Below are 57,388 nucleotides of genomic sequence, written 5' to 3'. Positions count from 1 at the left end.
CGACCGATTGGATCGCTGGGAATTCGTTGCCGATGATGCTCAACCGGCCTTCGGCGGTACAGCTGTGGCCATCTGCGTAGGCGGCTGTGCCCATTGTCAGCACAGCGGCTGTTGCGCCCATAAGTTTCGTCATTTTTGTCATTTTGGTCTCCCGTTGGTGCAGCTTTTCGGGACGCAGAGCGGTTCAACGAATCGCACCTGCGCCATGCATACGTTTGCAATGAAACGACCTCGACCACCGCTTTGCAAGACAAAATGAATAAAATACGCCGAAGCTACGAATTTATATTTCCCGCAACGACCATTCAGCAAAAACATCTTGCGCAGCCGCCAGAATCGGAACTAAACCTGTTGCATACGTTTGCAAGAAAGGGTCGCGAAATGGCCGAAATCCAGCTCAAGAACATCTCGAAACGGTGGGGCAGTTTTGTCGGCGTCGATAATTTCGACTTAACAATCGCGGATCAAGAATTTCTGGTCCTGCTTGGCCCGTCAGGCTGCGGCAAGACAACGACCATGCGGATGATTGCGGGGCTCGAAGATGTCACCGAAGGCGACATTCTGGTCGATGGGAAACGTATCAACGATCTGGACCCCAAGGATCGCGATTGCGCGATGGTGTTCCAGTCCTATGCGCTTTACCCCAATCTGGACGTCTACGAAAACATCCGTTTCCCGCTGCGTATGCGCAAGGTGCCGAAAGCCGAACACGACGAACGGGTGATGCGCGCCGCAGAGATGGTGGAACTCAAGGATTTCCTGCATCGCAAACCGGCGGAACTGTCGGGCGGCCAACGTCAGCGCGTGGCGCTGGCCCGTGCCGTGGTCCGTGAACCAAATGTGTTCTTGATGGACGAACCGCTGTCCAATCTGGACGCCAAACTGCGGGTCAGCACCCGCGCGCAGATCAAAAACCTGAGCCATGAACTTAAGACCACAACTGTCTATGTGACCCATGACCAGATTGAGGCCATGACCCTGGCCGACCGCGTGGTTGTCATGTCCGCAGGCGTGGTTCAGCAGGTGGGCACCCCTACCGACATCTACGACAACCCCGCCAACACCTTTGTGGCCAGCTTTATCGGCTCCCCCGCCATGAACCTTATTGACGGGAACATCGAAAACGGCACCTTCACCTGCCCCGGTGTTACGATCAAAGGTCTGGACAGCACCCATGCGGGCAAGGTCACCTTGGGGTTCCGCGCCGAGGACTGCATCGTCGGCAGCCCCAACCCCACGATCGAAAAACCCGTCTACTCGTTGGAATTGTTGGGCGACGCCACCATGGTCACCTTCCGCGTGGGCGACGCCATTGCCTCCGTCAAAGCCGACAAAGACTTCCGCGCTGAAATTGGCGATGTGGTCTCGGCCGAAATTCCGGCCACCCTGTGCCATCTGTTCGACGCCACCTCGGGCGAGCGTTTGTAACCCATGACCGCCCAGACGGCATACGACTACATTGTCGTCGGCGCGGGCTCTGCGGGCTGCGCGGTCGCGGCAGGCCTGATCGCGCGTGAGGCGGGGACCGTCGCCGTGGTTGAGGCCGGACCGTCCGACAAACACCCGTTTGTCAAAATCCCCATGGCACTGATCTGGCTGATGGGATCGCGCCGGGATTGGCGGTTCAAATCCGCACCAATGGACGGAGTGAACGGGCGGCAAATCAACATTCCCCGTGGCCGCATGATCGGCGGGTCCGGGTCAATCAACTCCATGGTCTGGTTTCGGGGCCGTGCGTCTGATTTTGACGGCTGGAACGTGCCCGGCTGGGGCTGGTCCGACGTCGCCCCCGTCTTCGACGAGGTTGAAGCGCGCACGACACCCGACCGTCTGACCGATCCCCACCCCCTGACCGAGAACCTGCATCATCTGTTCGGCGGCAATGGGACCGCGCCACCAACGCCGGACTATGAAAGTGCGGGCGTGTGCCACTTCAACCTGCGCAACGGCCGCCGCTGGTCTGCCGCCGATGCCTTCCTGCGCCCCGCCGCCGGCCCCGCCTTGACCGTGATGACAGGACACGAGGTGACCCGTCTGCACATCAAAGGCGACCGCGTGGCAGGCATCTATCTGGGCGACGCATTGGTCAGCGCCACCAAAGGCGTGATTTTGTCTGCAGGCTCTATCGGGTCGCCTGATATCTTGATGCGATCAGGCATTGGCCCGAAGGAAAGTGTGGTGGATCAAGTGGTTGACGCCCCCGAAGTTGGGCAGAACCTGCATGATCACCCCGGCTGCGGGATGCATTTTTCTGGCTCTGAGAGCGGCTATGGCCTGACTGCGCGGCAGGCGTTCCAATGGCTCACAGCCCCCCTGAACCTGTTGCGCGCGCGCGGTCCGCTGGCCTCGCCCACGGTCGAGGGTGCGGCCTTTTTCAACGCACGTGGCACCGCTGCTGACCCCGACGTCCAGTCCCACTTTATCCCGTTTTTCATGAACCACGCCGGATCACGCTATGCGCCCGGCTCCGGTTATTTTGCCGATGTCTGCGTCTGCCGCCCCAAATCGCGCGGTGCCCTGACCCGCCGCAACGGCATGCTGAACATCGACCTTGGTCTGTTCGGGGATGAGGACGACCTCGACACCCTTACCTATGGTCTTTTGCGTCTGCGGACCCTCATGGCCGACGCCATGGGCGACGATGCCGCCCCCGAAATGTATCCCGGCGGGGCGGCGACCTCCTTTGATGAAATGCGCGACCACGTGCGCGCCAACGCAGGCACGGCCTATCACCCCGTTGGCACGCTTCGCATGGGCGCAGATGATGCCGCCCCCGTCACCCCCACCTGCAAGGTCCGCGGCGTGAACGGCCTTTGGGCCGCTGACGCCAGCATCATGCCATCCGTGACCTCCGCCAATACGAACGCCCCCTCGATGATGATCGGCCACCGGGCCGCGTCCTTCATCGCCGCCTGAAGAAAGGATTCGACATGACCATCCGCCATCTGAAGACCGCCCGCTCCGAAGAAGCCCGCGCCGAAGACGATGCGAAAACCCGTAAGATCGTCGAAGACGCGCTTGCACAAATCGAACAAAAGGGCGACGCAGCGGTGCGTGAAATGTCCGTGAACTTCGACAAATATGATCGTGACACGTACCGGCTGACCGAAGACGAAATTCAGGCCCTGATCGCAAAAGTCTCCCCCCAAGACATGGCCGACATCAAATTCGCCCAGGAACAGGTCCGAAATTTCGCCCAAGCCCAGCGCGACAGCATGCTGGATATCGAAATCGAAACGATGCCAGGCGTGGTCCTCGGCCACAAAAACATCCCCGTGCAATCGGTGGGATGCTATGTGCCGGGCGGCAAATTCCCGATGGTCGCCTCCGCGCATATGTCCGTGGCCACGGCGTCCGTCGCCGGTGTGCCCCGCATCATCGCCTGCACCCCGCCGTTCAAGGGTGAACCGAACCCCGCCGTGATCGCGGCCATGCACTTGGGCGGCGCGCATGAAATCTACGTTATGGGCGGCATTCAGGCCGTGGGGGCCATGGCCATCGGGACTGAGACGATTGATCCTGTCCACATGCTCGTTGGTCCCGGCAATGCCTTCGTAGCCGAGGCAAAACGCCAGCTCTTTGGCCGTGTGGGCATTGATCTCTTTGCAGGCCCCACGGAAACCATGGTCATCGCGGATGAGACCGCCGCCGATGGCGAACTTTGCGCCACCGACCTTCTGGGGCAGGCCGAACATGGCTACAATTCCCCCGCAGTGCTGCTGACAAATTCCGAAAAGCTGGCCCAAGACACCTTGCGCGAAATTGACCGTCTGCTGGGGATCATTCCCACCGCCGACACCGCCCGCACCAGCTGGGAAGACTACGGCGAGGTCATCGTCTGCGACACCTATGACGAAATGTTGCAGGTGGCCGACGACATCGCCTCCGAACACGTGCAAGTCATGACTGACCGCGATGATTGGTTCCTCGAGAACATGACCTGCTATGGCGCGCTGTTTCTGGGCGCGCGCACCAACGTGGCCAACGGCGACAAGGTCATCGGCACCAACCACACTTTGCCCACCAAAAAAGCGGGGCGATACACGGGCGGTCTTTGGGTCGGCAAGTATCTGAAAACCCACAGCTATCAAAAGATCACAACCGACGAGGCCGCCACCTTGATCGGTGAATACGGGTCGCGCCTGTGCATGCTCGAAGGCTTCGTGGGCCACGCCGAACAATGCAACATCCGTGTGCGCCGACACGGTGGGATCAACGTCCCCTACGGCGAAGGCGCGCCCTATCGGAATGCCGCCGAATGACCGCCCATCCGGCCCTGATCCCCTATCAAACCGCGCTGAATTGTGTGACCCAAGACGCCCGCGCGGCGGTCGATGGGACCTTCGCGCCGGATGCACAGATCCACCTGTGCCACCCCTTCGGCACGGTTGCAGGCAACGCCCTATGGGACACCGCCTTTGCGCCGCTGCTGGCGGCCATGCCGGACCTTGAACGTCGCGATATGATCGTGCTGAACGGCACCACGCCCGCCGATCACAAGGAGGGGGGGCAGACTTGGGTCGGCTGCATGGGCAACTATATGGGCACCATGGTGGCCCCATGGACGATTCAAGGCCACCACATCCCGCCTACGGGCCACCTAACCCACATGCGGTACCACGAATTTTTTCGCGTCGACGGGGATCAGGTGGTTGAAGCCCAGATTATCTGGGACATCCCCGAACTGATGATGCAGGCCGGGGCTTGGCCTATGGTCCCACAGCTTGGAAAATACCTGTGCACCCCCGCCCCCATGACGCAGGACGGCTTGACGGCCTCCGGGGACGGACAAGCGACCATGGATCACGTCATCGCCATGTTGACCGACCTGTGCAAACACCCCGCGCAGGGCGGACCGGAGGTTATGAACCTCGAAACCTATTGGCACGACCGTTTCAACTGGTACGGGCCCGCAGGCATCGGCACCGGACGCGGCATCGCCGGGTTCAGAAACTGGCACCAAATCCCGTTCCTGCGTGCCATGCCGGACCGCAAACTGGATGCCATGGGGGACCTCATGTCCCATTGGTTCGCCCAAGGGGATTATGTCTGCGAAACCGGCTGGCCCAATATGCGCCTGACGCTGACAGATGACGGCTGGATGGGAATCGCCCCCGCAGGGCGCGAGGTCCTGCTGCGGTCGTTAGATTTCTGGCGCATGGACGGCGGTAAGATCCGCGAAAACTGGGTCCTTGTGGATCTGTTGGATCTTTATGCCCAATGCGGCGTCGATGTCCTCGCCCGGATGTCGGACTTCAACAAAGCGCGCAACATCGGCCCCATCAGCCTGCCCGAAGGCCAATTCTGATGCGTGCGCCTGCCTCATACTCAGGGCTTGAAACTTTGGGCCGTGTGCGGCTGGGCCAGCATTACTTCATGCGCGATTTCCTCTATTCCGAAATCGGCAACTTCCACGGCGTCCCGAACGTCCCCAATGATCCCGACCTCGCGATCGCCGCAGGCCGCGCCCTTTGCACACACTTACTAGACCCGATGACCGACACCTTCGGGCCGTTGCACATCCGCTCCGCCTACCGCTCACCCACGCTCAACCACTACGGGGCCACACAGGCCAAACCCCAACGATGTTCGGCCAATGACAAAAACCATGCAGGCCACATCTGGGACATCCGCGACAAAGACGGCCATATGGGGGCCTGTGTCAGCGTCGTCGTCCCGTGGTTCGCCGACCAATTCGAACAAGGCCGCGACTGGCGTGATCTGGCGTGGTGGGTCCACGACCACCTGCCCTACTCGGCCATGTATTTCTTCCCCAAACTCGCCGCCTTCAACCTGACGTGGCACGAAAATCCCGTCCGTTCGATCCACAGCTACGTCAGTCCCAAAGGCACCTTGCTGGCCGCAGGTGCCGACCCTGACGAAACGCCCGCAATACGCGCGAAACGCTACGCCGACTTCCCCCCCTTGCGCGGTATCGCCTACCCGCCCCAACCACAAGCCTGGCGCATATGATCTTCGTTTTGCCCAAAATACTCCCGCCGGAGGCGCAAATCCTTTCAAAGGATTTGCCCCGAAATTTTCGTAGAAAATTTCGCCCCCGCCCCGCAGGGACAGCCCGTCTAAAATGGAACACACCATGACCCTGCCCCGCACTCCTTCCTTTTCCCTGGCCGGCAAGCGCGCTCTGGTCACTGGTGCCACCTCGGGCATCGGCGAAGGCTGCGCCGTGGCACTGGCCGAAGCCGGGGCCCACGTCACACTCGTGGCGCGCACGGCAGACGCGGTTCGAAAACAGGTCGAGGCGTTTCAGGCCCAAGGCTGGGCTGCCGCAGCCCTGCCCCTCGACATCTCCGACATTACAGCGACCGAGGCCGCAATCACGGATCACGGCCCCTTCGATATCTTGGTCAACTCCGCCGGCCTCGCCCGTCATGCGCCCGCCATCGACACCACCGAGGCTGATTACGACACTGTGACGGACCTCAACGTCAAAGCGGCCTACTTCCTGACCCGCGCTGTGGCCAAGGGATTGATCGCGGCGGGCAAACCCGGATCCTTGATGAATATCTCCAGCCAGATGGCCCATGTGGGCGGCATCGACCGTGCGGTTTATTGTGCCACCAAACACGCTCTCGAAGGGATGACAAAATCCATGGCGATCGAATGGGGGCCCCATAAAATCCGCGTCAACACCATCTGTCCCACGTTCATCCGCACGCCCTTGGGCCAACAAACCCTTGATATCCCCGAACGTCGGGCATGGATCGAAAGCAAAATCAAACTTGGCCGTGTGGGTGAGGTAGAGGACATCATGGGCGCCACCACCTTCCTCGCCTCAGACGCCGCGGCGCTGATCACCGGCACATCGCTTCTCATTGATGGAGGGTGGACCGCAGGCTGATGGCAAACAAGGTAACATCTTTACAGGTCGCCAAGGCCGCAGGCGTCAGCCAATCGGCGGTCAGCCGCGTCTTTTCCGGTGCCTCCGCGTCCGCGGCCACGGCCAAGAAAGTACGCGCCGCCGCCGAAGCCTTGGGGTATCGCCCCAACGTCCTCGCCCGTGCGATGATCACCGGCAAATCGCGCACCATCGGGCTGATCGTGGCCTACCTCGACAATCAGTTCTACCCCGAAGCGCTGGAACGGCTGTCCAATGCGTTGCAGCAAAATGGCTATCATATCTTGCTGTTTACGCTGCCAAATTCCTCGGACGGCATTGAAACCGTGGTGCAGGATATGCTGGACCATCAGGTGGAGGGCATCATTGCGGCCTCCGTTTCCATGTCGTCGCAGCTGACTGATCTGTGCGCCAAATCCGGCATTCCCGTTGTGCTGTTCAACCGTGGCCAGCCCGGCAGCGGGCTGTCGTCGGTGACCTCGGCCAACATCAAAGGCGGGCGCATGGCGACGCAAGCCCTGATCGACGCAGGCCACACACGCATCGCCCATATCGCAGGCTGGGAAGGATCGTTGACAGGGCGTGACCGCCAGCAAGGGTTTGAAGAGGCCATGGCCGATGCAGGCCTGCCCCCTTTCGCCATCGTGGACGGCATGTACAACCGCGATATCGCCGCGACCTCCGCCCGCCAATTGATGACCGGCGATGTGCGCCCCGACGCCATTTTCGTGGGCAACGATCACATGGCCTTTGCCGTCATCGAAACGATCACTGCCATGGGCTTTGCGATCCCCGATGATGTGTCGATTATCGGCTATGACGACACGCCGCTGGCCGCTTGGCCCAGCTTTGATCTGACCACGGTCCGCCAGCCTGTGAACCGCATGGTTGAGGCCACGGTCACGACCCTCATGTCGGCGATCGCAGGCGCGGAAACCTACACGCAATCCATCGAAATCGACGGCCCGCTAATCCAACGCGGGTCCTCCAAACCACCCAAAGGACCATGGAAATGAAGGGCTTTTCCCAGAAATTCAAAGACTTCCCAGACTACATTATCAAGATCACTAAAGAGATCTGGGAGGACCGTGGCGTGGGGACGCTGCATGACTATTACCACCCCGATATCGTCGTGCGCTCCCCCATGGGGATCCAAAAGGGCAATGCGGCGGTGATGGCGTCAACCATGGCCACGATCAATGAATTCCCCGATCGGGAGCTTTTTGGCGATGACGTGATCTGGTCTGACGACCCCGAATTTGGGCTGCTGTCATCCCACCGTCTGATCACCCGCGCCACGCATTTGCACGACGGCCAGTTTGGACCCGCCACGGGCAAACCCTGGACCGTGCGCGTCATTGCCGATTGTGCCGCCAAGGAAAACACCATCTACGACGAATGGCTGATCCGCGACTATGGCGGCATCGTCCGCCAGCTGGGCCATGATCCCAAGGGCTTCACGCAAAACATGATTGATATGGAAGGCGGGCCGCAGATGGCGCGCAAGCCGTTCACGCCCGACCAAGACGTGGACGGCGGGTATAATTCCAAAGGCAACGACAACGTTTGGGGTCGACGTTATGCAGATACTTTGCAGCAGATCATGGACCTTGATTTCCATTGTATCCCAAAGGATTACGACCGGTCGGTGAACTGCGAATACGCAGGCGGCCTATCCGTTCTGAGCCACGACAGCGTGACAAAGTTCTGGCTTGGCCTGCGGTCGTCTTTTCCCGATGCCACCTTCACGATCCACCACCAGATCGGCATGGACGGCGACATGCTGCCCCCGCGCGCATCGGTCCGTTGGTCGCTGGACGGGACCCATTCTGGGTGGGGCACCTTCGGGGAGCCCACCGGCGCGCCGGTCCACGTCATGGGCATGTGCCACGCAGAATACGGCCCCTTCGTGAACGCCGATGGCCCACAAGACGCTACCATCCGACGCGAATGCGCGCTCTACGATGAAATCGCGATTTGGAAACAAATTCTGATGTATGCGCAGGCTGGATAATTCGGCTTTTTGAGTATTTTTGGCAAAACGAAACCACATCCCCACCCCAGAGGATCCGTCATGACCCACCCTGATATGGAAGCCCGCATCGTCCGCTACGGTGATCTGAAGCCGTGCAAAACGGCCTTTATCGATGCCCATACGCCGGGCAGCGACCAGAAAGAGAATTTCACGATCATCGGGGGCGGCGTCTCTGAAAGCCCTGATCAACATGTGCATATCGGTCTGCCGCATGGGTTCAACATCGGGGCTGCGGGCCAGCCGCCGCGCGTGCGCAACTCCCTGCATGATCACCACACGGCCGAGGTTTTCTTTGTCCTCAAAGGCAAGTGGCGGTTTTTCTGGGGCAGGTGGGGCGACGCGGGTGAGGTCGTTCTGGAAGAGGGCGACATCTTTAACATTCCCACGGGCATTTTTCGCGGGTTTGAGAATATCGGCACGGATTACGGGATGATCATGGCGATCCTCGGCGGGGATGATGCCGGAGGCGGTGTCATGTGGGCGCCGCAGGTGATTGAAGACGCTGCCGATCACGGGCTGATTTTAGGCGAGAATGGCAGGCTCTATGACACGAAACGACAGCAAAAACTGCCAGATGGCGTGGCGCCCATGCCGCTGATGACGGATGAGGAACTGGCTAAGCGGCCGGAACCCACGACGGCGGATGTCCTGCCCAACCACGTGGCACGGTATTGGGATATGATGGCCTTGGCGGATCGCAAACCGGTCAACGTGATCGGGGAACATGGCCTTTTGCGCGACAAACCGGGGTTCGAGGTTGATTTCATTACCCGCGGGTCAGCGACAGAGGCCAAGCACAGCCACCCCCATCCTTCCGTTTTGATGCCCATGCGCGGCCATTGGAAAATCCGCTGGGATGCGGCGGGCGGACATCCCGCCGGAGAGGCCACCTTAGCCCCCGGTGACACCATGTCGGTGCCTGAAAACATGCCCCATTCCGCGGTGCCATCCATGACCGGAGAGGCAAGCTTGTATCACGTAGTGGCCACAGGCGATCCGGCGGGACATACTTGGACCGGCTAGACGCCCATTCTTTAAAACCATAAACCTCGAAAGGTTTCGAAATGACTAAAATCCTCACCTCTCACGTAGGCTCCCTTCCCCGCACGCAAGAGGTGGTCGATTTCATCTTCGCCCGAGAGCAAGGCCGCGACTATGACCAAGCCGCATTCGATGCCTGCATGACCAAAGCCGTCGGAGAAACCGTTGCAAAACAAAAGGATGCCGGTGTTGACATCGTGTCCGATGGGGAGACCTCGAAGATCAGCTATGCCACCTACGTCAAGGATCGTTACACCGGTTTTGACGGGGACAGCCCGCGCAATGCGCCTGCGGACCTCAAGAAATTTCCAAGCTTCCTCAAACGGTTGGCTGACGATGGCGGCACCCCGCAATATGCGCGGCCCATGTGTGTGGGGCCTGTGAAATCCAAAGGTCAGGGGGAACTTGAAAAGGATATCGCGAACCTCAAGGCGGCGATGGCTGCCTCTGACATTGAACGCGGGTTTATGAACGCTGCGTCACCCGGTGTTATCTCCTTGTTTTTGCAAAACGATTTCTACGCATCACGGGACGAATACCTTGCGGCCTTGGCCGATGCCATGCGCGAAGAATATCGCACGATTGTGGATGCGGGCCTTGATGTGCAGCTCGATTGTCCCGACCTCGCCCTGTCGCGCCATATGTTGTTCAACGACCTGAGCGATGACGAATTCCTGAAAATCGCGAATTCTCATGTTGAGGCCCTGAACCATGCTCTCGAAGGGATCGATCCCGCGCGCGTAAGGGTCCATATTTGTTGGGGAAACTACGAAGGCCCCCATGTCTGTGACATTCCCATGTCCAAGATGTTCGATACGTTGATGGCGACAAATGCGTCCTATGTTTTGTTCGAAACATCGAACCCGCGTCACGGCCACGAATGGGCCGTGTTCCGAGATCGAAAGGCCGATATTCCCGACAATAAGATACTGGTGCCCGGCGTTGTCGACACGACCACCAACTTTGTGGAACACCCCGACCTTGTTCAACAGCGGATCGAACGGTTTGTTGATATCGTGGGCCATGACCGAGTCATCGCAGGATCAGATTGTGGTTTTGGAACCTTCGCCGGTTTCGGCGCCGTGGACCCCGAAATCGCCTATGCCAAGCTTGGCGCGCTGTCTGTGGGGGCATCTCAGGTCAAATGACCCTTGTTTTACTACCCGGCATGATGTGCGACGGGCGGCTGTTCCAACATATGCAACCCCACATCTGTCTTGATATTTCTCAACATGACACGGTTGAGGCACTGGCCGCGGATGTCTTGTCAAACGCCCCCGAAACTTTTGCCTTGGGCGGGCTGTCCATGGGCGGGATCGTGGCCATGGAGGTCATCAAACAGGCCCCCGAGCGCGTCACACAGCTGATCTTGATGGACACGAATTGCGAAGCGGAGGCGGACAAGATCAAAGCCATGCGCGCCCCGCAAATCGCCAAGGCCGAGGCGGGCGGGCTGCGCGCCGTGATGCGCGATGAGATGAAGCCGAACTACCTCGCTGATAGTCCCCAAAGGGACACGGTTTTAGACCTGTGTATGGATATGGCGATGGACCTTGGGCCTGAGGTTTTTACCCGTCAATCCCGTGCATTGATGTCCCGTCCGGATCAGAAGAACACTCTGAAATCGTGGGACAAACCCACGCTGATCCTCACTGGGGCGGAGGATCGGCTGTGTCCGCTGCACCGCCACACCCTGATGGCCGATTTGATGCCGCAAGCCCGCCTGAGTGTCATCGAAAATGCAGGACATCTGCCGACGTTGGAGCGCCCCGATGAAACGCGCGCGGAAATCCTGCGCCTGCTTAACTGATTATCAAACCTTTTGAGTGAGAGTTGTCGTGCGCTTTCACCTTGGACGTCCGCCCGAACCCGATACACTGAAAGGATGGATACACCTTATTATGCCCCGACCGGCGGCCACCCGCCGCAATCGCAATTGCTGACGGATCGCGCCGTCTTTACAGATGCTTACGCCGTCATCCCCAAGGGCGTGATGCGCGATATCGTAACTTCGAACCTGCCCTTTTGGGACAAGACCCGCGCCTGGATACTGGCCCGCCCTTTGTCCGGATTTGCCGAAACCTTCAGCCAGTACATCGTTGAAGTGGCCCCCGGTGGCGGATCAAACCGGCCGGAAACCGAAGCAGACGCGCAGGCCGTGCTGTTTGTGGTGGCGGGCCAATCGACCCTCACGATTGATGGCGCAGTACACACGCTGTCCCCGGGCAGCTACGCCTATATCCCCGTGGGTGCGCAATGGACGATCCTGAACACAACGGATGAGGCCTGTACCTTCCATTGGATCCGCAAAGCCTATGAATGGGTCGAAGGCATCGACGCGCCACCTGCCTTTGTCACATCTGACCAAGACGTGGCCCCGACCGAAATGCCCGATACCAACGGCGTCTGGGCGACCACCCGTTTTGTGGACCCCAGCGATATGCGCCACGATATGGCCGTGACCATCGTCACGTTCCAGCCGGGCGGCGTCATCCCGTTTCTGGAAACCCATGTCATGGAGCACGGTCTGTACGTTCTCCAAGGCAAGGCCGCCTACCGGTTGAACCAAGACTGGGTGGAGGTTGAGGCCGGCGATTTCATGTGGCTGCGCGCGTTTTGCCCGCAAGCCTGCTATGCCAGCGGGCCGGGTCCCTTCCGGTATCTATTGTACAAGGACGTCAACCGGCATCCGGGCCTTTAGGCCCCGCCCCACCGCAACCAACAAAAAAGCCCCCGTCGTGGACGGGGGCTTTCGCGTTTATGTCAGCCGGTTCAGGCGTCCATGTCTTTTGGCAAAACCAAGTTCAGGAAGATCGCCATCAGCGCCGTAGGCGCCACAGCGGAAGTCGCCAGCGTCTTTACAACATTAGGCAAATACTGAACGGCGGTCGGCACAAGGTTCAGACCCAAGCCAAAAGCCAGCGACACCGCGATGATAATCATCGTGCGGCGCGTCATCTTCTCTTCGGACAAAACGTTGAGGCCAGCCGCCGCAACCATGCCGAACATCACGATCACACCACCGCCCAGAACGGGCAACGGCATGGATGCGATGACTGCACCGACCTTGGGCACCAGACCACACACGATCATGATCAGACCCGCAATCGTCACCACGTGGCGGGACATGATGCCCGTCATGTCAACGATGCCGACGTTCTGGCTGAACGACGTGTTGGGCAGGCCGCCAAAGACACCGGCCACTGCCGTGCCAAGACCGTCCGCATAGGTCGCACCGGCGATTTCTTCGTCGGTGGCGTCGCGGTTTGCGCCCGCTTTGGCTGTGGCGGAGGCATCGCCCACCGTTTCAATCGCGGAGACGATCGACACCAAAGTCACGGCAATCACAGCGCCAAGGTTGAATTCAAAACCGTAAGGCAAGGGCTGGATCGCTGTGATCCAGGCCGCGCCGGCCACAGGCGCGAAATTCACCATGCCCAACGCAAACGCCAAGGCGTAACCGGCCAAAAGGCCAATCAAAATGCCCGACGCCGACAGAATGCCTTTGGTGAAGAACTTCACCGCCAACGCCACGACGATCACGGTCAAAGCCACGGACCAGTGTTTCAGGGACCCAAAGCTTTCAGCCGCCATCTGGAAATCGGCAGCCCCACCGGCGGCGTATTTGATCGCGACCGGAATAAGGTACAGACCAATGGCCAAAATCACGAGGCCCGTGATCAGCGGCGGAAACAGCCAGCGCAGGTTCTTGATCACCGCACCCAGCAAAAAGTGGATCGTGCCGCCGATGATACACGCGGTCAGCGCGACACCAAGACCCATGGTCGCCGCGATCCCTGCAAGAACGCCCACAAAGGCAAAGGACGTGCCCTGCATGATCGGCAACCGCGCGCCAATGGGGCCAATGCCCACGGTCTGGAAAACCGTCGCAATACCCGCAAACAGCATGGCCATCTGGATCAGGTAGATCTGTTCTTCGCCGCCAAAGGCCAATCCCGCAGCGCCAGCCACGATGATAGATGGCGTCACGTTAGAGGCGAACATCGCCAAAACATGTTGTAATCCCAATGGGATAGCCTGCCCAATGGGCGGCGTTACATTTGGATCCGTATAAGTGGTGTCAGTCATATTGTGTCCCTTCAAGGTGTGGTGCCCGTCTGACGCGGGCTTGGTCTACGGCGCGATGATGTAAGGCTCATCGAACCGATATTCTTCTAGGTTGGGTTCAGGCCCGATCCGGTCGATGACCGCAAACAGACCCGGCGCTTGGAGCGGGGTCAGCACCCCGTGCCATGTGTTCCGGTGAATGTTGATCGCTTGGCCGGCTGCTGTGATGAACGCCTGCGGCTGGCCCGGCACGCCGCCATCATCCTCGGCCACGATGACCAAGAACGGATGCTGGTGCATGGGCACAAAGGCCTGCGATCCAAGGGGGTGTCGTTCCATCAAATCAAGGGTGTAGGGAAAGCTGCGGGGCGTTGCGTCAAACAGGCTGAGCCCTGAAAGCCCCCCACCAAAGTCGAGCCGTGCCCGATCATGAAACCGGCCACACATGTTCTGATTGATCATCACATCTGGCGTGCCCGAACAATCCAAAACGTCCCCAAATGCTGCAAATCCAGCGTCCGTCAAAGGTTGGGGCCGGATCTGCGTCATCCCAACAAATCCTTCAGACGAAATTCCGCGATCCGTTCCACCTGACGGCAGGCTTCTGCGAACTCGGCCTCGGTGGAATGGTCGATCCGGCGTTGAAAATTCTCAACAATCGAGGATTTCGTATGATCGCGCACCGCAATGATAAAAGGGAAACCGTGCTTTTCCACATATTCGGAATTGAGGGTTTCGAACCTTGCGCGTTCGTCGTCTGTCAACGCATCCAGGCCCGCACCGGCCTGTTCATGGGTGCTTTCTGCGGTGAGCTTTTTGGCGGTGGCGAGTTTGCCAGCCAAATCAGGGTGGGCGCGCAAAACGCCCAACCGCTCGTCATGGCTGGCGGTTCGGAACACGCGGCTGAGGGCTGCGTGAACGCCCGTCGCCGTGTCGTGGGTCGGTCCAAGCTCCAGATCAAAAGCCCGCTCTGCAATCCATGCGGAATGTTCGAATATCCCACCAAAATTGTCCACGAACGTGGCCTGATCCATGTCAGATGGACGCGGGCGGCGCTGGTGCGGATGGGTCGCCGCCCAATGATCGGCGATCTCTTCTCTGGTGGCGAACCAGACGTCAGCATGCCCTTGAACATATTCGATAAATTGCCGCAAAGCCTGCGCCCGACCAGGACGTCCGACAAGGCGACAATGCAGACCAATGGACATCATGCGCCCGCCCTCTGCATAAAGCTCGTCGAAGGTGGCTTTCAGATAATCGAGGAACTGCGCGCCGGCATTGAACCCTTGCGGCGTGGCAAAGCGCATGTCGTTGCAATCCAATGTGTATGGCACGATCAGCTGGTCGTGGTCCCCGAATTCGCCCCAGTAGGGCAGATCATCGGCATAGCTGTCGGCCACATATTTCAACGCGCCCGTTTCTGCGGCCAGCCGGATCGTGTTTTCAGAGGACCGGCCCGTGTACCACCCGCGCGGTGGGCTGCCGACGATCTCCTCATGCAGCCGCAACGCCTCTGCGATCTGCGCGCGCTCCTCTGCCTCGGGCATGTCCTTGTGCTCGATCCACTTCAGGCCGTGGGATGCGATTTCCCATCCGGCCTCTTTCATCGCTTTTACCTGTTCGGGTGCGCGGGCCAGTGCGGTGGCCACGCCGTACACTGTGATCGGCAGATGGGCCAACATGCGGTGCAACCGCCAGAACCCGGCGCGCGCACCGTATTCATAGATCGATTCCATATTCGCATGACGCTGCCCGGGCCAAGCGGCGGCCCCCACGATCTCTGACAGAAATGCCTCTGATGCGGCATCGCCGTGCAGGATGTTATTTTCGCCACCCTCTTCATAATTCAGCACAATTTGCACAGCCACGCGCGCGCCACCTGGCCAATGCGCCTCAGGCGGGGTTGCCCCGTAACCGGTCATATCGCGAGGGTAGCGCGGTGGCTGTGTCATATCTTATCCCGTTGGCTGTCAAAAGGTTAATGCATAAGAGGCCGTCGCATTTATAGGGAATTCTTGAAAGACTGTCTGATTACCCTTGTTTGCCTTGTTGTTCAGCCACACCCAGATACACTGTGGAAAACGGAGGCACATCATGTCCGGATATCTCACCACCCACATCCTCGACACCGCGCGCGGCCTGCCCGCCGAAGGCATCAACATTGCGTTGTTCAAAATCGAAAACGGGGAACGACAGAAAATAGCCGAGACCGTGACCAACAGCGACGGGCGGACAAATGCCCCCATTTTGCCCGCCGAGGCCTTTGAAGTCGGGCAATATGAGCTTGTCTTTTTCTGCGGTGAATACCTCGAAAACCACGGTCTGGCCGAGGGAGGCTTGAAGTTTCTTGATGATATCCCGATCAGGTTCGGCATGGATGACCCAGCCGCCCACTATCACGTGCCGCTGCTTCTTTCGCCCTACGGATATTCGACCTACCGCGGCAGCTGAACACTTGCTTGCGCCGCGCGAACGGCGGTGCCGATCCGGACGGTCATGAACTCCATAAACAGACGCGCCTTAGGGTCCTGCCGCCGCCTGTGGGTGTAAAGACAGGCCATTTGCACCGGCACGGGCGGCGTTTCTTCCGCCACGGGGACCAAAGCGCCTGAATTCAGGTGATCGGCCACCTCAAACACGGGCTTCATGGCGATCCCCTCACCGCCCAGCGCCCATTCGGTCAGGACGTCCCCGTCGTCACATTCATATCGCCCCGCCACGCGAAACCGTTGCGGCCCGCTGGGCGTTTGCAACCGCCATTGAAATTCGGTGGCGCCTGGATAGCGCAGGTTCAAACAGTTGTGCCGGTCTTCGACCAAGGCCTGCCCGTCGAGGGGATTGCCGTATTTCGCGATGTAGCCCGGCGATGCCACAAGAACGCGGTCGCAATCCGCCACGGGCCTGATCCGCAGATTGCTGTCAGCGGGTTCCCCCAAAAAGAACGCGATATCAAGGCCTTCGGTGGTGATATCCACTTTGCGATCCGTCAGGCGCAGACGAATATCGATCAGCGGATATCGTTCCGCAAAGTCGGGCACGCGGGGGGCCACCAACCGCCGCCCCATCCCCAAAGGCGCTGCCACATACAGCGATCCTTTGGGATTTTCTGTGATGCCTGCCACCTGCCCCTCCGCCTCATCGACGGCATCCAAAATCGCCACCGCCCCGCCATAAAACGCGCGCCCCTGCTCTGTCGGGGTCAGGCTGCGGGTTGTGCGCTGGAAAAGCCGCACATTCAGATGCTCTTCAAGCGAGGAAATCCGCGAGGACGTCACCGCAGGCGAAATCCTCAGATCACGACCGGCCGCCGACATGGATCCAAGGTCATAGACGCGCACGAATGTGCGGATATTATCGAGATAGGACATTATTCTGCTTTTCTTGATAGAGCCTAGGCGTCTGATGGAATAGCAAAACAAAAATCCGCGCAATAGGGTCGCGAAATGCCACCACATTAACCAAGCCAAGGGATCGACCATGTATGATGTTGCTATTTTATGGGATTGGTTCGCATTCGCCGTGCGGTGGTTGCATGTGATCACGGCCATGGCGTGGATCGGCGCGTCCTTCTATTTCATCGCACTCGACCTGATGTTGAAGCCCGCCGATGACCTGCCCGATGGGGCAACCGGCGAGGAATGGGAGGTCCACGGCGGCGGCTTTTACAACACGGTGAAATACAACGTGGCCCCTGACCGCCTGCCCGAGCATCTGACCTGGCACAAATGGCAAAGCTACTGGACGTGGCTGTCGGGTGCCGCGCTGTTGATGATCGTCTATTGGGTCGGCGGGAAGCTGTATCTGATCGACACCGCCAAGGCCGATCTGGCGCTGTGGCAGGGCATTGCGATCTCAGCCCTGTCGCTTACCATCGGCTGGATCATCTATGACGCCCTGTGCAAATCGCCCCTTGGCGAGCGGCCTACAACCTTGATGTTGCTCCTTTTTGTCATGCTGGTCGCCATGTCGTGGGGCTATCACCAGATCTTCACCGGACGCGCGGCGATGCTCCATCTGGGCGCGTTCACGGCCACGATCATGACGGCCAACGTGTTCTTCATCATCATGCCCAACCAGCGCATTGTGGTGGCGGACCTTAAGGCGGGGCGCACGCCCGATGCCAAATACGGCAAAATCGCCAAGCTGCGGTCGATGCACAACAATTACCTCACCCTGCCGGTGATTTTCCTAATGTTGTCAAACCATTACCCCCTGGCCTTTGCCACAGACCATGCGTGGATCATCGCCGCTTTGGTCTTCTTGATGGGCGTCACCATCCGGCATTATTTCAACACCATACACCGCACCGGCAGCGGCCCCCATTGGACGTGGGGCGCGACCGTGTTGCTGTTCATCGCCATCGCGTGGCTGTCCACGGCCAACGTGTACATCCCCGTGGATGAGGCCCGCGCGCCCACGCCTTATGAGGAAACCTTCATCACCGCCGCTGGCTTTGATGAGGCACAGCGCATCGTCCTTGGCCGCTGTTCCATGTGCCACGCGCGGGAGCCGTTCTGGTCCGACACCCTGCACTGGGCCCCCAAGGGCGTGCTGCTGGAAACGCCCACCGACATCGCGCAAAACGCCCGCGCCATTTATCTGCAGGCGGGCATCAGTCACGCCATGCCCCCTGCAAACGTGACCTATATCACCGATGCGGAACGCCAGACCTTGGCGGCGTGGTACACCGCTGCGGGCCAGTACTGACCGCCCCCTTTTTATTGAGAATAATTCTCAATTGCATTGACTTCCCCGCATCGCGATACATACCTTTGTTGATCATGAACGGAGGTTTCCATGCGATTTCTCACCCTCACGGCCACCGCGATCTGCCTGTCGACCAGCGCCATGGCGCAGGATTTCAAAGTCGTGACCACCTTTACGGTCATCGCGGATATGGCCCGCAACGTGGCCGGGGACGCGGCGACGGTTGAATCCATCACCCGTGCAGGCGCGGAAATCCACGGCTATCAACCCACCCCGCACGATCTTTTGCGCGCCTCGGATGCGGATCTGATTTTGTGGAACGGCATGAACCTCGAGCTGTGGTTCGAACAGTTCATCGGCAACCTTGGCCCCATCCCGTCCGCCACAATTTCCGAAGGCATCGACCCCCTGCCCATCCGTGAGGGCAGCTACGAAGGTCTGCCCAACCCCCACGCCTGGATGTCGCTTAATAATGCATTGATCTATGTGGACAATATCGCTGCGACCATGTCAGAACATGACCCCGACAATGCCGCCACCTATGCTGCCAATGCCGCAGCCTATAAAGCCGAAATCACCGACACCATCGCCCCTCTGCGTGACCAAATCGAAGATATCCCCGAGGCCCAGCGCTGGCTGGTCACCTGTGAAGGCGCGTTCAGCTATCTGGCGCGGGATTTTGGCCTGCAGGAGGCGTACCTTTGGCCCATGAACGCCGACCAAACCGGCACCCCGCAACAGGTCCGTGCCGTCATCGACACCGTACGCGCCAATGACGTGCCTGCGGTCTTTTGCGAAAGCACGGTCAACACCGACCCCGCCGAACAGGTGGCCCGTGAAACCGGGGCGGCCTATGGCGGCGTACTGTATGTGGACAGCCTGTCGCTAGAGGACGGGCCCGTGCCCACCTATCTGGACCTGCTGCGCGTGACGACCGAAACCGTCGTGGAGGGCCTGACCCAGTGAACCTGCCGCCCCTCGACACCCGGCCGCCCCCCGCCCCGCACCAGACGTCCAAGAACCAAGCGGGGCTTTATGCCGATGGCGTGACCGTGACCTATCGCAACGGTACGACCGCGTTGAAAGACGCGTCTTTTGCCATCCCACGCGGCACAATTGCCGCGCTGGTGGGTGTCAACGGGGCGGGGAAATCCACGCTGTTCAAAGCAATCATGGGTTTTTTGCCTGCGGCGGGCGGTGAAATTGGCGTATTGGGCCAGACTGTCAAACAGGCGATCAAGGCGGGGATCGTGGCCTATGTGCCCCAGGCAGAAGAGGTCGATTGGTCGTTCCCCGTGCTCGTCGAAGACGTGGTCATGATGGGCCGCTACGGCCACATGGGCTTGCTGCGCCGCCCGTCAAAGAAAGACCACACCGCCGTCACCGACGCGCTGGCCCGTGTGGGCATGACCGACTTTCGCACCCGCCAAATCGGGGAGCTTTCGGGCGGCCAGCGCAAGCGCGTCTTCCTCGCCCGTGCTTTGGCGCAAAACGGTCAGGTGATCCTGCTGGATGAGCCGTTTACCGGCGTTGATGTCCAAACCGAAGAGGCAATCATCACCCTTTTGCAGGAATTGCGCGACGAAGGCCGCGTGATGTTGGTCAGCACCCATAACCTCGGCTCCGTGCCGGAATTTTGCGACCAGACCGTGCTGGTCAAAGGCACGGTCCTGAATTTCGGCCCCACCGAAGAGGTCTTTACAAAGACCAACCTTGAGGCCGCCTTTGGCGGTGTGTTGCGTCACTTCGTTCTGGGCGGCGATGACCTGCACGACGACGATGACCAACGTAAAGTCACCATTCTGACCGACGACGAACGCCCTTTCGTGATCTACGACGACCAGACCCGCACGCAGGCCCCGAAGGACGCGGAATGACGCTGCTGCTGGAACCCTTCACTTACAGCTTCATGGTGAACGCCATGGTGGTGTCATCACTGGTGGGGGCGGTTTGCGCGTTTTTGTCCTGCTACCTGATGCTCAAAGGTTGGTCGCTGATCGGTGACGCGCTGAGCCATTCGATCGTGCCGGGTGTGGCGGGGGCCTATATGTTGGGCCTGCCTTTTGCCCTGGGCGCGTTTTTGTCCGGCGGATTGGCGGCGGGGGCGATGATGTTTCTCAACCAGCGCACGGGGTTGAAAGAAGACGCCATCATCGGCCTGATCTTCACCAGCTTTTTCGGCCTTGGCCTGTTCATGGTCAGCGTGTCACCCGTGCCGGTGGACGTGCAGACCATTATTCAGGGCAATATTCTGGCCATCACGCCTGCGGACACTTTGCAACTGCTGATCATCGGCGGGGTCTGTCTGGTGGTGCTGTTGGCAAAATGGAAGGACCTGATGGTGGCCTTCTTCGATGAAAGCCACGCGCGGTCCATCGGGCTAAATCCGAACCGTCTGCGGTTCATCTTTTTCGTGCTGTTGTCGGCGGCCTGTGTCGCCGCCCTGCAAACCGTGGGCGCGTTTCTGGTGATCGCCTTGGTCATCACGCCTGGCGCCACGGCCTACCTTTTGACCGACCGCTTCCCGCGTCTTCTGGTGATCGCCGTGGCCATCGGCACGATCAGCAGCTTCGCGGGGGCCTATCTGTCCTACTTCCTTGATGGGGCCACGGGCGGCATCATTATCTCCCTGCAAACCACGCTTTTCGCGCTGGCGTTTTTCTTTGCCCCCAAGCACGGGCTGCTGGCCAATCGGGCACGAGCGCGGAGGGCGTTGCGTGGCTGACCTCCTCCTCCCCTTTCAATTCCCCTTCATGCACGGGGCCTTCTACATCGCCCTACTGATCGGCCCGCCCACGGCGCTGTTGTCGTGCTTTCTGGTCCTTAAGGGATGGTCGCTGATGGGGGATGCGGTCAGCCATGCGGTACTGCCCGGTGTGATTTTGGCCTATATTCTGGGCTGGCCGCTGATCGTGGGGGCCTTCATCGCGGGCATGGTCTGTTCGGTGCTGACCGGATATCTGGACGCCAATTCGCGGGTTCGTCAGGATACGGTGATGGGCGTGGTGTTTTCAGGCATGTTCGGGCTTGGGCTGGTTCTTTACACCAAGATTGAGACGAACGTGCACCTTGATCACATCCTTTTCGGCAACATGCTGGGCGTGACATCGGGCGATTTATGGACCTCGGGCGTGATTGGTGTGCTGGTCTGTGCGGCCCTGTTGATCAGCTGGAAAGACCTGCTGCTCAACGCCTTTGACCCCGCACAGGCGCGCGCCATTGGCCTGCCGGTTACCGTGCTGCACTACGGGCTGCTGACGGTGCTGTCGCTGACGATTGTGGCCACGCTGAAGGCCGTGGGCCTGATCCTCGCCATTGGTTTGCTGATCGCACCCGGTGCCATCGCGTTTCTGATCACCCGCCAGTTCCGCCACATGCTGGCGGTGGCGGCAGTTGCCTCCACCGGGTCACTTGTGGTCGGCGTTTACCTCAGCTTTTGGATCGGGTCGGACGCAGGTCCCACGGTGATCTTGGTGCTGACGGTGCTGTTCATACTGGCCTTCGTGCTGCGCATTACCCTGAACCGCAGACAAGAAGCGCGGCAGGTCTGACCGAACCGCGTGGTCGACATCCGCGCGCGCGCCTGCAAAGATCACCCCATCTGATACCGAAAGGACAGCCATGCGCCTCGCATTTTGCTTTGCCACCCTGATCGCCTCCCCCGCCTTTGCGCAGTGCCCCACGGGCGCCGATCTGGCCAACGGCATCGTCTTCACGACAGACCTTGGCGATGTTGAGACCTTCACCCAGCGACCCAATGGCATCGTGCAAATCGACGCGCTGTCGTCGGAAGGTGCGGTCTACCGGACGTTGCTGGGCCAAGGTGTGCATGTGTTGCAATTGTCTGATTTGGAAGATGGCAATGTCTTGCCCGACAGCATCGTCAGCACCTCCTACCCCATGGCCGCAAGTGCTCTTCCCGTGCCGCAACCGGGTGACAATTGGACCGTAGACACCATGATCAACGCCTACGGGGATATCTACCCCGAAACCCAAACCCAGACGTGGGGTCAGCAGACGACCTACACGGTCGGTGATTGCACCTTTGACGCCGTGCCAGCCAAGTTTCGCTACGACAGTGATGGCTTCACCATCAACGAAGACATCATCTATTTCCCGACCCTCGGACTGTCGCTGCTCGTGGGCTATCAAGACACCGATATCCCGCGTGAGGTTTATACGTACGTCGATGTGGCCGCCGCCCAATGACCGCACTGGCATTGCTCGCGTCCGCAGGGATGATCGTCATCGCGGCGATCCATTTGCTTTGGGCCTTGGGATATTGGTGGCCGGTCAAGGATGAGGCCGCGTTGGCGCGGACGGTTGTGGGCACCAAAGGCATCACCAAAATGCCCGGGCCCGTGCCGTGCGCTTTGGTGGTCGTGGCCCTGCTGTTTGCCGCCGCCTGGCCGTGGTTTCCCGAGGGCACACTAAAGGGCTTTGGGCTTTTCGGGATTGCGCTGGTTTTTCAGATCCGCGCCGTGGCGGCCTATTCGCCCTTGATGAAACGGCTGGCCCCTGAACAGCCTTTTCGGCGGTTGGATGAAAGCCTCTACGCGCCGATCTGCATTGCCTTCGGGATCGTCTTTATGGTGCTGGCCGGGAACGCGATGGGCTGATCCAGTGCTCCAACATCTCGACCACGGGCGCGCGCGCCTGCAACCGTGCGGCCAACAGGAAAATCCCCGCGAATTTGCGCTGCAAGAACAGCGCATCCACCGGTAAGGGCGGCGGCACAAAACCGTCCTCGGCCAGCGCCATGCCCTTGGCCTGCATCTGCCGGTTCAAGGCAGGGTCCGCAAAATCAAAATGTGGCTGGGCGGTCAGCGCGCCAAACACAACCTCCATCATATCGGTGATCTGGTCCGCATGACGCGCGGCTACATCGGGGGACAAAAACCCGATCTCATGGGCGCAGGCCACCAGCCCCGCGCGGTCGCCATCCAGCCCCGCGCGCATGATCCGGCGGTATTGGTCGGCCACCTCGGCGGACAACACCCGCGTGGCGCCGAAATCCAGCAGCACAATCTGGCCGGTGTCGGGCTTATAGCGGTAGTTGGCAAAGTTGGGGTCGGTCTGCATCAGGCCAAAATCGAACAGTTCTGCCAGCATCAGATCAATCAGGTCGGCGGCAATGCGGCCGCGGGTGGGCTGGTCTTCGGCCACCGCATCCTCAATCGGACGGCTGTCGATAAAATCCATGGTCAGAATGTCGGGGCCGGACAGATCGCAATGAAACCCCGGCACAACGAACCGGCCATCACCCGCCAGAAGGTCGCCAAACCGCTGTAACGACCGCGCCTCGGCGGCATAATCGGTTTCAATATGCAGCTGTTGGCGGGCCTCTTCCAGATAGGGGGCCAGTTCAAACCCCTTGGGCAAAAGCCCCGTCAGTTTGATCAGCGCGCCGACATTGGCCACATCACTGTCGATGCTGCCCGCCACGCCCGGATACTGCACCTTGACGGCCACGTCGCGCCCATCGCGCGTCTGCGCACGGTGCACCTGCCCGATGGAGGCCGCCGCAATGGGCCGCACGTCAAACCGTTTGAACCGGCGCAGCCAGCCGTCCCCCCAAGCCGCCTCAAGCACGCGTTTGAGCTGTTTGGGCGGCATGATGTGCCCGTCATCGCGCAACCGTGCCATGATCTGTGACAGCTCAGGCGGTAAGACATCGCCGGTGTCCATAGACAAAAGCTGCCCCATCTTCATGGCCGCCCCGCGCATCTTGGCCAGCTCATCCGCCACGCGGGTGATGTTGCGCGGCGTCAAAAGCAGCCCACGCATGGAGGGGCGTTCGCCCCGCCCCAAAGACGCCAGACCACCCGCCGCCATATTGCCCGCGACGCCTGCGGTCAGCCCGCCCAGACGCGCCATGCGCGTCAGCCGCCCCGACGGGACGCGCAAACCGCGGCTGCCTTGGGGATCACTTTTCGGGGTATCGGGCATGGCGGACCTCTTGTCGGTGACCAACAGGATAGGGCTGCCATGCGAAAGGACCATGCGGCACACACGGAATTGCCGCATGGTCTAATTGATTTACGCGACCACCGTCAGGAACGGATCGAAGGTCAGCGATGTGTCGCCGTTGAATTTCAACGTCGCATTGTACTGATAGGATTGCCCGACGCTGCCACCCGGCGGCTGGAACTTGGACTCCCACACGCCGGCTGACAGCGGGCTTTGAACCGGCGTGATGGTTTTGTCGGTCACCGCCGTGCCTTCGAAACTTTCGATGGTCACGTTTTGACCTGGATCGATAGAGGCCACGGACCACACGACCGTGTCGCCGATGTGCAGATCGGTGATCAATTCGTCCTGCCCTTCACGGTCCGATCCAAGGTGTTTGTTGGTGTCGACAAGATAGATGTTCTGGCCCAGCTGGCCCGAAGCCAGTGCGGCTTCGACGTCGACCATCATGAGAATGTTGACCTGTGCCATGATACGGCTCCTTTCGGGTTGGTTACGCGACGATCAGATAGGGGTCGAACGTCATCTCCTTGCCTTCGAACGACAGGGTCATCGTGTATTGAAACGACGTCCCCGAGGCCGTGCCACCAGCCGGTTGAAACAGGCTGACAAAGCTTTGGGCGGACAGCGGGTTTGGTTGCGGCGCGATGACTTTATCGTCCACCGCCGTGCCTGCAAAACTGCTGATCGCCACGTTCGTGCCTGGATCAATGGGCGCCACAGACCACGCGATGGCGTCGCCAATGGCCAGAACCGTTTTCAATTCATCGGTGCCTTCGGCGCCGCTGCCTGCGTATTTGTTGGTGTCGACCATATAGGTGTTCGCCCCAAGGTCGCCCGTTGCCAACGCGCCTTCCACGTCAACGGCGACCAGAACATTCACTGTTCCCATGTTTCTTCTCCTCTTGGGTTAGGCCACGACCAGAAACGGATCGAAGCTCATCTGCGTCCCCTCAAGGGACAGGGTCATATCGTATTGGTAGGTGGTCCCGCTGCCCGCACTGCCGGGCGGCTGGAATTTCGACATCAGGCTGGCGGGCGACAAGGGATCGGCCACTGGTGCAATGATCGATGAACGCACTGCTTGGCCGGACAGCGACACCAACGTCACGTTGGTGCCGGGGTCTACGGGGGTCACCGTCCAGATAACCCTGTCACCGCCCACCAATGTGGTCATAAGTTCCTTGGTGCCTTCAAACCCCGATCCAAGGTATTTGCGCGTGTCCATCATGTAGACATGCGCCCCCAAATCGCCCGAGGTCTGCGCCCCTTCGACATCCACCACCACAAGGACGTAAACCGTGCTCATGTCTGTGCCCCCCCATCCGCGTCCGTCCAGTCGCCCGACAGGTATTTGCGTTGGGCGGGCGCGTTCAGAACAAAGCCCGCCGCCATCTCACCCACCGTGTTCCATTCGCGGATCGCATTGGGCAGATCGGCGATCCGCACCACCACGGGCAAGTCATGGGCGATCTGATGGGCGATGGTGGTTTGCAAATCGTTGAGGTCTTGGACGATCATGCCGAACCGCCCGCCCAACTGGTCAAAGGCAAAGCCCGCGTTGATCGTAAAGGACGACCAGACCGGATCGTCGCCCGTCTCAACCGAGGTTTGGCTCATGAGGTCGTCAAAGGATGTCAGGACCGGCGCCAGCGCCGCAGCTTTCGTTGAAAGGCCGGATGTATCGGCAACCATCCCCTTGACCGTGTCATCCAACCGCCCCTGCATGGACGTATCCCCGCCCTTCATCGCGTCGACGATCATACCAATCACGGTCAGATAGCTTTGCACATCGGTCTGCGCGAATGTGGCCAGCGATTGGCCAAAGGACACCACATCATCAAAGGTGGAGGCCTTCCACGTCTGACACACACCCACCACTTGGTCGTAAACCGGCAAGGCCTTCAGCTTGGCCTGCACCGACGGCGCGCGCGTGGGGTCCAGAATGATGGACACCCGTTTGTTCGCAATCGCCCAATCCTGCGCGGGGATCGTGTAGGGCTGCGCCGTATCACCGGGGCCTAGATTGATCGCTGTGCCGGTCATATCCACCCCTCACGCCACTTTGGGCTGAATGTAGAAATTCAATGCAAAGCTTTCGGCGTCATCGGCCACCTGCCCCCATTCGACGGCAGCGGTGGCAAGGCTGACGGCAGACAGACAAGGGTTGTTCTTGAGGGCTTGGGCGGTGGCTTTTTCCACATTGGCGATCACATCGCCCAGCTCTTGCACGATGGTGCCCCATGCGCCCTTGATCAGGTCCAGACTGCCCAGCGTCGACGTGATCTGACCGGCCATGGCGGTGTTGTACTTCGCCGTATACGTCAGTTCACTGATGTCAGCGCGCAGGGCGTTCATCTCAGCTGTGGTTTTCTGCATCTCGGCCACATCCGCGTTGATCCGCGCGATCTGTTCCTTGATGTCATGTTCATGGGCGATGATTTCGCCCACGGACACGGCAGTGCCCACGAAGGGGACCCAGCTGTAATATTTGGTGTCGTCGATGACCTTCTGATCATGCAGAATGTTGGACTGCGCGATGATCTTGTCGGCATAGGCGTCTTCATAGGCCAAGTGCATCTGGGTGATCTGGGCATTGTCCTTGGCGGCCTTGGCCAGTTCCGCCGCAGCGGCGGCTTTCAGATCGGCCACGTCTTGTTGTGACGCCGCGATAAAGTCGCTCACCGCGTTAAAAATGTCCTCGGACTTGGTCTGATAGGACACGGCGGTGCTGCGCAGATTGCCCAGCAATTCGGCAATGGCGGTCTTGTTGGGGGTGTCCGCATCCATCAGATCGGCAATGGCACCGAAGCTTTGCTTGGACATGGCCCCATAGGCCGACAGGTGATTGCCCAACAGCTGTGCCGCTGGCAGGACCGACCCATTGAACTGGATCGCCTGCGTTTTCAGCCGCGTATAGATCGCCAACACACTGGGGTCCGTCGTGCCCCCTGACCCGATATTGAGGTTCTGGGCGTCCGCCAGATAAAGCTGCACCATCTGCCACTGCCCAATCGACAGCAGCGCCGTGTCAGACGGCTGAAAGGTCGTGGGCGTGTAGCAGGCGTTGGATTGCATTGGTTTTTCAAGGGGATGCATGGGTGTGATCACTCCGCTACGACATAAACGTTAAGCATGAAGTTGTGGGCGTCATTGGCCACCGTGCCCCATTCATTGGAGGCAGTGGTCAAAGCGTCGTTTTGAAGTTGCGGCAAACTGGCCAGCTTGTCGGCGGGGGTCTTGGCGATCTCGTTGATCAAATCTTGGATGGCCGTCCTCAACGTCACAAAGGCCTTGCCGCAGGCGGCCATTTGGGCCTGCGCCGATTGCAGGGCCGCGACCCCGTCCTTGGGATCAAACGACAGCCCCACAAAGGACTGCCCCGACATCTTGGCTGCAGCCGTCCGGATGTCGTCCATCGCGGCATCCAGTTTGTCTGCATCCAGCGGGGTTGCTGTCAGCAGGGTTTTCAAGGACGCCGCGCCAGAGGCCACATTGTCATTGGCCGCACCCACAAGGGATGACACCTTAACAGCCTCCGCCCTAAGGGACGTGGCCGCACCCGACATGGCGCTGACCGCCGTGGTCAGCCCCGTCGACGTTCTGGTGACATCACCAAGCGGGCCCTTCACGTCTGCGGCAAGGCTTTCGACCAGTTGCGACAGGGGGCTTGTTTCCCCGTTCGCTATGACTTGGGCAATGGCGCTCAAAGTCGAAACCATTGTTTGACCCAAGTTATAGACCGAATTGGCCGCCGCCGACACGTCCATAACCGGTCCTGCATTCACAGCAGCACCTGCGGTTTGGAATTTCGTCAAGATCGCTTCGACCGCAGGATTGGGTGAGGTCGGCAGGTGCTGGGCCGTCTGGATGAACTGTTGAACGGTTTTCCAAGTCGCGGGGTCGAACGCGCCGCTGATCCCGGCTGAGGGGAAGGCATTAGATGAGGTCATGGGAACCACCAGAAAATATGGAGAGGGAGGCGGCCCGCCCGCAGCATCTGGGGCAGGCCGAAAGAGATGCAGGTTTAGGCCGCTTTGGTCATGGAGGCTTCGGGCTGAACATAGAAATTCAGCATGAAATCATGGGCATCATTGGCGACGGTCTGCCATTCATTGGTCGCGGTCGTCAGCGCGATGTTCTTCAGGCACGGGATTTGCGACGGATCGCTCGCCTTGTCGATATTGCCCATCACATCGCCCAATTCCTGACTGATCGTGCCCCACGCGCCCTCGATTTTCTGGATGTTGGGCAGGACTCCGGCGATCAAATCGACCTGTTTGTTGTTGAAGGTCTCCGCGTAGATTAGTTGGGCCATGTTCGCTTCATCCGTGGCGATCTTTGAATTGTCGGTCTGGATTTGGGTCACGGCGGCTTTGATTTTCTTCAGCTGCTCTTGGATGTCCTTTTCATGGGTGATGATTTCCACGAGCGCGATGATCGTGCCCACAAGCGGGATCCATGAATAATAGACCGTATCCTTAATGACTTTCTTGTCGCCCAGAATTTTCGTCTGCGCCTCCGTGATGATGGACTGCTGGGTCTGCACATCGATCTTGAGCGCTTCAATCTGCGACTTCAGGCCACCAGACTGATCGACGTATTTCTTCGTGATCGCGGTCAGATCGCCCTTGGCCGTCCCGATGGTGTTAGCAAAGACCTCGGTTTCGGTGAAAATCTTCTTCGCAGCCGCCTGATACCCGGCCGTTTCCGACTTCAGGTTGCTGAACAGCTTTTGCAACACCACCCGGTCTGCGGATCCCTGCTGGATCAACTGCGCCACGGCACCGAAAGTCGCAACCGACGTCTGACCGTAGTTGTAAAGCGCGTTCGCCATGGCGCTGGCATCTGGCAACGTGCCCGTCTGGAACGCGGCCGCGCTGGAATGAATGGTTTTGTAAACCGCAACACTGTCCGCATAGGGAAATTCACCCTTGGACGGGTCGTTGCCGACCTTCAAGGGCAACTGCATACAGTTGTTGAGGTAGAATTGAACCTGCTGCCACTGCGCCTTACTCAGCAGTGCCTGATTGTTCGGGGTGAAGCTGTCGGGGTTGTAACACATTGTACCCATTGTAAAAATTCCTTTGGTTAAAATATCAAAACAGGGTGGGTGGCCGCGAAATAACAGCGACCCGATGGACAGGGGGCGCATCAGCCCCCCAAGGGAGAAATCTTGAAATCGACGAGGGTGGTCTGGCCCGCCGTGATGGTCGCTGATTTGGTGTCTTTGGCCATAACATCCGTGGCCTGAATGTCGTGTTCGCCCGCTGGGACCCCAACGATCCGGTAAAACCCTTTGATGTTGGTCACCGCCACTAGGCTGGTGCCCAGCACGGCCACCATGGCCCCTGCAACACCGTCCTTTTCGCGCACATGTCCTTCGAGGGTGCCTGTCTCAGTCATCGAAATATCCTTTCACTCAATTCAACCGGGGACAGAGACGTACTGCGTCTCCATCGCGTCGTGGAACATCGTCCGCTGGAATGCCCAAAGGCTGTCGGGGTAGCTGAAATACTGCGCCCCCTTGGACGGCGTGGTGCCCTGCGGCCAAGCGTCCGCAATCGTGGTCAGCTGGTCCTTGACCATGGTCTGCAACGCCGCCCAGTAGCCCGACCCGCCAAAGGTCACGCTTTGGTCGGTGGTGTCCCAGATCACGGGGTTCAAAACCTTGGTGAACATGGGCAACGTCTTGTCGGGATCGGCCCCTGCAAAGGACCCGAAAGCCGCCTTTTGCTGGGCCAGTGCCGCGTCCCATTTGGACTGCTGCAAGGTGACTTGCTGCGCCAAAGACAGCACGATCTTTTTGGCGTCCTCAGACGTGACGCCCTGATCCAACGCTTTGACCGATGCGTTCAGCGTTGCGATGAAATTGAACGCCGCCGAATAATTGTCCATCACGTCCGTGGTCACCTTATCAAGGTATCGCTGGGCGTCGGCCTGAAGGGTCTTGTCCGACATGGCCCAAACTTCGGTCTGCGCCTCACCGAGGGAATAGCGCAACGTTGTGGGGACTACATTGGCCACCGGTGACACGGTCGGCACCGTCCCGCCCCAAAGCCGTTCGGGGATGTCTGACAAAGGCGGCATCTTGGGCAGCTTCACCTTCGCCGCATTGGCGGGGTCTTTCATGATCTCGTCATTGGCGGTCTGGATCTCTTGAATGACCTTCGTCATCTGCGCCTGAATTTGGGGCAGCTTGGCGATGATCGACGTTGAAAACTGTTTGGGATTGTCCAGCGCGTAGTTCACGGAATTCAGGATCTGATCGGCCTGCAGATAGATCGCCGTGAGCGTCTTGCGCACCGCATTGACAGCACCTGTGCTGATGTTGCCCGCAGGCTGCGGCGCCTGCGCCAGCAGGCTGTACGGCATCAGGATCGCAAACATCGGGGCGCCGCCATCGTTGACCCCAAGGGGGAAGCTGTTGGCCGATGTGATGATTTCATCCACGGTGTCATGCTTGGCTGAGGCGTTCCACTGGGCCGTGGCCCCCACCGCCTTGAACTCCGAGCTGAAATCAACGCCGCTGGTCTTCAACGCATGGCTGATTTCGGTGCTGAATTTGCCGCCCACCGACAGCCCGCCGGAATATTTCGCATCCAGCGACGCGGTGATCTTTTGCTTGGTCTCACGGCTGTTGGTCGACAGGTTCAGCAGCGCATAAAGCGTGCCGCCGGACACAACGCCGCCCACATAATAATCGCCGTATTTCTGGCGGAAGGTATTTCCGTCCAGCGCCAAGGCCGCATCGCTCAGCGCGTAGCTTGTGATCTGTTTTTCGCTGTTGCGCACAAACGAACTAACCAGGAAATACAGCGAATAATTGTTCACCTGCGTTTCTTTTTGAAAAGTCGACGACGCCGTGGCCGAAAACAAACCGTAAGACGCGCTGACGCTGGCAGACACAGACAGCGCATCGTTCAACTGGCTTGAACTTTCGATCCGGCGCACCGCTTGGGTGAAGGTCTGCGATGACGAACCGGACGTGGGCTGCAATGTCAGATCGGATTTCGCCGGATCATAGGGCGCACCTTTAGGTTGCAAAGATAGGCTATCAAAGCCCGCCCCTTCCTTCATGCCGGTCAACCACGGCAGAACAATCACGCCGTTCTTTTGAATATCACCAAAGGGTGTCTTGCTGGGATTATCTGCCATTGTGTCCTCCAGGGTTCATCTGTTGATGGACCGTAGGATGGACGTCGCATCAGTTATGTGCGCCCAGACACAAAGGGGAAGGAAATTGGAAACCTTACCCGAAATTCAAACTAAAACATTGCTATAGAACAATTTAATTCAGGATATTGAACTAAGGCATGCCGCTGGGCCGAATGTTGATGGGACAGCACAGAACACTCATTAACCTTTGAAAAGAAAATTAATTTCGACTGGGCCCGACATTAGACCTTTGTGTTCAGAACACGTCAGAAGACATCCGATCAGAGTGTGACGCGCCAATTCGAGAGCCAATTCGATTACACGCCAAGGTTGAGAGCGCGACTCACCCGATTTCGTAAACGTCGACCCGACCCTTGCCGCGCAATTCGATCTGGCCCTTGGGCCTGACCCCGTCCTGCGACGAAAGCTGCGCCCAGACCTGCTGGGTCATCAATGCGCCGTTCACAGGGGCCGCCGCGACCATGCGCGATGCGGTATTCACCGTGTCGCCCCAGATATCAAAGCTTAGCCGGTCGTGCCCCACCACGCCCGCCGACACCGGACCTGCGGCCAGCCCAACCCGCAAGGACCACGCGGGAATGCCCGATGGCAGCCCCCCCGCCTGTCCCGCCGCCACAAAGGACAAGATCGCCTGCGCCGCTGCGGTCATCCGGTCGGCGGCATCGTTTTCCCCGTTCAGGCCGGACACACACATGAACGCATCGCCAATGGTCTTCACCTTTTCGACACGATGTTCGGCCGCGATCCGGTCAAAGGCGGAGTAATAGTGATCAAGGATCGCGACCAATTCCGTCGGGTCCAACTGTTCGGTCTGGCGGGTGAATTCGACAAAGTCGGTGAACATCACAGTCGCATTGGCCGCCCGTTGCGGGGTCACCGACCCGATCTCTCGCAGTTCCCGCGATACGGTTTCGGGCATGATCGACAACAACAATTGTTCGGTTAGCGCCTGTTCTGCTGTCAACCGATCATACAGCTTTTCGATCTCTGTCTTGGCCTCTTCGACCTGTTCCAGAACGCGCGCCTGAAACGCCTGACGGGTGTCCATCAGGTGTTCCAGTTCCGATCGGCGCAGTTCCGATTTCGCAAGCCGCTTTTCGACCCGACGCAGGGCCTTTTGGGCCAACGCAATCAGCGCATAAGGGTCATCGGGGCCGTCGTCTTTCATACCGTTTCTTGTGTACCAAGCAGCACGGCCAGAAAGGCGTTGGTGTGGGTCACGGACCGGCCCTGCGGCTGATCGGGGCCGATTTCACCATAGGTGTAAAAGCCGGATGTGGGGATGTCTTCACCCACGATATCCGCAATGGATTCGTATTCTTCGGCTGTGCGCGTGCCCAGCGTGGCGCGCCGTCCGGCGCACGAAAAAAACAACGCCAGATCGGGTGTGCGGTTTGACGGAAAGCCTGCGTAGGCGCTTTGCACCGCCGTCCGCGCGGCATCGACGATTTCATCCCGCGTGGCTGTGGCCAGTTGCACCCGTGCCGCATTTTCAACCGGATTCACCAGTTGGATCGCGCCTGTCTCTTCGTCGAAGTTCAACGGTGAACTCAGCACAAACGACTGGCGCTTTTCCTCATAAACCGCGAGGGGATAGAAGATCGAAGGCTGTTGCAAGTAATCCGCATAGAGATCTGCCGCAGGGCGGTCGTCAATCTCATAGACGGTGGCGCCCTCGGCCTTGGTGATCGTGTGGCGGTTGCCCAAAGGTTCATACCCCGTGGCCACGCCGCAGGAATAAATCACCGGCCCATGCATCATCAGCACCACCATCGCATCATTGACGATGGTCTGGTTCATGAACTGTTTGGTGCCTTGGAACCGCAGCTGATCGCCAGCCGCACCGCCCACGATGGGGAAATCTTCGCCCAATTGGTCGCGCAATCCGTTCAGCAGATGGTGAATGTTGGTGCCCAGACCTTCGGGCAAGGCGATGCACAACGCCGGTGCCTTGTCGGACGCGGCCTTGGCCATGTTCACCGCATCGGCGGTGGCCTGTGCGGGCGTGCCGGTGGCCCCTGCCCCCATCCCGACGGTAAAGTCGACCGCGTCGGACGCGAACAATGTGATGACGACACTGTCCTCAAGAAAGCCCTCAGGCCCCGCGACTTCGCCGTCCGTCGTGCAGCCAGCGACCGGCACACCGGGCAAAGCCTCGGCCAATTCGCGGGTCAGAACCTCAAGATCCATATCGATGCCCGCAAACACCATCGCGGCCTTGGCAGGCTGGCCGCCCAACTGGTCTTGCGCCAATTTCAATGCGTCTTGCGTGGCTTCCGCCGTGTCAGAATCCTCGCTCCAACCTGTTCCGATTTTGAGCATGCTTTCCCCCTAAAGCTTGCGGCGCTGAAACTCAGGCCGCCAGCCGGGGAAAATATCACCGGTACGGCGGAGGCGGTGTAATTCCGCTGTCCTTCATCACCTTCAACGCCACATCAATTGCAGTTGTTTTAAGACTCGTTACCACTTGAGGCAAATAGTTGCCCGTTTCTGTGGCAGAGACCCATGGATCTTGCGTGGTTGAGATCAAAAACTGAATAGGTGTGTCTTTTGTGACTGTCACACCAGCCAGCGATCCAAACTCATCCACGAACTGTTGACCGTAGTCAGAGGGCGCAAAACTGGACGCGGTGACAAACATCGGCTGCTTGGGCACTTCGCCGCCGTTGTATTCGCTGATCGACAGGGTTTCATAGACCGTGTTTGTCAGCTGGTTCATCAATGCCAGATCAGTGTTCCAGCCATCTTTTGTCTTAAAATTCAATGCGTAAGTGACGATATTCTGGTCCGATCCCATTTCGGAGAAAATGCGGCGCACGTCCGCATCGGTTTTCATCAATTCAATCAATTCGCGGTTCTCAAGCGGGACAATCTTTTCGCGGATGAATTGGATTTGCTCTGCGATTTCAGCGGCGGATTTGCCATCTTTTTGGGCCGGCAGGCGCTGAAATGGTACCGCTTTGACGATTTCATCGACGCCTTCCATGGCGACCAATTCCGCATAAAGCCGTTTTGAATTGAAAATACATTTGCCCAGAAGTTTGCCGTAACCGGACTGATCGGGGCGAATGATGGAATGGGACAGGTAAACGCCAGCCGCCGCCGCGCCCGGTTTGGACCCTTCGATGCCGTAGACGCCGACCGTGGGGGCGACCCCGCCGTGGAAGACCACAGGTGCGGTAAAGGCCACCAGATCGCGCATGCTGCCGTTGCGATAACACAGCGCCCCTGCGGGATAGGGAATAAAGCCCGCTTTGTGCGGATCGACGGTTTGGGTGTCCGCACGGGGGAAGGCTTCGTACTGGCGGCGGACGTAATCGCTCATGACCATGGGGGGCGTGGGTTCATGGGCTTCGCCGTCGGGGTTGTAATCGGGGGCTTCACGCAGCATCGACGCGAAATAGCCGCCCCATGCGCCATCCACATGCACCGTGAATTCGAGGCCCTTGGCGCGGTATTCATCGCGCAGGTCCAGAATATCGGCCAGCGGGTCCACAGCACTTTCTTCGGTCGATCCGATGACGGCCACGACCTCAAGAATGGGGCGTTTGTTGCGCAGGCAGTCTTCCAACGTCTCGCGCAGCAGATCGACACGCATCCGGCCATCACGGTCCACATGCACGTCGTGCATGAAATTGGCCCCCAACCCAATGAGAGCCATACCCTTGGGCCAAGAATAATGCCGCGTAGACGGCGCACAGATGATGGGGAAGTTGGGCACTTCACTGCCTACAAACCGGTGATGGAAATCCGCAAGCCCAAGGTTTTGCACCGAATAGGCATCAAGGGCGGCCTTCACCGTCTCCGCCGACACGCCACACTGATCTTGCAGGTTCAGGCCCATGGCGATGACGTCGTCAATGGGCAGGTTCATCTGTGTCCAGACATCCAGATCGACCAGCTTGGCCTTGGACCCGTCCAGCTTCGTCACCTCAAAATCCTGCGCGTCTTTCAGCGCGTCCATCTCACGGATCGCGACGGCCATGGTGACAGGCAGATATTTCAGGTTCCGCGCGGCCCAAATGGATTCGCCATTGGCCACGGACCCGTCACAGGTGATATGCGCCCAAGGCACGATGCCCGCATCCGGTGCTGTGGGATCGTCGGGCACGGTATAGCCCAGCATCCGCGCCAGATCATTGCCGACCTCAATCTCAAGCAAGGTCGTGACGGGCGACGCCTCAGCAGCGACGTTATTTTGGTTGTACAGCATCGCCGCGAAATAGCCGATGGCACCGGGCATGGTGATGTCCCAATACATATGCGACTGGTTGCGATAGCTCGACAAAGGAATGGACCCGTGCATGGCGTGCAACAATTCGTCCAGATTTTCGTCCAACCCCTGCACCGTGGTCTTGAACGGCTCGGATGCTTTGATGTCGTCAGTCACATATTTCGGGTCGCCAAACTGCTGGCCATATTCCCGCCGCGCATCGCAATGCGCACCCACGGCTTTGCCGACAGAGCGCGCCAGAATATCCTCGTTCTCCGCCAAGGGCCCCAGAAACCACCCCGCAAGGGACGACGTGCCGGGTTTGTCTTTCAAACTCATATGGCCTTGCGCTTTTTGGGCGGCATGGAACGCCATCAATTTTGCGGAAATATCTTTCTTAGACATCAGTATTCCTTCGAGAAATCATTCAATTAATTGCCCCACGGAGGCGCGCAGTTCTTGCTGACGCAGGGTAAACCTTATATGCAAATTGGCAGTTTGCACGGACGAATTTTACCGTCTGTGTGCCACGACACAGACGTCCCCCACCCGTTGTGCGGGTTACCGTCCGAACCGCCCCCGCGCGCTGAGGAACACCACCATGTCAACGCATGCCCCCGATCTGAATGGATTGCTGTCCAAGAATGCTTTGTTTCGCGGGGCAACGGACGCGGATGTGACGGACGTGGCGCAGATGGTGCAAATCCAGCGGTTCCCCCCCGGTCAGGTAATTTTCCACTTCGGGGACACGGATGATGACGTTTATTTTCTGCTGTCGGGATCGGTCATCGGCCAGTTGGTCGCCGAAAGCGGACGGGAAATCGTCTTTACCGAAATGCGCATGGCCACGTTCTTTGGGGAAATGGCAGCCCTTGATGGGCAGGCACGGTCCGTGACGGTGTCGGCCAAGGAAGATGTGGTCGTGGCCCGCCTGAAAGGCGCGCAGTTCAACGCGCTGATGACAAGCCAACCGCGTTTGGCCGTCAATCTGGCCATTGAACTGGCCCAACGGGTGCGCGCCATGAACGAACGGATGTTCGGCCTTGTGGTCCATGACGTGGGCACGCGCGTCCGCCTGCATCTGATGCGATTGGCGCAAGAGCAGGGCAAGCTGGTCGACGGTGCCACCTTGGACGCGGTCCCCACCCACGAAGAAATCGCCACCTTCATCGGTGCCAACCGTGAGGCCGTGAGCCGCGCCATCACCCGCCTCAACAAAGCGGGCCTGATTGAGGCCAGCCGCAAAAGCATTCTGATCAAAAACTGTGACGGTCTGTTGGACGGCTTGGAAATGGCGGACAGCTGAACGCGCACCTTCTGAATACATAAGGGCCCCACCATCGCTGGCAGGGCCCCTGATGGGTCAGGTCAAACCGTCCCTCAATCCATGTAGATCGGCGCGACAGGCGTCACCGGCAACCCTGCCCCATAGGCCTGATTGATCGATGGCGGCACGTAAGGGAAATGCTGCAAGTTCAGATCCTGATCGGACATGCGGGGCAAGAAGGACGTGGGATCGGCGAAGAAAAACGGGTTCACATCCTTGATCGTCCAGTAAATCGCATCCTCCGCAAAGCTGCGCCCGTTGGGATAGCCCGCAGGCGCGCTGGGGTCCCACCGCAGCATATCGGGCGTATAAAACGCCACCTTGTCCGCGATATCATCCTGCGACACCTCAAGCCGTTCAAAGCTAAACGTGAACTGGTCACCGAAGTTTGCCGGATCATCCACCGGACGGCTGGCGTTATAGGCATTGTTGTAATCGCCCACGGTCGCATAGTCGGGGTTCACCGGCAGGTAATATTCCGCGTTGTAGCCCAACGGCGGGTCCACAAAGAAAATCCCCTGAATGCCCGCACGGCCCATCCGGTCCACCGCATCGCCGTTTTCCTTGGACACCACTGTCCAGAAATTCAACGTCTGACCCACGAGCGACGGCACCTCAAGCACGATCAAGGTCATGTCGCTTTCGCCAAAGGCCCCGATCGATGTGGGCAGCGCAGGCAGGCCATCGCCCCCCGACAACGCCTGTTTGATCGCCAAAGCCGCTGGGGCCACGACCGTGCTGAAATCAAAAAAGAACGGATCGCGACGGGGGCCGACAAACAGCAACTCACCGGATTTTCCGTTCACGACCTCAAGCGCCGTATTCAGCGCGGTTGTGTGCCCAAACCCCTGATCCACGCCGCGCCATTCGTTCGAAATCGCATCGGCCCCGCTGGCCAGCCGCATCTCAAGCGTTTGGCGCTGGCCGCCACCGTCAATGTCACGCACACGGATTTTATAGGCCAGATCGGCGATGGCATCATCGTTGGTATCGATCTTGAATTGATAGATCAGGTCCGGATCAAGACGAATGTCGCCTGATCCCAGTGTCCCCGGCGCACCGCTGCCCGACAACGGGTTCAGGGTCATCGCCATCACCAAACCGCCCTCTTGCTCGCCTTTGAACAAGAACACATCGCCAATGTCGGACATTGGATTGGCCTGCGTCAGCGGCGCATCGCGGTGATCAGACGCATGAACCGCGCCAACTGTTGATAAACTAAACGCCACCACGTGGCACATCACTCGAAACATATTGGACCTCATCTTTTAGGTTAATTTCTTCCAGCGGCCGGAAAAACAAACGCCGCTTCACGCCACCATAGGTGCAAGACACCGCTGAACCTATGGCTCTTTTCGGGCACTTCGCGTCTCACCGTCTCCGGTCATTTCGATTTAGGATTAAGAAAATTTTAATTCTGTGCGCGCGGACACAGAACGGCCAGTGGCCTTCGTGTCAAAACCTTCTCATCGGTCCTACTGTTTAGAGTACGTACCGGGGCCGAACCACGTCCGTCATGCCTCAAACAGCAGCGGATGTCTTTATTTGAGAATACCTTTTTAGAACGATCCCTTTTCCGGCCCCGGCGATTTTGATGTGAGTGTGAGTGCACATCAAGGTCGCCGGGGTTCACTTTTTTCGGCCCCTTGCGCGCAAAACGTCTGGCCCAATCGGCCTTGGCAGGTAAGGTGACGATCATTCTCAATGATCGTGGCGAGCGATATGATAAAAAACCAAATCACCTTCAAACAACTCGAAGCCTTCGCCTTCGTTGTCGACACCGGCACCTTTCGCGCCGCAGCAGCTGCCCTTGGCACCACCCAACCCAACATCTCCGCCCGTATCGCATCGCTTGAGGCGGCGTTGAACGTGACCCTGCTGATCCGCGACAGCGGCGCTGTGCGCTTGACGGCCGATGGGGACAAACTGCTGCCCAAAGCCCGCGATGTGCTTTGGGCGGGGGAGGCCCTGATAGAAGAGGCCGACCGTCGCGAATTGATCACAGAAACCCTGCGGCTGGGGGTGACAGAACTGGTCGCCTGCACGTGGCTGCAAAGCTTCGTGCGCCGCGTCCGCCACGTCTATCCCAAGCTGCGCATCCAGCTTGAAGTCGACCTGTCGACCGCCATTGACGCGCGCCTGATGGAAGGCAAGCTGGACCTCGCCCTACAGACCGAGCCTTTTAAATCCAAGGCTTTCGCGCGTGAGACGCTGGGGCGCGAACCCTATTGCTGGGTCGCGAATTCGGACCTGCGCGACCAGCTTCCAGCGGCCCCCAGCCTGCGCGATGTTTTTGATCTGACGGTGCTGACACACGCCAAACACACCCAAGCCTGCGCCGCGCTCCATCAGATCGCCAAGGACCGCGGCCTGCGGCGCGAACGCATCGTGCATTCCAGCGCCCTGTCGGCCTGCGTGCCCATGGTGCTTGAGGGGATGGGCGTGGCCATGTTGCCCGAACGCCTTGTCGCGGATGACATCACGGCGGGCAATCTGCACAAAATCACATTGGACTGGACGCCCAACCCCCTGATGTTCTTTGCCCGTCACGCCCCCGACCGATCTGCACGCTTTGTCGCAGAAACCGTCAAAATCGCAAAGGCCGCGATGCTCACTCCCTGACCTTTTGATCACTTTACTTGATCAGGGATACTAATTTAATCAATTTGATCTTTTCTTTCATTTGGGGCCTTCTGCCCCCACCCCCTTGTAGGAGCCCCCAATGGCCAAACCTTCCGTTCGTCTTGGTGTCGATATCGGCGGCACCTTCACCGATGTGGTGTTGGAAAAGGACGGTGTGCCGTTTTCAACCAAGGTGCTGACCACCTATGCCGCCCCCGAAAACGCCATCATCGACGGGATGCATCAGGTCTGCGCCAAGGCCGGTGTTGCCCCCGCCGATATTGACCAAATCATCCACGGCACGACCCTCGCCACCAATGCGCTCATCGAACGGCGCGGCGCGAAAACGGCACTGATCACGACGCAAGGCTTTCGCGATGTCATTGAAATGCGCACGGAATCGCGCTTTGAACAATATGACCTGAACCTCAACCTGCCCGACCCGCTGCTGCCCCGCCAGATGCGGTTCACCGTGGCAGGCCGCGTGGATGCCAAGGGCCAAATCCTTGTCGATATCGACCGGGTCGAAGTTGAAGCCGTCGTCGACCAAATCGCGCAAGCGGGCTTTGAAAGCGTCGCGGTGGGGCTCATCCATTCCTACCTCAACCCCGCGCATGAAGAACTGGTGCGCGATGTACTGGTTGAAAAACTGCCCCATGTGGCGGTGTCGATTTCCTCCGAAGTCTCGCCCCAAATGCGCGAATATGAACGGTTCAACACGGTCGTCGCCAACGCCTATATCAAGCCGCTGATGGCGTCCTATCTGGGCCGCCTTGAGGACCGGTTGCAGGCCGAAGGTGTCGCCTGCCGCATCTTTTTGATGCACTCGGGCGGGGGCATTATCTCGATCCAGAATGCCGCCGATTTTCCTGTGCGATTGGTGGAATCCGGCCCCGCGGGTGGGGCCGTTTTTGCGGCCCACATCGCCGCACGCTATGGGTTGGACAAGGTGTTGTCCTTCGACATGGGCGGCACCACCGCCAAGATTTGCCTGATCAAAAACCAGACGCCCAAAACCTCCCGCGTGTTTGAGGTCGCCCGCACCTACAGGTTCAAAAAAGGCTCCGGCATGCCGATTTCGATCCCCGTGATCGACATGGTGGAAATCGGCGCGGGCGGCGGGTCGCTGGCCCATGTGGATGCCCTGCGCCAAATCCGCGTGGGGCCCGAAAGTGCAGGCTCTGAACCCGGGCCCGCCTGCTATGGCCGTGGCGGGGACCGCCCTGCGGTGACCGATGCGGACCTGATCTTGGGCAAGCTTGACCCCGACAATTTCGCCGGTGGGTCCATCCAACTGCACGCCGATGCCTCCAAATCCGCCCTCACCGCGCAGGTGGGCGACACGTTGGATATGGACGCGGTCGAAGCGGCCTTTGGCGTGGCCGAAGTGGTCGACGAAAACATGGCCAACGCCGCACGGGTCCATGCGGTCGAAAATGGCGAAGACCTCAGCGAATATACCATGATCGCCTTTGGCGGTGCCGCCCCCCTGCACGCCGGTCGTCTGGCCGAAAAGCTGGGCGTGGACCGCTGCCTTGTGCCCCCCGGTGCGGGCGTCGGATCCGCCATCGGGTTCCTGCGCGCCCCCTTTTCCTTTGAGGCGAACCGAAGCGTCTACATGAAGCTCAGTGATTTTGACCCCGCGCGGATCAAATCCCTGCTGACGGATTTGCAGGCCGAGGCAACAGGATTTGTGCGCACCTGTGATGACCACAGCCCGATCCTGTCGGAATTCAAAGTCTACATGCGCTACACCGGTCAGGGCTGGGAAATTCCCATCACCCTGACCGAAGAACAGGCCATGGCCCCCGACGCCACCACGTTTGAGGCGCGCTTTATCGAAGACTACACCAAACTCTTCGGGCGGCCCGTCGAGGGCATGGACATCGAAATCACCGTCTGGTCGGTCAACGCCACAACGCCGCCAGACCCCGTCGCGCGCACGGATGAAACCACCGGCCCCGACATGGCAACACCCAGCGGCACCCGCCCCATTTTCGACGCGGCCTCCGCCGCCTTCACCGACGCGAAGGTTGTGAACCGTGCGGATATGGCCACCGGCGCGCGGGCCGCGGGCCCCGTGGCCGTGATCGAGGACGAGACCACCATCATCGTCCCCGCCAGCCGTGACGCCATCTGCCAGCCGGACGGCTGTATTGACATAATTCTGAAAAGGGCCGCCCAATGACCCAGTCCAATGTCGCCTATCAAGTCATGTGGAACCGCCTGATTTCCGTCGTCGAAGAACAGGCGCAAGCCCTTGTGCGCACAGCCTTTTCCACCTCCGTGCGTGAGGCGGGGGACCTGTCCGCAGGTGTCTATGACGTCAAGGGCCAGATGCTGGCGCAGGCGGTCACAGGCACCCCCGGTCACGTCAACGCCATGGCCGACGCGGTGGCCCATTTCATCCGCCGCATTGGGCCGGGCAACATCCACGAAGGCGATGTCTACATCACCAACGACCCGTGGGAAGGCACTGGCCACCTGCACGACATCACCTTGGTCACGCCGTCGTTTCATGGCGCAGCACTTGTGGGGTTCTTCGCCTGCACCGCACATATCGTCGACATTGGCGGGCGCGGGTTCGGGGCGGATGCGCACTCTGTCTATGAAGAGGGCCTCTACATCCCGATCATGAAATTCGCGGATCGCGGTACGGTCGACGAAACCCTCACCCGCATCATCCGTGGCAATGTCCGTGAACCCGATCAGCTGATCGGGGACATCTATGCGCTGGCCACCTGCAATGAAATCGGCCACCGTCGCCTTGTGGATATGATGGAAGAATTCGCCCTGTCCGATCTGGACGGGATTGCCGATTTCATCCTCACAAACTCCCGCCGCGCCACCATTAAACGCATCGCGGCCCTGCCCCAAAAAGCCGCAACCGGTGAGATGACGATGGACGGCTTTGACCGCCCCATCACGCTGAAGGTCAGGGTCAGTGTCGAAGGCGACCGGATCGTGTCCGATTTCACCGGATCGTCCGGTTTGGACAAAAAGGGCATCAACTGTCCGCTGGTCTACGCCAAGGCCTATGCCTGCTACGCGCTGAAGGTCGCCATTGCGCCCGAAATCCCCAACAATGCGGCGTCGCTGGCACCCTTTGAAATTGAGGCGCCGGAAAATTCCATCGTCAACGCCCTGCACCCCGCCCCCGTGGCCTTGCGCCACATCGTGGGGCATTTCGTTCCTGACGCGGTGTATGATGCCTTTGACAAAATCGTGCCCGGTCTGGTGCCCGCCGAAGGGGCGGGCTGTTTGTGCAATTTCCAGGTGTCATTGCGGCCCCGTACGGACGCCCCTGCCCCGCCCCACGCCCGCCGGTCCGAGGTTCTGACCTTCAACTCCGGCGGCTCCGGTGCGCGCCCTGAACACGACGGGCTGAACGCCACGGCCTTCCCCTCCGGCGTGATGACCATGCCGATCGAGGCCACGGAACACGCGGGCCCCGTCATCATTTGGCGCAAAGAATTGCGCCCCGATTCAGGCGGCGCGGGCAAGACCCGTGGGGGCTTGGGCCAATACATGGAAGTCGGCGCGCATGAGGGGCATGAATTTGACATTCAGGCCATGTTCGACCGCGTGGATCACCCTGCACGCGGCCGCCGTGGCGGTGGGGCCGGAGCGCCCACCACCATCGCCCAAGACGACGGCACCCCCATGCGCGGCAAAGGCAAGCAATTCGTGGCCCACGGGCGGCGCGTTGTCATGGCCTTCCCTGGTGGGGCGGGCTACGGCGATCCGGCGGAGCGTCCCAAGGCCCTCGTGAAACGCGATCTGGCGCGCGGCTATATCTCGGCTGAGGTCGCGGCCCGCGACTATGGCCTGTCCGCCGACGATATCGCAGACGTGCAGGCCGCCGTCGCCAAAGGAGACACCCCATGAAAACCCAAGCCCCCCAACAGACAACCTATGACGTGGTCATCATTGGCGGCGCCATTATGGGTGCGTCGGCCGCATGGTTTTTGTCCGATGACGCGGATTTTGATGGCTCCGTCCTCGTGGTGGACCGCGATCTGACGTATGAGAACACATCAACCATGCACACCAATTCGTGCATGCGGCAGCAGTTTTCCGGCGAATTGAACGTGCGCATCAGCCAGTTTGCCGCCGACTTCGTGAAAAACCTGCCGCGCTACATGGGCCATGATGACCGCGTGCCGGATCTTACGATCCGGTCGTTTGGCTATATGTATCTGGCCGACAATGACGCCTTTGCCGATGTGCTGCGCGAAAGCCAGCAGGTGCAGCTGGCCGCCGGTGCCGCGACCCAGCTGATGACGCCAGACCAGATCAAGGCGGCCTATCCGTTCTATAACGTCGATGACATCGTGCTTGGGTCCATCAATCTGGTCGACGAAGGGTTCTGGGACGCCACGGCGGTGTTTGACTGGTGGCGCAAATCTGCCCGCGAACGGGGGGTGGAATATGTGGAAAACGAGGTGGTCGCGATCACCAAGAACGCCGCTGGCACCCGTGTGGAAAGTGTCACGTTGAAATCGGGCGAGGTGATTGCCTGCGGTCAACTCCTCAACGCATCTGGCCCGCGCGCAGCACGCACCGCCCGCATGGCAGGCATCGACGTGCCGGTAGAACCGCGCAAGCGCTATTCATGGATCTTTTCCGCCGAACACCCCTTGGACCGCGACCTGCCGCTGACCATCGATCCCTCCGGTGTGCACGTGCGTGAAAACGGCGGTGGCACCTATCAATGTGGCGGCCATTCGGACATTGATCCGGCGGTGGATTACGATGATTTCGGGATGGATCACACCCTGTGGGAGGCCCACGTCTGGCCCATCCTCGCGACCCGCATCCCCCAATTCGAAACAATCAAGGTGCAGTCGGAATGGGCCGGTCACTATGCCTACAACACCTTCGATCACAACGCGATTTTGGGACCCCACATGGAGGTCGAAAATTTCTTCTTCCTGGGCGGGTTCTCTGGTCACGGGCTGCAACAATCCCCTGCCATGGGGCGCAGCACGGCTGAGATCATGGTCCACGGCCACTACAAAACCTTGGACATGACCCAGTTCCATTACGACCGTATTCCAGCGGGCCGTAAGATCATCGAAAAGGCGATCATCTAGCGCCGTCACGCAGGCGCAAATCGCGCAGGGCCCGCGAAGGCCCCGCGCAGTTTTCTAATGGTCCAGATCGGTCCAAGCCGCATTGTTGGCCGAGGACGCGACGCAGGCCGACACGAACTGCACACCTTTCAACCCGTCCTGAACCGTCGGGTAGATCACATCGCTGGCAGGGGCATCGCCCGTGCGGGCCGCGACGATGGCGGCCGCAGCCTCAGCGTAGATATTGGCGAAGCCTTCGAGATACCCCTCAGGGTGGCCCGGCGGGATGCGGCTGACGCGGTTTGCGGCATCCCCAGCCCCTGCCCCGTTGCGGGTGATCAGACGTTTGGGTTCGCCAAAGGGAGTGAACCACAAATAATTCGGGTCCTCCTGACACCATTCCAGCCCGCCTTTGTCGCCGTAGACGCGCAGCTTCAGGGCGTTTTCATTGCCAGGGGCCACCTGCGAACACCACAGCATCCCCCGCGCGCCACCGGCAAACCGCAGCATCACATGGGCGTTGTCGTCCACCTGCCGCCCCGGCACGAAGGCCTGAATGTCGGCGGCAAGGCTCTCCGCCTCAAGCCCTGTCACAAAACAGGCAAGGTTGTAGGCGTGGGTGCCGATGTCACCCGTGGATCCGCCTGCACCGGACCGTTTGGGGTCCGTGCGCCATTCGGCCTGTTTGAAATCCTGCTCAACCGTCAGCCAATCTTGGGCGTATTCCACTTGCACCACGCGGATATTGCCCAGCGCGCCGGAGGCCACCATCTCACGCGCTTGGCGGGTCATGGGGTAACCGGTGTAATTATGCGTGAGGATAAACAAGGCGTCCGAGGCTTCTGCCACAGCCACCAGTTTCTTGGCGTCCTCCAGCGTAGATGTCAGCGGCTTGTCACAGATCACATGGATGCCCGCGTCCAAGAACGCCTTGGCAGCAGCGAAATGCACGTGGTTGGGCGTGACGATCGACACGGCTTCAATCCCGTCGGGGCGGGCAGCTTCGGCCTGTGCCATTTCATTGAAATCGCTGTAGATGCGCTCCAACCCCAAGGCCTCACCACTCTCGCGCGCCTTGTCGGGGGTGGAAGACAGCGCACCGGCGACAAGATCGAACTTGTCGTCGATGCGGCTGGCGATGCGGTGCACATCACCGATGAAGGCATCCTTGCCCCCGCCGACCATGCCCAAACGGATGCGGCGGCCTGTTTCCACTGCGCGTCCCTGTACCATCAGTCAATCCCCAGCATTTTGCGATTCGCGGCCTCATCCGTGCCGCCATCGGCGAAATCGTCAAAGGCGCGTTCGGTCACGCGGATGATGTGATCCTTGACGAACTGCGCACCCTCGCGCGCGCCGTCCTCTGGATGTTTCAACGCGCATTCCCATTCGACCACGGCCCAGCCGTCGAAATCCATCGCGGCCAGTTTGGAAAAGATCGCTTTGAAATCCACCTGACCATCGCCAAGCGACCGGAACCGCCCCGCGCGGTCCACCCAAGGCTGGTAGCCCGAATAGACGCCCTGACGCCCCGTGGGGTTAAACTCCGCATCCTTCACATGGAACATCTTGATCCGGTCTTTGTAGATGTCGAGGTTGTCGAGGTAATCGAGACACTGCAACACGTAGTGCGACGGATCATACAGCATGTTGCAGCGTGCGTGGTTGTCCACACGGTCCAAAAACATCTCGAACGTCACGCCGTCATGCAGGTCTTCGCCAGGGTGGATTTCATAACAGACGTCCACGCCCATCTCATCCGCATAGTCCAAAATCGGGCGCCAGCGGGCGGCCAGTTCATCAAACGCGGTTTCAACCAGACCGGCGGGGCGCTGGGGCCACGGGTAAATATAGGGCCACGCCAGCGCGCCGGAAAATGTCGCATGGGCTGTGATCCCCATGTTGCGGCTGGCGGCCAGCGCCAGTTTCACCTGATCCACAGCCCAAGCCTGCCGCGCTTTGGGATTGCCGCGCACGTCAGGAGCGGCAAAGCCGTCGAACGCCGTGTCATAGGCGGGATGGACCGCGACCAACTGGCCTTGCAGGTGGGTCGACAGTTCCGTGACCTCAACGCCATTTTCACGGGCCTGACCCAAAACGTCGTCGCAATAAGTCTTGGACGCAGCGGCCTGTCCAAGGTCAATCAACCGCGCGTCCCAACTGGGCACTTGCACGCCTTTATAGCCGCACTCTGCGGCCCATTTTGTGATGGCGTCCCAGCTGTTGAACGGGGCGTCGTCACCGGCGAATTGCGCCAGAAACAACGCAGGGCCCTTTATCGTCTTCATCGGTGTTCTCCTGATCGGTTGGGATGTGGCGGGGGATGTATGTCCCCCGCCACGGGAGGTCTCTGTTCTGACGTATTAGAACGGAGAATCTGGGAAATAGAACGCCGCTGCGTTTTCTTGGGTGATCAGTGTTGCCCCCAAGATATAGCGACCGGCCACTGGGCCATTGGACATGAAGGCGTTTACCGTCACATCCATCGCCGTGGCGATCATCGATGGTGGGTACAGAACATCAACGGGGACCAGTTCGTTGCCGTCCATGATGCCTTTGATGGTTTCCTTCATGCCAGCGCCACCGACCACGAACATGCCATCGCCTGTGCGCCCTGCTTCCTCAAGGGCGGCCACAACACCGATGGCGATGTCATCATCCTGCGCCCAGACCGCGTCGATGTCGGGAAAACGCGACAGGAAATCCTGCATCACTTCGTAGCCGTCATCACGGTTCCAGTTGGCGTGCTTGTGATCCAACACGTTGATGCCGGACCCGTCGATGGTCTCCATGAAGGCGTCAAAACGTTCGTTGTCGATCAACGTGGGGATGCCGCGCAGCACGACGATATTGTCGCCGCTTTCAAGACGGGTCATCATATATTCCGCAGACACGCGGCCCAGTTCAGGGTTGTTGCCTGCCACATAGATATCTTCAATGCCCGGCTGGCTGAGGCCACGGTCCACCACGGTGATCAGCGCACCGGTTTCCTTCACCTGCAACACCGGATCGGTCAGCGGCTCTGATTCAAAGGGCAGCACCACCAAAGCATCGATGTTGTGCACCGACACAAGGTCTTCAAGCGCGCTGGCCTGTGCGGCCGGATCGGGTGAGTTGATGAGGATCAGATCCACATTCGGATAAAGCGCCTCAAGACGTTGCTCCGCCTGTTCCGCGTGCCAGTTCATGCCTGACGCCCAAGCGTGGGTGGGGGTCGGATAGCTGACACCGATCTTGATGGTGTCTTGTGCGCTTGCTGCACCGGCCATGCCGATCAGCAGCGCTGCGCTGAGTGTTGTCAGTGATTTCATGTCGTTTCCTCCGTTGACATTTGGGCGCATCTTCTCCGTTCGGACGCGTCCGTTCTTTCATCCAAAGCGCCTCCACGCTCTGATTGAATTCGTATTAAGCTTTAGGTTTGGCCTTCGGCCTTCTTTTGCCACGGGCCACGTTGCAGCCAGACAGCGATGATAATGATCAGACCCTGCATCGTCCCGTTCAGGTAATTGGACACAAGATCTGTAAGGTTCAGGATGTTGCCAATGGTCGTCAGGATCAGCGCCCCAATGACGGTGCCCCCGATGCGGCCATATCCGCCCTTGAGGACCGTGCCGCCGATGATCACGGCGGCAATCGCTTCCAATTCCCACAGCACACCTGTCGATGCGGATGCCGACCCAAGGCGGGGCACATAGATGATGGTGGCCAGCGACACGCACAGACCTTGGATAACGTAGGTCATCGTTTTGATCCGGTCGACGTTGACAGCGGAATACTTCGCCACGCCCTCGTTTGACCCGATGGCCGTGCAATAGCGCCCGAAGGTGGTGCGGTTCAGGACGAACCAACCGACCAGCGCCACAAAGGCAAAGACCCAGATCGGCACGGGCAGCCCCAGAAAATCACCGTAGTAGACGGGCCGGTACACACCACGGATCCCAAAATCGAGGGCCAGCGTGCCCCCGTCCGCGAAATACGTCACCAACGACCGGAAAATGCCCATTGTGCCAAGGGTCACGATAAAGGCCTCAATCTTACCTTTGGTCGTCAGGAAACCGTTGATGAACCCGGCCCCAAGGCCGAGGATGATGGAAAAACCACAGCCCAGGATCACTGTCGTCAGACCCGGCCCAAAGGTTTCAATGGCGCTGTTCATCGTGATGATCATCACGCCCGAAATCACCGCCGCCATGGACCCCACCGACAAATCAATCCCGCCTGCGGTGATCACAAAGGTCGCCCCCACCGCGATGATCCCGATAAAGGCCGACCGCGTCAGGATGTTGGTCAGGTTGCCTTCGCTCGCGAATGCGGGGTTCAGGACGTAGCCCAAGATGCACAGCAAAACCAAGGCCACCATCGGCCCGTAGGTCTTGATGTCGAACCGCCATGACGGCTTGGAAGGTGCGGGGTGCGTGTTCGCGTCGGTCATGCGGTGTTCCTATTCTTCAACCCTGCGGCATAGCGCATGATCTCTTGTTCGTTGATATCGTCGCCGCTCAGCGCGCCGGCGATCTCGCCTTCGCGCATGACAACCACGCGGTGCGACATGCCGATCACCTCGGGCATTTCAGATGAGATGACGATGATCGACACCCCTTCCAGCGCCAAAGCGGCAAGGAAATGGTAGATTTGCTGCTTGGTGCCCACATCGATGCCGCGGGTGGGTTCATCCACGATCAGCACCTTAGGGGCGGCCTCCATCACCTTGGCCAGCAACAGTTTTTGCTGATTGCCGCCGGACAGATTACCAACCAGCGACTCCGGCGTCTTTGCGCGAATGTCAAAACGGCGGGTGGCACGGGCCATGGCCTCGTCTTCGGCGGCGCGATTGATCCCGTATGCGTTCGCAAATTTGCTGAGCGCCAGAAGCGTCAGATTGGGCCGCATCTGTTGGCCCAACAACAGGCCCTTTTCCTTGCGGTCCTTGGTCAGATACACGATGCCCTTATCGCGGGATCGCGCGACCGTTGTGGGTTTGAACGCCTCGCCCTCGTAGGTGATCTGGCCTGCGGTGATGGGTTCTAGCCCCACGATCGCCTCAACCAGCGCGCTGCGGCCAGATCCCACCAAGCCGGAAAAGCCCAAAATCTCCCCCCGCCGCAATTCAAAACCGATGTTGCGGCAACCCGGCGCGGTCAGGTTTTCAACCTTGAGGATCACCGGCGCATCCACGTCGACCTCATTGACCGGCGGATACATGTCCGACAATTCGCGTCCCACCATCAGTTGCGCCATGGCTTCGGTGTTCAAATCCGACGTGGCCGTTGTGGTGATCCAGTGCCCGTCGCGCAGCACGGTGATCCGGTCTGAAATCGCCTCAACCTCGGCCAGCTTGTGGGACACGAACATGATGCTGACGCCGCTGTCGCGCAACCGGCGGACCTGTTCGAAAAACATCTCGGTCTCGACCTCGGTCAGCACGGCGGTCGGTTCGTCCATGATCAACACACGGGCGTCGCGGCTGATCGCTTTGACAATCTCAACCATCTGTTTTTCGGCAATGGACAGGTCCGACACGCGGTCCGTGGGGCGAATGTCCAACCCGACCTGATCCAGATAGCCCTGCACCAACCGGCGCATTTCAACCCGGTCCAGCATGCCAAAGCGTGAAATCTCACGGCCTAGAAAAACGTTTTCCTCGACCGTCATCTGTTCGGCCAAGTTCAGTTCTTGGTGGATCAGAACAACGCCAAGGGCCTCGGCCTCCCCGTTGGGCGGCAATGTGATTTCCTTGCCATCAAGCTTGATGCGTCCCTTGGTCGGCTGGTGAAATCCGGCAAGGACCTTCATGAAGGTCGACTTGCCAGCGCCATTTTCGCCTATCAGCGCATGCACCTCTCCGGCGCGCAAATCCATCGACAGGCTGAACAAGACAGGAACCGATCCGAACGATTTACTGATATTGGACGCCTCAAGCACCGAAGCCCGCGCGTTGGCATCATCAAGCATATCCCCTCCCCGGAATTCCCTGATCGTATTTGGCTGCACATGATGTAAACCTTTTCATGATTTGTGTAAACCTTTACATTTGGCGATGTAAACCTTTTCTCACCGCGCATCCGCAGGTATGGTCGGCTAAGTCAATCAAAATACGGGCCTTTTGAAAGCGCCTGATCAAAGGGCACAATGACCAACCAGGCGCCGAAACAAGCCACAATCGATGACGTTGCCAAGCTTGCCGGTGTGTCCATCGCCACGGTCAGTCGCGCGATTCGACACCCCGAAAAGGTCGCGGAAAGCACACGCAAGCGCGTCACGGCTGCCATCGCACGGACAGGCTATGTGGCCAACGCCATGGCACAGAACCTGCGGATGCGGAGGTCCCAGATGGTGCTGGTGCTGACCAATTCTATCGCGGAGCCGAACTTCGCAGGCATTCTGACCGGCATGGAAAAGGTCGCCAACGAACGTGGCTACGGCGTTCTGATCGGCAGCACCGAAGGCAACATCCCCATCGAAGAAAAATACATGGGGTTCTTGTCCACGGGCATGGTCGATGGCCTACTTTTGACAACAGGCCACCTGCCCGTCGCAGGCTGGCCCAAACTGCCCCTGCACTCGCTGCCCCCCGTCATCGCAGTCGGGCGTCCCGTCGAAAAAGAAGACGTCTGCTACGTGGGCATCGATGATGTGACGGCGGCCAAGGTCGCCACTGAATATCTGGTGTCGCTGGGCCACAAGGACGTGGCCTATGTGTCCGGCGGGTCCTCGGACGTGCTAAGCGATCTGCGCCACGAAGGCTACAAACGCGGCCTCAACGAAGCATCCGTTCCGCTGCAGGACTGGCGCATCGAAACGGACGGCACCAGCGAAGGGGGCCGGTCGGCGGTGGAACGGATGTTCATCAAAGACACACTTCCCTCCGCCTTCTTTTGTCATAACGACAACATCGCCTTCGGCGTCGTCTCCGCGCTGCAATTGCGCGGCTACAACGTGCCCAAGGATTTTTCGGTCGTGGGTTTCGATGACATTCCGTTTTCGAAAAACATCACGCCCGCGCTGACAACCATCCGCCAGCCCCGTGCCAAAATCGGGGAAGAGGCCATGACCCGCCTTCTCGACCGGATCGCAGACCCCCAGTCAACGCAATCAGACGCTCTGTTCCACGGCGACCTTATGGTCCGCGAAAGCTGCGCCCAACGTCAAAACACCTAACGCGCACTGCCAAACGACGCCCCCATGCGACGCCATTTCATCCGCAAATGCCGCGACACCCCCCCCCGACGGAGACCCCAGATGACCGACTTCACCCAAACCCGCCAGATGTTCGATATCCCCGACGGCATGATCTACCTGAACGGCAATTCCCTTGGCCCCATGCCGGTCGCCGCACCCGAAAAAATGACCGCCTTTTTGCGGGACGAATGGCGGACAGAACTGATCAAAGGCTGGAACACTAAGGGCTGGTGGATGCAAACCAATGAACTGGGCGACCGGATCGCCCGTCTGATCGGGGCGGCCCCAGGAACGACCGTGGTCAGCGACACGCTGTCGATCAAGGTGTTTCAGGCGGTCTCTGCCGGACTAGCCATGGTGCCGGACCGGAAGGTAATCCTGTCTGACAACGGCAATTTTCCGACGGACCTTTACATGGTCGAAGGTCTGATGCGGCTGAAAGACGACGGATACGCACTGCGCCTCCCCGATCCGCAGGACGTGCTGGACAACATCACCGATGACGTCGCCGTGGTCATGATCACCGAAGTGGACTACCGCAATGGCTGCCGCCACGACATGAAGGCGATCATCGAAAAGGCCCACCACCACGGTGCCGTGGTGGTCTGGGATCTGGCCCATTCCGCCGGTGCCATCCCCGTCGATCTGGCGGGCAGTGATGTCGATTTCGCTGTGGGCTGCACCTACAAATACATCAACGGCGGCCCCGGTTCTCCGGCGTTTATCTACGTGGCCCCGCGCCTTCTGGACACGGTGGAGCCGTTCCTGTCGGGCTGGTACGGCCACGAAAGCCCCTTTACCTTTGACACCGATTTCCGCCCTGTTCCGGGTCAGATCACGCGGATGCGCATCGGCACGCCCTCCATCGCGTCGTTCAATCTGTTGTCCACAGCACTCGATGTTTGGGATCAGGTCGATATGGATGACGTCCACGCCCGCGCGGTTGAACTGTCCGACCTGTTCATCACACAGGTTGAGGCCCGTTGCCCAGGTGTCACCATGGCCAGCCCGCGCGATCCCAACCAGCGCGGCAGTCATATCGCGTTCCGGTTTGAACACGGCTACGCCTGTATGCAGGCTCTCATTTCTCAAGGCGTCATCGGCGATTTCCGCGCCCCGGACATCATGCGTTTTGGCATCACGCCGCTTTTCATCAACGAAGACGATATCCTGAAAGCTGCGGCTGTTCTCGAAGACATCTTGAAAAACGAAACGTGGAAAGAAGACCGGTTTCAGGTGCGCGGACAGGTCACCTGACCCGCACGGCACGAAGGGCGGCACCGCACAATATCCGTCCAAGGCCCGCGGACAGCCCGTGGCCGTGGTCCTTGTGCATCCGCACCCATTGCATCCGGCGCTTAAGGCCATCCACCAGAGGGCGCCTTTGATCGGTCCCCATTGGCGCTCCGGACTGACCCTCAGACTTTAACCGGGGGCGTTTCGCAATTGACGGTGCCCCTATGTGAGACTAGCCCCATAACATCTGAGGCACGCATGTGTCGGGCATCCCCGATGCCCACGCCAAACACTCCAGCCGATCAGCCCGGCACTGCGACCCGCATTTCAAACGCAGCCCTCGGGCGCGACGCCGCCAAGGTTCCGGGCGCACGTAAAACCGCCGGCTGAACCACAATAAGCCACAAACGCCAAACACGCGCCATCAGACCGATGTGCGACCAAGGACAGAAAACTGCGATATTAGAGAGTTAAATGGTGCCCAGGGGCGGAATCGAACCACCGACACGAGGATTTTCAATGCGCGTCATGATGGGTTAAATTATTGATATTGTTAGATAAAAAACAGACTGTGCTAGCGATGTGTTAAACTAGGCATGAACACGCGGAGTAGAAATCAAGCCACACGGGCTGCCTGAAAACTTGCTGATTTCGTGCTAGCGGGCGTAGTAATCGGAAGCTAGTAGGCAAAAGGAGGTGGCAGGTGAAAAAAGGCGATGGAAATCCACCAACAGAGAAGCAAATGCAAGGTTCTGATTTCGCAGTTCAACATGGCACGTCAACGAAGCTCACACTTGCGACTTTCGACGATTTTGCCGATGCGCTTGAAGCTAATGAGGCTCCCAATGAAAACCTTTCACGTCTCTTTGACCTTCGCTGCTAGTTGATCCGATAACTGTCAACATTAGCTGGCTGACAACAACTTCTCAGGCTTCAGAAGAAGCTCAACCGGCATCCTAATGCCTACCTGACTTGTTGACGGATGAGTTGAGATGCGTAAGCACAGCGGCATGCAGCGACACTTCACTATTCCAATTCCGCGCGGAACAGAAAACCAACAGATAATGAGTGCCAGAACTTGATGTGACCCGACTTGATCAAATCAAGTCCGTATACCCCGAGCCTCGACTGCCGATCCAACTACGACCAACACCTTGAATTGAAAACCTACGGTACATACTCGCGGCAAGAACTGTTCGAGTTAGTTTGGTTAGAGCCAATGAAGAAGTTGGCACCAAAAATGGGTGTGTCAGCGACCTTGATCGCTGCGGCATGCCACGAACACCAGGTGCCAACCCCACCACGCGGATACTGGTCAAAGGTCCGTACCGGAAAGCGAAAATCAAAAGTCCCATTGCCAACTCGCCCACCAGGAATGTCAGACTGCATCCGCATCGGTCGGCCAAGGAGTGGTCCAGATTTGTCTCCACCAGAATTTGAAATGTCGATTGATGACCTACGTGCTCAAGTCCATTCGGCTGTCCAGATCAACCAGGGCGTTCCGAGATACCACGGAAACCCTACAAAACGCATCAAATGCATTCGGTATGCCCTGTTCAATGCGCTTGCTGATTTTGGCGGTATAATCCTCCCCCAAATGGATGAGCCAACGTCGGCAATCAATTAAATTTGCCACCAGAGCGTCTTCGTAGGCTTACGGATTTGTGGAAAGTCTGAGGACGAACAAGGCAACGGAACGACCCAAGCACCGCTTATGTTGACCGTGAGCAAGCATGGCGAAACCAAAGAGCCCGCCAAAATCCGGAAAGACGCCGAAGACGCCGCCCTGGAGACAAAGTTACATGAAATCATAACCGAAATTGTTGTTCTGGCAGAGATCAAACAGCGGGATGTTCAAACCGCCAGATATGAACGGCAAGTTGTGCGGCAGAACCAAGATCGGATCAATCAACTTGAACGCGAGGCACAGCGCCAGAATGCAACCAAACACAGTCTGCTGCACGTCTTTCATCTCTTCTGGAGCTTGCTAAAAGGCACGAACAAGCAAACATACGGCGTTGCCTGTTGGCCAAGGTCGATGCCATGGCGGCGGGCGAACATGGTGCGAACGCTTCTGAGTGAGGTCTTTCGCTACAACATCCCAAAGGGACTGATCTCGGCCAACTTCGCGAAGGATGTCATTCCCAAGCGCCGCCCACGCGACCGCGCCTATGCAAACCGTCCCTGGACTATCGAAGAACGCGACACTGTCATGGGCAAAGCCAAGCCTCATGTGCGTGTTGCGCTTGCTTTGATGATGAACACTGGCCTCGATCCGTCGGATGCTCTGCGACTGCGGAAGGATCAGGTCGATGACGGCACGATCTGGGGCGTTCGCGGCAAGACTGGTGAAGAGGTCGCGATTCCGGTCAGCCCGACGCTTCAAACCGCCCTTGACCGCATGCCAAGTCACGAGGCCGAAACCGTGCTGTCCAATTCGCGCGGCGAAGCCTGGCCCTACAACGGCTTCTCAACAGTCTGGCACCGCTTCAAAACCGCCCTTGAGAATGAAGGCCTTATCGAAAAAGGCCTGACCCTCAAGGGCTTGCGGCACACCGTCGCCACGACTTTACGCGAAGCAGGCATCGACGAACGCCGCATCGCGGACCTTCTGGGCCAGAAAACACCGTCCATGGCGCGGCCCTATTCGCGGTCAGCGAACCTTGCCGACAAGAACCGCCAGACCATGGCCACATTGGAAAAAAAGAACCGAAGGCGGGCGGAAAGTGTCAAACCTTCGCAGAAAAGCGTCAAACCTGACCGAAACGAGGATCAGCCATGAGCAGAAAACATAAATATATCAGCTTATTAAATGGTGCCCAGGGGCGGAATCGAACCACCGACACGAGGATTTTCAAGATTTGCGTTTTAAATAAGCTATTGAAAGCAAGCATTAATTAAGTTCGAAAACACGGTGTGCGAAAAACTGTGCGATAGCGCTTATGTAGGGCAGGGCGGTATTTACTATGTTGAACACAGCAAACTAAAACACTGTGTTTGAACAGAGTTTTACCAGTTCAGTAGTAAACCCCAAATCGGCTCAGCTTTGCTCAAAAGCGGACGTTCAGTGTTGCCTAATGAGATGTCTGCTTTTGGGGCGAAGCTATCATTGATCTAGTCCTAGTGAAGACCGCTTCATTGGGCTTTCGATTGACTTTGATCGACCACGACAGCACCGTTTGTCGTACAGGCGATCAACGGGGTTGGAGAATGACAGGAATCGTCGTGCGGTTAGCCCGCGATAACGCAGATGTCGAAGCAGCACGTAAACTCTGCCAAGAATGGTTGGATTGGCACTGGGAAAACTACCCGAGCGATTGGCCGACGAAAGACGATCCCGATTGGCCGACTGAGATCGAGCATCCGATGGATCCCGAAAAGTTTCAAGCGACCCTTGAAGAACTGCCTGAGCGACACAAGCGACCAGGTGGAGGCATCCTTGTTGCCTCTGTCAACGGAATTCCCGCCGGATGTGTGATGTATAAAGAGGCAGGTCCGGGCGTCGCTGAATTCCATCGCATGTTCGTGAGCGTAAAGGGCAGGGGCAATGGGCTTGGTCGAAAGCTGCTGGAAAGCATGTTCGCGCAGATGGTAGCGGACGGATACAGCAGTGTATTTTTCTCGTCGGCGACGTTTTTGACGCATGCACGCACAATGTATAGGGGCGCTGGTTTCGTTGATATGGCGCACCCCGCGGGCTTCCCGGACGCTTGGCGGGACAAAGTCTATTTCATGGAGCGCTCGCTGGTTGAGCCTTAAGAATAGATCTTTTGGAGAGGATTGGGCTTGAAGGAGACGTTCGCTGCAGCCTGCATCAAGGTCTGCTCTGCGGGACAAAGCGCCAATTCGCTGCAACTGCGCCAAAGACCGGTTTCGG

Annotated in this window: 55 protein-coding genes (1 of these 55 cut by a window edge); 30 read left to right on the top strand and 25 right to left on the bottom strand. The window is 59.0% G+C overall.

Going from position 1 to position 57,388, the window contains the following annotated elements; translation table 11 throughout:
* Positions 1-142 carry the beginning of an ABC transporter substrate-binding protein gene (locus tag ACTG36_RS08000; protein WP_439141954.1) on the bottom strand. It extends 1,100 nt beyond the left edge of the window, so only the first 142 of its 1,242 coding nucleotides appear in the window; its start codon is at positions 140-142; its stop codon lies off the left edge, out of view.
* A 239-nt stretch (positions 143-381) separates the two neighbouring features.
* On the opposite strand from ACTG36_RS08000, the gene ACTG36_RS07995 reads away from it, so the two are divergent.
* The 12 genes from ACTG36_RS07995 to ACTG36_RS07940 all read left to right on the top strand — a co-directional run bounded on the left by ACTG36_RS07995 (position 382) and on the right by ACTG36_RS07940 (position 12,636).
* The gene (locus tag ACTG36_RS07995) at positions 382-1,428 is read left to right on the top strand and encodes an ABC transporter ATP-binding protein (protein ID WP_439141952.1); all 1,047 of its coding nucleotides are present in this window, start codon (positions 382-384) and stop codon (positions 1,426-1,428) included.
* 3 nt (positions 1,429-1,431) lie between these two features.
* Positions 1,432-2,916: a GMC family oxidoreductase gene (locus ACTG36_RS07990; protein ID WP_375280788.1), complete on the top strand. Its 1,485-nt coding sequence runs from the start codon at positions 1,432-1,434 to the stop codon at positions 2,914-2,916.
* Between the two features lie 14 nt (positions 2,917-2,930).
* Positions 2,931-4,262 (top strand): histidinol dehydrogenase, encoded by a 1,332-nt coding sequence (gene hisD, locus ACTG36_RS07985; RefSeq protein WP_375280789.1) that lies wholly within the window; start codon positions 2,931-2,933, stop codon positions 4,260-4,262.
* Positions 4,259-5,308: an ester cyclase gene (locus ACTG36_RS07980; RefSeq protein WP_375280790.1), complete on the top strand. Its 1,050-nt coding sequence runs from the start codon at positions 4,259-4,261 to the stop codon at positions 5,306-5,308. Before hisD ends, ACTG36_RS07980 begins: the two co-directional genes overlap by 4 nt.
* Positions 5,308-5,973 carry a hypothetical protein gene (locus ACTG36_RS07975; RefSeq protein ID WP_375280791.1) on the top strand — a complete coding sequence of 222 codons (666 nt, stop codon included), beginning with the start codon at positions 5,308-5,310 and terminating at the stop codon, positions 5,971-5,973. The genes ACTG36_RS07980 and ACTG36_RS07975 overlap by 1 nt, the downstream gene beginning before the upstream one ends.
* Positions 5,974-6,097: 124 nt before the next feature.
* A complete protein-coding gene (locus ACTG36_RS07970; protein ID WP_375280792.1) occupies positions 6,098-6,862 on the top strand; it encodes an SDR family NAD(P)-dependent oxidoreductase in 765 nt (254 codons plus the stop codon).
* Positions 6,859-7,875 (top strand): LacI family DNA-binding transcriptional regulator, encoded by a 1,017-nt coding sequence (locus tag ACTG36_RS07965; RefSeq protein WP_375280837.1) that lies wholly within the window; start codon positions 6,859-6,861, stop codon positions 7,873-7,875. The genes ACTG36_RS07970 and ACTG36_RS07965 overlap by 4 nt, the downstream gene beginning before the upstream one ends.
* Positions 7,872-8,873, top strand: a complete 1,002-nt coding sequence (locus ACTG36_RS07960) for a nuclear transport factor 2 family protein (RefSeq protein WP_375280793.1) — start codon at positions 7,872-7,874, stop codon at positions 8,871-8,873. The genes ACTG36_RS07965 and ACTG36_RS07960 overlap by 4 nt, the downstream gene beginning before the upstream one ends.
* A gap of 60 nt (positions 8,874-8,933) precedes the next feature.
* Positions 8,934-9,917 (top strand): cupin domain-containing protein, encoded by a 984-nt coding sequence (locus tag ACTG36_RS07955; protein ID WP_375280794.1) that lies wholly within the window; start codon positions 8,934-8,936, stop codon positions 9,915-9,917.
* A 41-nt stretch (positions 9,918-9,958) separates the two neighbouring features.
* Positions 9,959-11,083: a cobalamin-independent methionine synthase II family protein gene (locus tag ACTG36_RS07950; protein ID WP_375280795.1), complete on the top strand. Its 1,125-nt coding sequence runs from the start codon at positions 9,959-9,961 to the stop codon at positions 11,081-11,083.
* Entirely contained in the window at positions 11,080-11,745 is a 666-nt protein-coding gene (locus ACTG36_RS07945) for an alpha/beta fold hydrolase (protein ID WP_439141948.1), read from the top strand. The genes ACTG36_RS07950 and ACTG36_RS07945 overlap by 4 nt, the downstream gene beginning before the upstream one ends.
* A 75-nt stretch (positions 11,746-11,820) precedes the next feature.
* Complete coding sequence (locus ACTG36_RS07940) at positions 11,821-12,636, top strand: bifunctional allantoicase/(S)-ureidoglycine aminohydrolase (protein WP_375280797.1); 816 nt, start codon at positions 11,821-11,823, stop codon at positions 12,634-12,636.
* A 71-nt stretch (positions 12,637-12,707) separates the two neighbouring features.
* Here ACTG36_RS07940 and ACTG36_RS07935 read toward each other — a convergent pair whose 3' ends face one another.
* The 3 genes from ACTG36_RS07935 to puuE are packed head-to-tail and all read right to left on the bottom strand — an operon-like array spanning position 12,708 to position 15,955.
* Positions 12,708-14,024: a uracil-xanthine permease family protein gene (locus ACTG36_RS07935; RefSeq protein WP_439141946.1), complete on the bottom strand. Its 1,317-nt coding sequence runs from the start codon at positions 14,022-14,024 to the stop codon at positions 12,708-12,710.
* A gap of 45 nt (positions 14,025-14,069) precedes the next feature.
* Positions 14,070-14,552: an ureidoglycolate lyase gene (locus ACTG36_RS07930; protein WP_375280799.1), complete on the bottom strand. Its 483-nt coding sequence runs from the start codon at positions 14,550-14,552 to the stop codon at positions 14,070-14,072.
* Positions 14,549-15,955, bottom strand: a complete 1,407-nt coding sequence (gene puuE, locus ACTG36_RS07925) for an allantoinase PuuE (protein ID WP_375280800.1) — start codon at positions 15,953-15,955, stop codon at positions 14,549-14,551. Before puuE ends, ACTG36_RS07930 begins: the two co-directional genes overlap by 4 nt.
* Positions 15,956-16,097: 142 nt before the next feature.
* On the opposite strand from puuE, the gene uraH reads away from it, so the two are divergent.
* Complete coding sequence (uraH, locus tag ACTG36_RS07920; protein ID WP_375280801.1) at positions 16,098-16,454, top strand: hydroxyisourate hydrolase; 357 nt, start codon at positions 16,098-16,100, stop codon at positions 16,452-16,454.
* On the opposite strand, the gene ACTG36_RS07915 is transcribed toward uraH, so the two are convergent.
* Positions 16,439-17,371 (bottom strand): LysR family transcriptional regulator, encoded by a 933-nt coding sequence (locus tag ACTG36_RS07915; RefSeq protein WP_375280802.1) that lies wholly within the window; start codon positions 17,369-17,371, stop codon positions 16,439-16,441. The two genes, uraH and ACTG36_RS07915, sit on opposite strands and share 16 nt — an antisense overlap.
* A gap of 109 nt (positions 17,372-17,480) precedes the next feature.
* Between ACTG36_RS07915 and ACTG36_RS07910 the strand changes: the two genes are divergently transcribed.
* The 7 genes from ACTG36_RS07910 (at position 17,481) to ACTG36_RS07880 (ending at position 23,329) form a co-directional block, all read left to right on the top strand.
* Positions 17,481-18,710 carry a urate hydroxylase PuuD gene (locus ACTG36_RS07910; RefSeq protein WP_375280803.1) on the top strand — a complete coding sequence of 410 codons (1,230 nt, stop codon included), beginning with the start codon at positions 17,481-17,483 and terminating at the stop codon, positions 18,708-18,710.
* Positions 18,711-18,800: 90 nt separating this feature from the next.
* Complete coding sequence (locus ACTG36_RS07905; protein ID WP_375280804.1) at positions 18,801-19,676, top strand: metal ABC transporter substrate-binding protein; 876 nt, start codon at positions 18,801-18,803, stop codon at positions 19,674-19,676.
* A gap of 2 nt (positions 19,677-19,678) precedes the next feature.
* Positions 19,679-20,587 carry a manganese/iron ABC transporter ATP-binding protein gene (locus ACTG36_RS07900; protein ID WP_375280838.1) on the top strand — a complete coding sequence of 303 codons (909 nt, stop codon included), beginning with the start codon at positions 19,679-19,681 and terminating at the stop codon, positions 20,585-20,587.
* The gene (locus ACTG36_RS07895) at positions 20,584-21,435 is read left to right on the top strand and encodes a metal ABC transporter permease (protein ID WP_375280805.1); all 852 of its coding nucleotides are present in this window, start codon (positions 20,584-20,586) and stop codon (positions 21,433-21,435) included. Before ACTG36_RS07900 ends, ACTG36_RS07895 begins: the two co-directional genes overlap by 4 nt.
* Before the next feature lie 28 nt (positions 21,436-21,463).
* On the top strand, positions 21,464-22,261 hold the full coding sequence (locus ACTG36_RS07890) for a metal ABC transporter permease (RefSeq protein WP_375280839.1): 798 nt from the start codon (positions 21,464-21,466) through the stop codon (positions 22,259-22,261).
* A gap of 70 nt (positions 22,262-22,331) precedes the next feature.
* Positions 22,332-22,919, top strand: coding sequence for a hypothetical protein (locus tag ACTG36_RS07885; RefSeq protein WP_375280806.1), 588 nt, complete (start codon positions 22,332-22,334; stop codon positions 22,917-22,919).
* Positions 22,916-23,329 (top strand): DUF3995 domain-containing protein, encoded by a 414-nt coding sequence (locus ACTG36_RS07880; RefSeq protein ID WP_375280807.1) that lies wholly within the window; start codon positions 22,916-22,918, stop codon positions 23,327-23,329. The genes ACTG36_RS07885 and ACTG36_RS07880 overlap by 4 nt, the downstream gene beginning before the upstream one ends.
* Here ACTG36_RS07880 and ACTG36_RS07875 read toward each other — a convergent pair.
* From ACTG36_RS07875 to ACTG36_RS07815, 13 genes are all read right to left on the bottom strand, one after another.
* Positions 23,298-24,659: an ABC1 kinase family protein gene (locus ACTG36_RS07875; protein WP_375280808.1), complete on the bottom strand. Its 1,362-nt coding sequence runs from the start codon at positions 24,657-24,659 to the stop codon at positions 23,298-23,300. The genes ACTG36_RS07880 and ACTG36_RS07875 overlap by 32 nt on opposite strands.
* Before the next feature lie 90 nt (positions 24,660-24,749).
* Entirely contained in the window at positions 24,750-25,151 is a 402-nt protein-coding gene (locus tag ACTG36_RS07870) for a hypothetical protein (protein WP_375280809.1), read from the bottom strand.
* 22 nt (positions 25,152-25,173) lie between these two features.
* On the bottom strand, positions 25,174-25,572 hold the full coding sequence (gene makC, locus ACTG36_RS07865) for an alpha-pore-forming tripartite toxin MakABE regulator (protein ID WP_375280810.1): 399 nt from the start codon (positions 25,570-25,572) through the stop codon (positions 25,174-25,176).
* Positions 25,573-25,590: 18 nt separating this feature from the next.
* Positions 25,591-25,989: a hypothetical protein gene (locus ACTG36_RS07860; protein WP_375280811.1), complete on the bottom strand. Its 399-nt coding sequence runs from the start codon at positions 25,987-25,989 to the stop codon at positions 25,591-25,593.
* Positions 25,986-26,726 carry a hypothetical protein gene (locus tag ACTG36_RS07855; protein WP_375280812.1) on the bottom strand — a complete coding sequence of 247 codons (741 nt, stop codon included), beginning with the start codon at positions 26,724-26,726 and terminating at the stop codon, positions 25,986-25,988. The genes ACTG36_RS07860 and ACTG36_RS07855 overlap by 4 nt, the downstream gene beginning before the upstream one ends.
* A 9-nt stretch (positions 26,727-26,735) precedes the next feature.
* Positions 26,736-27,779 carry a hypothetical protein gene (locus ACTG36_RS07850; RefSeq protein WP_375280813.1) on the bottom strand — a complete coding sequence of 348 codons (1,044 nt, stop codon included), beginning with the start codon at positions 27,777-27,779 and terminating at the stop codon, positions 26,736-26,738.
* 8 nt (positions 27,780-27,787) lie between these two features.
* Entirely contained in the window at positions 27,788-28,633 is an 846-nt protein-coding gene (locus tag ACTG36_RS07845; protein ID WP_375280814.1) for a hypothetical protein, read from the bottom strand.
* Between the two features lie 74 nt (positions 28,634-28,707).
* Positions 28,708-29,754, bottom strand: coding sequence for a hypothetical protein (locus ACTG36_RS07840; RefSeq protein ID WP_375280815.1), 1,047 nt, complete (start codon positions 29,752-29,754; stop codon positions 28,708-28,710).
* An 80-nt stretch (positions 29,755-29,834) separates the two neighbouring features.
* The gene (locus ACTG36_RS07835; protein WP_375280816.1) at positions 29,835-30,086 is read right to left on the bottom strand and encodes a carboxypeptidase regulatory-like domain-containing protein; all 252 of its coding nucleotides are present in this window, start codon (positions 30,084-30,086) and stop codon (positions 29,835-29,837) included.
* Positions 30,087-30,107: 21 nt separating this feature from the next.
* A complete protein-coding gene (locus tag ACTG36_RS07830; RefSeq protein ID WP_375280817.1) occupies positions 30,108-31,838 on the bottom strand; it encodes a hypothetical protein in 1,731 nt (576 codons plus the stop codon).
* A gap of 343 nt (positions 31,839-32,181) precedes the next feature.
* Positions 32,182-33,027, bottom strand: a complete 846-nt coding sequence (locus ACTG36_RS07825; RefSeq protein ID WP_375280818.1) for an adenylate/guanylate cyclase domain-containing protein — start codon at positions 33,025-33,027, stop codon at positions 32,182-32,184.
* Positions 33,024-34,181 (bottom strand): FIST signal transduction protein, encoded by a 1,158-nt coding sequence (locus ACTG36_RS07820; RefSeq protein WP_375280819.1) that lies wholly within the window; start codon positions 34,179-34,181, stop codon positions 33,024-33,026. Before ACTG36_RS07820 ends, ACTG36_RS07825 begins: the two co-directional genes overlap by 4 nt.
* Before the next feature lie 55 nt (positions 34,182-34,236).
* Positions 34,237-36,477: a pyridoxal phosphate-dependent decarboxylase family protein gene (locus ACTG36_RS07815; RefSeq protein ID WP_375280820.1), complete on the bottom strand. Its 2,241-nt coding sequence runs from the start codon at positions 36,475-36,477 to the stop codon at positions 34,237-34,239.
* Positions 36,478-36,673: 196 nt separating this feature from the next.
* Here ACTG36_RS07815 and ACTG36_RS07810 point away from each other — a divergent pair, with 196 nt between their 5' ends.
* The gene (locus ACTG36_RS07810) at positions 36,674-37,378 is read left to right on the top strand and encodes a Crp/Fnr family transcriptional regulator (protein ID WP_375280821.1); all 705 of its coding nucleotides are present in this window, start codon (positions 36,674-36,676) and stop codon (positions 37,376-37,378) included.
* A gap of 74 nt (positions 37,379-37,452) precedes the next feature.
* Here ACTG36_RS07810 and ACTG36_RS07805 read toward each other — a convergent pair whose 3' ends face one another.
* Positions 37,453-38,652, bottom strand: coding sequence for a DUF4331 family protein (locus ACTG36_RS07805; RefSeq protein ID WP_375280822.1), 1,200 nt, complete (start codon positions 38,650-38,652; stop codon positions 37,453-37,455).
* 469 nt (positions 38,653-39,121) lie between these two features.
* Between ACTG36_RS07805 and ACTG36_RS07800 the strand changes: the two genes are divergently transcribed.
* The 4 genes from ACTG36_RS07800 to ACTG36_RS07785 all read left to right on the top strand — a co-directional run bounded on the left by ACTG36_RS07800 (position 39,122) and on the right by ACTG36_RS07785 (position 45,117).
* Positions 39,122-40,021, top strand: a complete 900-nt coding sequence (locus ACTG36_RS07800) for a LysR family transcriptional regulator (protein ID WP_375280823.1) — start codon at positions 39,122-39,124, stop codon at positions 40,019-40,021.
* Between the two features lie 100 nt (positions 40,022-40,121).
* Positions 40,122-42,209, top strand: a complete 2,088-nt coding sequence (locus ACTG36_RS07795; RefSeq protein WP_375280824.1) for a hydantoinase/oxoprolinase family protein — start codon at positions 40,122-40,124, stop codon at positions 42,207-42,209.
* Positions 42,206-43,909, top strand: coding sequence for a hydantoinase B/oxoprolinase family protein (locus ACTG36_RS07790; protein WP_439141937.1), 1,704 nt, complete (start codon positions 42,206-42,208; stop codon positions 43,907-43,909). Before ACTG36_RS07795 ends, ACTG36_RS07790 begins: the two co-directional genes overlap by 4 nt.
* Positions 43,906-45,117: an NAD(P)/FAD-dependent oxidoreductase gene (locus tag ACTG36_RS07785; RefSeq protein ID WP_375280826.1), complete on the top strand. Its 1,212-nt coding sequence runs from the start codon at positions 43,906-43,908 to the stop codon at positions 45,115-45,117. Before ACTG36_RS07790 ends, ACTG36_RS07785 begins: the two co-directional genes overlap by 4 nt.
* 54 nt (positions 45,118-45,171) lie before the next feature.
* On the opposite strand, the gene ACTG36_RS07780 is transcribed toward ACTG36_RS07785, so the two are convergent.
* The 5 genes from ACTG36_RS07780 to ACTG36_RS07760 form a co-directional block, all read right to left on the bottom strand.
* On the bottom strand, positions 45,172-46,329 hold the full coding sequence (locus ACTG36_RS07780) for a Gfo/Idh/MocA family protein (protein WP_375280827.1): 1,158 nt from the start codon (positions 46,327-46,329) through the stop codon (positions 45,172-45,174).
* Positions 46,329-47,384 carry a sugar phosphate isomerase/epimerase family protein gene (locus tag ACTG36_RS07775; RefSeq protein WP_375280828.1) on the bottom strand — a complete coding sequence of 352 codons (1,056 nt, stop codon included), beginning with the start codon at positions 47,382-47,384 and terminating at the stop codon, positions 46,329-46,331. The genes ACTG36_RS07780 and ACTG36_RS07775 overlap by 1 nt, the downstream gene beginning before the upstream one ends.
* 75 nt (positions 47,385-47,459) lie before the next feature.
* Positions 47,460-48,407 (bottom strand): substrate-binding domain-containing protein, encoded by a 948-nt coding sequence (locus tag ACTG36_RS07770; RefSeq protein ID WP_375280829.1) that lies wholly within the window; start codon positions 48,405-48,407, stop codon positions 47,460-47,462.
* Positions 48,408-48,508: 101 nt separating this feature from the next.
* Positions 48,509-49,456, bottom strand: a complete 948-nt coding sequence (locus ACTG36_RS07765; protein WP_375280840.1) for an ABC transporter permease — start codon at positions 49,454-49,456, stop codon at positions 48,509-48,511.
* Between the two features lie 68 nt (positions 49,457-49,524).
* Positions 49,525-51,048 carry a sugar ABC transporter ATP-binding protein gene (locus ACTG36_RS07760; RefSeq protein ID WP_375280830.1) on the bottom strand — a complete coding sequence of 508 codons (1,524 nt, stop codon included), beginning with the start codon at positions 51,046-51,048 and terminating at the stop codon, positions 49,525-49,527.
* A 177-nt stretch (positions 51,049-51,225) separates the two neighbouring features.
* Between ACTG36_RS07760 and ACTG36_RS07755 the strand changes: the two genes are divergently transcribed.
* From ACTG36_RS07755 to ACTG36_RS07745, 3 genes are all read left to right on the top strand, one after another.
* Positions 51,226-52,254, top strand: a complete 1,029-nt coding sequence (locus ACTG36_RS07755) for a LacI family DNA-binding transcriptional regulator (protein ID WP_439141933.1) — start codon at positions 51,226-51,228, stop codon at positions 52,252-52,254.
* Between the two features lie 81 nt (positions 52,255-52,335).
* On the top strand, positions 52,336-53,532 hold the full coding sequence (kynU, locus tag ACTG36_RS07750) for a kynureninase (protein WP_375280832.1): 1,197 nt from the start codon (positions 52,336-52,338) through the stop codon (positions 53,530-53,532).
* A gap of 682 nt (positions 53,533-54,214) precedes the next feature.
* Positions 54,215-54,394 carry a hypothetical protein gene (locus tag ACTG36_RS07745; RefSeq protein ID WP_375280833.1) on the top strand — a complete coding sequence of 60 codons (180 nt, stop codon included), beginning with the start codon at positions 54,215-54,217 and terminating at the stop codon, positions 54,392-54,394.
* A gap of 915 nt (positions 54,395-55,309) precedes the next feature.
* On the opposite strand, the gene ACTG36_RS07740 is transcribed toward ACTG36_RS07745, so the two are convergent.
* Positions 55,310-55,483, bottom strand: a complete 174-nt coding sequence (locus tag ACTG36_RS07740) for a hypothetical protein (RefSeq protein ID WP_439141931.1) — start codon at positions 55,481-55,483, stop codon at positions 55,310-55,312.
* A gap of 87 nt (positions 55,484-55,570) precedes the next feature.
* On the opposite strand from ACTG36_RS07740, the gene ACTG36_RS07735 reads away from it, so the two are divergent.
* Positions 55,571-56,293: a tyrosine-type recombinase/integrase gene (locus ACTG36_RS07735; RefSeq protein ID WP_439141929.1), complete on the top strand. Its 723-nt coding sequence runs from the start codon at positions 55,571-55,573 to the stop codon at positions 56,291-56,293.
* 428 nt (positions 56,294-56,721) lie between these two features.
* Positions 56,722-57,270, top strand: a complete 549-nt coding sequence (locus ACTG36_RS07730) for a GNAT family N-acetyltransferase (protein ID WP_375280835.1) — start codon at positions 56,722-56,724, stop codon at positions 57,268-57,270.
* Positions 57,271-57,388 lie beyond the last annotated feature (118 nt).

Origin of the sequence: Pseudooctadecabacter sp. (genome assembly GCF_965657175.1) — a bacterium.
In the GTDB taxonomy this organism is placed as follows: domain Bacteria; phylum Pseudomonadota; class Alphaproteobacteria; order Rhodobacterales; family Rhodobacteraceae; genus Octadecabacter.
Note: the sequence above shows the minus strand (reverse complement) of the source record. Positions and strands in the feature narration are given on the sequence as shown.

Coding starts and splice junctions, on each gene's coding strand:
- ACTG36_RS07995 (WP_439141952.1), top strand. CDS start 382: ATGGCCGAAATCCAGCTCAAGAACATCTCGAAACGGTGGGGCAGTTTT.
- ACTG36_RS07990 (WP_375280788.1), top strand. CDS start 1,432: ATGACCGCCCAGACGGCATACGACTACATTGTCGTCGGCGCGGGCTCT.
- hisD (WP_375280789.1), top strand. CDS start 2,931: ATGACCATCCGCCATCTGAAGACCGCCCGCTCCGAAGAAGCCCGCGCC.
- ACTG36_RS07980 (WP_375280790.1), top strand. CDS start 4,259: ATGACCGCCCATCCGGCCCTGATCCCCTATCAAACCGCGCTGAATTGT.
- ACTG36_RS07975 (WP_375280791.1), top strand. CDS start 5,308: ATGCGTGCGCCTGCCTCATACTCAGGGCTTGAAACTTTGGGCCGTGTG.
- ACTG36_RS07970 (WP_375280792.1), top strand. CDS start 6,098: ATGACCCTGCCCCGCACTCCTTCCTTTTCCCTGGCCGGCAAGCGCGCT.
- ACTG36_RS07960 (WP_375280793.1), top strand. CDS start 7,872: ATGAAGGGCTTTTCCCAGAAATTCAAAGACTTCCCAGACTACATTATC.
- ACTG36_RS07955 (WP_375280794.1), top strand. CDS start 8,934: ATGACCCACCCTGATATGGAAGCCCGCATCGTCCGCTACGGTGATCTG.
- ACTG36_RS07950 (WP_375280795.1), top strand. CDS start 9,959: ATGACTAAAATCCTCACCTCTCACGTAGGCTCCCTTCCCCGCACGCAA.
- ACTG36_RS07945 (WP_439141948.1), top strand. CDS start 11,080: ATGACCCTTGTTTTACTACCCGGCATGATGTGCGACGGGCGGCTGTTC.
- ACTG36_RS07940 (WP_375280797.1), top strand. CDS start 11,821: ATGGATACACCTTATTATGCCCCGACCGGCGGCCACCCGCCGCAATCG.
- ACTG36_RS07935 (WP_439141946.1), bottom strand. CDS start 14,024: ATGACTGACACCACTTATACGGATCCAAATGTAACGCCGCCCATTGGG.
- ACTG36_RS07930 (WP_375280799.1), bottom strand. CDS start 14,552: ATGACGCAGATCCGGCCCCAACCTTTGACGGACGCTGGATTTGCAGCA.
- puuE (WP_375280800.1), bottom strand. CDS start 15,955: ATGACACAGCCACCGCGCTACCCTCGCGATATGACCGGTTACGGGGCA.
- uraH (WP_375280801.1), top strand. CDS start 16,098: ATGTCCGGATATCTCACCACCCACATCCTCGACACCGCGCGCGGCCTG.
- ACTG36_RS07915 (WP_375280802.1), bottom strand. CDS start 17,371: ATGTCCTATCTCGATAATATCCGCACATTCGTGCGCGTCTATGACCTT.
- ACTG36_RS07910 (WP_375280803.1), top strand. CDS start 17,481: ATGTATGATGTTGCTATTTTATGGGATTGGTTCGCATTCGCCGTGCGG.
- ACTG36_RS07905 (WP_375280804.1), top strand. CDS start 18,801: ATGCGATTTCTCACCCTCACGGCCACCGCGATCTGCCTGTCGACCAGC.
- ACTG36_RS07895 (WP_375280805.1), top strand. CDS start 20,584: ATGACGCTGCTGCTGGAACCCTTCACTTACAGCTTCATGGTGAACGCC.
- ACTG36_RS07890 (WP_375280839.1), top strand. CDS start 21,464: ATGCACGGGGCCTTCTACATCGCCCTACTGATCGGCCCGCCCACGGCG.
- ACTG36_RS07885 (WP_375280806.1), top strand. CDS start 22,332: ATGCGCCTCGCATTTTGCTTTGCCACCCTGATCGCCTCCCCCGCCTTT.
- ACTG36_RS07880 (WP_375280807.1), top strand. CDS start 22,916: ATGACCGCACTGGCATTGCTCGCGTCCGCAGGGATGATCGTCATCGCG.
- ACTG36_RS07875 (WP_375280808.1), bottom strand. CDS start 24,659: ATGCCCGATACCCCGAAAAGTGATCCCCAAGGCAGCCGCGGTTTGCGC.
- ACTG36_RS07870 (WP_375280809.1), bottom strand. CDS start 25,151: ATGGCACAGGTCAACATTCTCATGATGGTCGACGTCGAAGCCGCACTG.
- makC (WP_375280810.1), bottom strand. CDS start 25,572: ATGGGAACAGTGAATGTTCTGGTCGCCGTTGACGTGGAAGGCGCGTTG.
- ACTG36_RS07860 (WP_375280811.1), bottom strand. CDS start 25,989: ATGAGCACGGTTTACGTCCTTGTGGTGGTGGATGTCGAAGGGGCGCAG.
- ACTG36_RS07855 (WP_375280812.1), bottom strand. CDS start 26,726: ATGACCGGCACAGCGATCAATCTAGGCCCCGGTGATACGGCGCAGCCC.
- ACTG36_RS07850 (WP_375280813.1), bottom strand. CDS start 27,779: ATGCATCCCCTTGAAAAACCAATGCAATCCAACGCCTGCTACACGCCC.
- ACTG36_RS07845 (WP_375280814.1), bottom strand. CDS start 28,633: ATGACCTCATCTAATGCCTTCCCCTCAGCCGGGATCAGCGGCGCGTTC.
- ACTG36_RS07840 (WP_375280815.1), bottom strand. CDS start 29,754: ATGGGTACAATGTGTTACAACCCCGACAGCTTCACCCCGAACAATCAG.
- ACTG36_RS07835 (WP_375280816.1), bottom strand. CDS start 30,086: ATGACTGAGACAGGCACCCTCGAAGGACATGTGCGCGAAAAGGACGGT.
- ACTG36_RS07830 (WP_375280817.1), bottom strand. CDS start 31,838: ATGGCAGATAATCCCAGCAAGACACCCTTTGGTGATATTCAAAAGAAC.
- ACTG36_RS07825 (WP_375280818.1), bottom strand. CDS start 33,027: ATGAAAGACGACGGCCCCGATGACCCTTATGCGCTGATTGCGTTGGCC.
- ACTG36_RS07820 (WP_375280819.1), bottom strand. CDS start 34,181: ATGCTCAAAATCGGAACAGGTTGGAGCGAGGATTCTGACACGGCGGAA.
- ACTG36_RS07815 (WP_375280820.1), bottom strand. CDS start 36,477: ATGTCTAAGAAAGATATTTCCGCAAAATTGATGGCGTTCCATGCCGCC.
- ACTG36_RS07810 (WP_375280821.1), top strand. CDS start 36,674: ATGTCAACGCATGCCCCCGATCTGAATGGATTGCTGTCCAAGAATGCT.
- ACTG36_RS07805 (WP_375280822.1), bottom strand. CDS start 38,652: ATGTTTCGAGTGATGTGCCACGTGGTGGCGTTTAGTTTATCAACAGTT.
- ACTG36_RS07800 (WP_375280823.1), top strand. CDS start 39,122: ATGATAAAAAACCAAATCACCTTCAAACAACTCGAAGCCTTCGCCTTC.
- ACTG36_RS07795 (WP_375280824.1), top strand. CDS start 40,122: ATGGCCAAACCTTCCGTTCGTCTTGGTGTCGATATCGGCGGCACCTTC.
- ACTG36_RS07790 (WP_439141937.1), top strand. CDS start 42,206: ATGACCCAGTCCAATGTCGCCTATCAAGTCATGTGGAACCGCCTGATT.
- ACTG36_RS07785 (WP_375280826.1), top strand. CDS start 43,906: ATGAAAACCCAAGCCCCCCAACAGACAACCTATGACGTGGTCATCATT.
- ACTG36_RS07780 (WP_375280827.1), bottom strand. CDS start 46,329: ATGGTACAGGGACGCGCAGTGGAAACAGGCCGCCGCATCCGTTTGGGC.
- ACTG36_RS07775 (WP_375280828.1), bottom strand. CDS start 47,384: ATGAAGACGATAAAGGGCCCTGCGTTGTTTCTGGCGCAATTCGCCGGT.
- ACTG36_RS07770 (WP_375280829.1), bottom strand. CDS start 48,407: ATGAAATCACTGACAACACTCAGCGCAGCGCTGCTGATCGGCATGGCC.
- ACTG36_RS07765 (WP_375280840.1), bottom strand. CDS start 49,456: ATGGTGGCCTTGGTTTTGCTGTGCATCTTGGGCTACGTCCTGAACCCC.
- ACTG36_RS07760 (WP_375280830.1), bottom strand. CDS start 51,048: ATGCTTGATGATGCCAACGCGCGGGCTTCGGTGCTTGAGGCGTCCAAT.
- ACTG36_RS07755 (WP_439141933.1), top strand. CDS start 51,226: ATGACCAACCAGGCGCCGAAACAAGCCACAATCGATGACGTTGCCAAG.
- kynU (WP_375280832.1), top strand. CDS start 52,336: ATGACCGACTTCACCCAAACCCGCCAGATGTTCGATATCCCCGACGGC.
- ACTG36_RS07740 (WP_439141931.1), bottom strand. CDS start 55,483: ATGAAAGACGTGCAGCAGACTGTGTTTGGTTGCATTCTGGCGCTGTGC.
- ACTG36_RS07735 (WP_439141929.1), top strand. CDS start 55,571: ATGGTGCGAACGCTTCTGAGTGAGGTCTTTCGCTACAACATCCCAAAG.
- ACTG36_RS07730 (WP_375280835.1), top strand. CDS start 56,722: ATGACAGGAATCGTCGTGCGGTTAGCCCGCGATAACGCAGATGTCGAA.